The sequence below is a fragment of the Aquibium sp. ELW1220 genome, from assembly GCF_030398385.1.
Lineage (GTDB): Bacteria > Pseudomonadota > Alphaproteobacteria > Rhizobiales > Rhizobiaceae > Aquibium.
Map to the genome: position 1 here is coordinate 222,209 of NZ_JAOAOQ010000004.1, position 49,610 is coordinate 271,818.

Consider the following 49,610-nt stretch of genomic DNA (forward strand, 5'->3'; position numbering starts at 1 on the left):
GCTGGACGAGATCGAGGGACTGGATCAACTCGATGCCGGGGAAGGCATCGATCTCGACGAAGTCCTCGACGAAGCCGAGGCCATCACCGCGGCGGCGCATTCGAACCGGCGTGCCAAGGCTGGCTGATGGCGCCGCGCCGGGCCCGTATGGCGCCGGCGGCCAGGCGCCGGTTCCTTGAGGCGATCGCCTATGTCGCCGAACGGAACCCTCGTGCGGCCGAACGTATCGTCAAGGAGATGCGCGCTCTCCAGGCGCGGCTGATCAGTTTCCCCAATCTTGGCGTACGCGGGGATATCCCGGGAACCCGCCGGGTTGTCATGGCACCATACGTGCTCACCACGCGAATCCTGGGCGATGGGATTGAAATCGTCGCCTTTCGGCACGGTCGCCAGGAGGATGCCCGGGCGCCTTCGGAACTTCTGGAAGAAATCGCCGATGACGCGCCGCCGAAACCCGAGGGTGGACGTTAGACCGAGGCGACGCCAGGAGACCTACGGCTAGAACGCCCAGACCGGCGAGTTCGGCGACATGATCGCCATGGGCATCGTTGACCCGGTCAAGGTCGTCCGCACGGCTCTCCAGGACGCGGCTTCGGTCGCCGGCCTGCTGGTCACCACCGAGGCCATGATCGCCGAAGCTCCCAAGAAGGAAGCTGCCGGCGGCGGCATGCCCGGCGGAATGGGCGGCGGCATGGGCGGCGGCATGGGCGGCATGGACTTCTAAGGTCCGTCCCCTCCCCGGCCCAGGCCGGGGAACCAGCCACGCAGACATGAAAAGGGCGGCTCGCGAGGGCCGCCCTTTTTCGCATCGACGACGAATCACTCCCGATGCATACTTCGGAGGGGAAAGTAATGCCCGCCGGGGTCGGCATGACGCCGTCCAGCCGGATAAAGTAGGAATGTGCGTCTGTTCGGCGCGCATCTTGCTGTCGCCAATTGTGTGTATTATTTTACACGGGGGCGGAGATGGAGCGCGACAGCCGTGCGCTGATCAGGATGCTGGAACGCGATGGCTGGTTCGAGATCGGGGTGACCGGGTCGCACCACCACTTCAAACATCCGACGAAGCCCGGCAAGGTGACCGTTCCGCACCCGCGAAAGGACATCCCGCCTGGAACCGTGCGATCGGTCCTGAAGCAGGCGGGGTTGATGGAGAAGAAGTAAAAAATTGCGATACATCGCCTTCATCCACAAGGAGCCCGACAGTGTCTACGGCGTCAGCTTCCCCGACCTTCCCGGCTGCATCTCCGCCGGTGATACGATCGACGAGGCGGTGCAGAACGCCGTCGAGGCTCTGGCCGGGCACGTGAGGATGCTGGAGTCCGACGGCGATCCGGTGCCGGCGCCACGCGATTTCGACGCCATCATGTCCGATCCGGACCTCGAAGAGGACCGCCAGGGCGCCATGACCACCATCGTGCCCCTCGTGCGCGACCGCGGCTCGACGGCGCGCATCAACGTGTCCTTCGACCTCGGCCTCCTCGAAGCCATCGACGCCGCCGCCAAGGCTCGCCGCCAGACGCGCTCTGCCTTCCTGGCGAGCGCCGCCCGCCGTGAAATCGTCGAGTAGCCGCCGCCAGCCCCTTCACCGATACAGCAGCGTCGGCAGCCACAGCGTCAGCGCCGGCACGAACGTCACCAGCGCCAGCACCACCCCGAGCGGGATCAGGAATGGCGCGGTCGCCACCACGCAGCGCTCGAACGGCACCTTCGACACCCGCGCCAGCACGTAGAGCACGAGGCCGACCGGCGGGGTGAGCAGCCCGATCATCAGGTTGAGCACCACGATCACGCCGAAATGCACCGGGTCGACGCCGACCTTGACGGCGATCGGCAAGAGCACCGGCACCAGGATCGTGATCGCGGCTACCGTTTCCAGGAAGCAGCCGACGACGAGCAGGATCAGGTTGATCAGCAGAAGCACGATGATCGGGTTCTCCGACACCGTCAGCACCAGGGCGGCAAAGTGCTCGGGCACGCGGTTGGAGGCGAGGATCCAGGCAAAGATCGAGGCCGACGCCACGATGAACAGCACCACGGCCGTCGTCTCGATCGTGTCGAACGAGACGCGCAGGAAGCGCCGCAGCGACAGCGTCCGGTAGACCACGAGCCCGAGGAACAGCGCCCAGACGCAGGCGGCGATCGCCGCTTCCGTCGGCGTGAAGGCGCCCGACAGGATGCCGCCGACGATGATCACCGGCGTCATCAGCGACAGGAAGGCACGCAGGAAGGTGGAACCCAGAACCGGGATCGAAAAGGCCTGGTCTCGTTGATAGCCGTGCCGGCGCGCATAGATCGCCACCATGATCATCAGCGCCACCGCCATGATCAGCCCGGGCACGAAGCCGGCCGCGAAGAGCTGGCCGATCGAGGCGCCCGCAACGACGCCGTAGATGACCATCGGCAGCGAGGGCGGGATGATCGGTCCGATCGTCGACGAGGCCGCGGTGATGCCCACCGCGAAGCCCGGGTCGTAGTTAGCGTCGCGCATCGCCTTGATCTCGATGGCGCCAAGCCCGCCGGCATCCGCCACCGCGGCACCCGACATGCCGGCGAAGATGACCGAGGCGCCGATGTTGACGTGCCCGAGCCCTCCGCGCATCCACCCCACCAGCGCCTTGGCGAAGTCGAAGATGCGCTCCGTGATGCCGGCCGAGTTCATCAGATTGCCGGCGAGGATGAAGAACGGCACGGCGAGCAGCGGGAAGGAATCGACCCCGTTGATCATCCGGTGCACGACCACGACGTCCGGGATGCGCCCGTCGAGGAAGATGAACACCGCCGAGGCGCCGGCGAGCGCGATGGCCACCGGGACACCCAGCATGAGCATCACGAGGAGAAGCACGAAAAGCAGGGTCAGGAGCATGGTCGGGCGCCGGTCTAGAGGGTGGGGCCGGTGGCGGAGAACAGCTCCGGATCGACGAGGCGGCTGGTGCCGGTGCGAATGTGGCGCACGAGCACCACGACGCCGTAGACGGTCATGCCGGCGAAGCACGCCGCGACGGCCCAGTAGACGATCGATTTCGGCAGGTCGATCGCGCCCATCATCTGCTGCGTGCGCTGCGCCAGCCCGATGCAAAGCCATCCGGTGATGGCGTAGAAGGCGAGCGCCACGAGGTCGACGGCAATCTGCAGGGCGAGCCGCGCTCGGCGCGGCAGCCAGCGGTAGACGAGCTCGACCGCGATGTGGCTTTCCTTGCGCACCGCCATCACCGCGCCGATGAAGGTGACGCCGATCAGGAGGTAGCGCGCGATCTCCTCGGTCCAGCCCAGCGAATTGTTGAGCACGTAGCGCGTGAAAAACTGTAGGAACACGACCACGGCCAGCGTCCAGAAGACGACGAGCACGATGCCGTCCTGAAGCTGGACGTCGTCCAGCCGCTCGCTCTCGTCCGGCTCGACGCCGGAATCATCCTGCCGCATGCTGATCTCCGCAGAGGAAGGCCGGCGGCGCGGAACTGCGCCGCCGGGAACCACGAGAAGGGACGCCGCCGCCCCTGCCGCGCTTGCCAGCGCGTGCGGGTCGGCGGCCGCGCCTTTGCCCTCGCTACTGGATGGCCTGCAGCCTGTCGTAGGTCGGCTGGTCCCAGGTCGCGTCCGCGCTGTTGTGCAGCGTCATCGTCGCCTCGCGGAACGGGCGTCGATCGACCTCGCGCACGTCGACGCCCTGGTCCCTGAACCACTGGACGAGGTTCTTCTCGGACTCGATGATCTGCCCGGTGGCGCAGACGGAGGTCTCGTCGAGCACGGTCTCGAGCGCCGCCTGGTCGGCCGCGTCCATGGCATTCCAGGCCGGGCCACCGACGATGGTCAAGAGCGCGTCGGTGATGTGGCCGGTCAAGTTGATGTGCTTCTGCACCTCGTAGAACTTCTTCGCCTGAATGGTCGGCAGCGGGTTCTCCTGCGCGTCCACCGTTCCCTGCTGCAGGGCGAGGTAGACTTCCGCGAAGGCGATGGGCGTCGGGTTGGCGCCCGCCGCCTTGGGGAACATCATGTACAGCGGCGCATCCGGAACGCGGATCTTCAGGCCGGCGAGATCCTCGGGCTTGTCGATCGGCTTGTTGGACGTGACGTGCCGCTCGCCGTAATAGGTCATCGAGGTGATGTGGTTGCCGGTGGCGTCGGTATAGCCCTTGGCCAGATCCTTGAAGAGGTCGGAATTGCGGTATTTGTCCCAGTGCGCGTAGTCGCGGAACATGTAGGGCGCACCGCCGATGGCGATCGGCCCGTAGGACCGCCCTGCGAACAGCTGGCCGGTATAGATGATGTCGACGGTGCCGAGCCCGAGCCCCTCGTTGATGTCGGATTCCTTGCCGAGCGAGGAGGCCGGGAAGACCTCGACCGAATAGCGCCCGTCGGTCGCCGCCTTCAGCTTGTCGGACGCAGCCACCGCGCAGGTGTGATAGGGCTCGCTCACTTCGTAGACATGGGCCCACTTGAGCGCCGTTTCGGCTGATGCGGGCGCCGTCGCCGCAAGGCAAACGGCAGCTGAACTGGCCAGTGCGGCCATCGTCTTGATGGTGTTCACGATCGTCTCCTCCCGAGAAATCTGTGTTTCGGCGCGGCTCCTCCCGCCCGATCTTTTCATTTGTCTTGGCGCCGTCCCGGACCTCGCCGGGTGTACATCCTCCTGCTGTTCTCTACCCTCGAAGACGAGTATCGACAGGATGGAACGGGAAATCAAGCGACGGCTAAAATCGGGGTGGCGCGCAGGCGCGCTCTCACCCGTTCCGCGCGGCAAGGACCTTGTCGATGCGCCGCCCGTCGAGGTCGACGACCTCGAAGCGCCACTTGCCGACCTCGATCGCTTCGCCCGTGTCCGGCAGTCGCTTGAAGGCGTCGAGCAGGAAGCCGGCCACCGTCTCGTAGCTGCGCCGCTCCGGCAGTTCGAGCCGCAGCAGGTCGGCCATCTCGTCGGCCGGCATCGAACCGGCGAGCAGCCAGGAGCCGTCGGCGCGCTGGTGCGCCTCGGGGCCTTCGCCTTCCTCCTCGTCGGAGCGGAAGGCGCCGGCGATCGCATCGAGGATATCGGCGGGCGTGATCACGCCCTCGAAATGGCCGAACTCGTCATGGACGAGCACCATCGGAACGTCCGCCTTCTGCAGGGTCTCCAGCACAACCAGCGCCGACATCGTGTCAGGCACCACCGGGGCGGCCCGGACATGGTCGGCGAGCGCCGACGGCGGCTTCGACAGCAGGCCGGTCGCCAGATCGCGGACGCGCACCACGCCGACCACAGAATCGACGCTGCCCTCGTAGACCGGCACCCGCGTATGACTGGTCGCCAGCAGCGCCGCGCGCAGCGCGTCCGGTGACAGCGCGGCATCGATGGCCTCGACTTCGGTGCGCGGCGTCATCAGGGCGCGGGCGGTCCGGTCGCCGAGCCGCATCACGCCCGAGATCATCGCCTGCTCGGCCGCCTCAATGACACCGGCGCTCTCGGCTTCGGCGATGACGGTGCGGATCTCTTCGTCGGACATCGTCGATCCGGCGTCGCCCGACATCCCGGTCAGCCGCAGGATCGCCCGGGTGGAGGCGTCGAGCAGCCAGATCACCGGCGCGGCGATGCGCGAGAACATCTCCATCGCCGGTGCCATCATGCAGGCGAAACCCTCGGCGTTGCGCAAGGCGAGATGCTTGGGCACCAGTTCGCCGATGATCACCGACAGGAAGGTGATCAGGCCGATGACGATGCCGTAGCCGGCGACTTCGGCGACGTTCTCGGTGACGCCGTAGCCCATGAGGATGGCACTCATGCGCGCGCCGAGCGCGGCACCCGAGAAGGCGCCGGCCAGGATGCCGATCAGCGTGATGCCGATCTGCACGGCCGAGAGGAAGCGCCCGGGCTCCTCGGCCAGCCGCAACGCGGCCTTCGCGCCGGCCCGCCCCTGCTCCGCCAGCACCGCCAGCCGCGGCTTGCGCGCCGACACGACGGACAGCTCCGACAGCGCGAAGACGCCGTTGAGCAGGATGAGGCACGCCGCGACGATCAGCTCGAACATGTCGTCAGGGGTAGGACGTCGCGGTGACCGGGTCAACGGTGCGCGCGCCGGTTGGCGATGCGCGACCGAGGCCATCGAAGCAATCTCAGCCACTTGGCCGCGGCGATTGAATCGATTTGGCAGCGGCAGCGGCGCAATCTTCGCTTGAAGCGCTCCGTCCCGCGCGCTACCCGAACGCTCGTACCGATCCGAGGAACCCGCCATGACCGACGCCCCCAGCACCCGCACCGAGACCGACACCTTCGGCCCGATCGAGGTCGCCTCCGACCGCTACTGGGGCGCGCAGGCGCAGCGATCGCTCGGAAACTTCAGGATCGGCTGGGAAAAGCAGCCGCTGTCGGTGGTCCGGGCGCTGGGCATCGTCAAGCAGGCGGCGGCCGAGGCCAACATGGCGCTCGGCCGGCTCGACCCGGTCATCGGCGGGACGATCGTGAAGGCCGCGCAGGAGGTGATCGACGGCAAGCTCGACGCGCATTTCCCGCTGGTCGTCTGGCAGACCGGCTCGGGCACGCAGTCCAACATGAACGCCAACGAGGTGATTTCCAACCGGGCGATCGAGATGCTGGGCGGCGTGATGGGCTCCAAGAAGCCGGTCCACCCCAACGACCACGTCAACATGAGCCAGTCGTCGAACGACACCTATCCCACGGCCATGCACGTCGCCTGCGCCGAGCGCATCGTCCACGATCTCCTGCCGGCCTTGAAGCACCTGCACGCCGCGCTGGACGAGAAGGCCAAGGCCTTCGACCACATCGTCAAGATCGGCCGCACCCACACCCAGGACGCCACGCCGCTGACGCTCGGCCAGGAGTTTTCCGGCTATGCCGCGCAGGTCGCCTCATCGATCAGGCGCATCGAGCTGACGCTGCCCGGCCTGATGGAACTCGCCCAGGGCGGCACGGCGGTCGGCACCGGCCTCAACGCGCCGATCGGCTTCGCCGAAAAGGTGGCCGAGCGCATCGCCGCGATCACCGGCCTGCCCTTCGTCACGGCGCCCAACAAGTTCGAGGCGCTGGCGGCGCATGATTCGATGGTCTTCAGCCACGGCGCCATCAACGCCGCCGCCGCCGCCCTGTTCAAGATCGCCAACGACATCCGCTTCCTCGGCTCGGGGCCGCGCTCCGGCCTCGGCGAACTGTCGCTGCCGGAAAACGAGCCTGGCTCCTCGATCATGCCGGGCAAGGTCAACCCGACGCAGTCGGAAGCGCTGACGCAGGTCTGCGTCCAGGTCTTCGGCAACAACGCAGCGCTCACCTTCGCCGGCAGCCAGGGCCATTTCGAGCTGAACGTCTACAATCCGCTGATGACCTACAATTTCCTGCAATCGGTGCAGCTCCTGTCGGATGCCGCCCGCTCCTTCACCGACAATTGCGTCACCGGCATCGAGGCCCGCGAAGACAACATCAAGGCAGCCCTCGACCGCTCGCTGATGCTCGTGACCGCCCTCGCCCCGACCATCGGCTACGACGCGGCAGCGAAGATCGCCAAGACGGCCCACAAGAACGGCACCACCCTGCGCGAGGAGGCGTTGGCGACCGGTCTCGTCACCGCGGAGGATTACGACCGCATCGTGCGGCCGGAGCTGATGACGCAGCCGGGTTGAGGTCGGCGTCTCCGTCCCTCATCGCACCGCCCACAGCCGCGCCTCCCTCGTCTTCGTCATCCCGGAACGGCGTCCGAGCGCAGCGAAGGACGACGTATCCGGGATCCATGCCCCGCCGCCCATGCCCGCGCTCCGGTCCACGACGAGGCATGCGCCACCGCCGTAGCGTCCCATCGCTGGCGCGCGTCCGGTCGCCGGAGCGTCCCCTCACCGGAGCGTCCCGGACACCGCCGCCATGTCTCCGTCGTCCCGCCTTCGACGGCCGCCGAGGCTTGGATCCCGGGTCTGCGCCTCCGCTTCGCTCCGGCTTCGCCCGGGATGACGAAGGTGACGGGGGCGCCTCCCTCCGGCTTCGTCATCCCGGAACGGCGTCCAAGCGTAGCGAAGGACGACGTATCCGGGATCCATGCCCCGCCGCCCATGCCCGCGCTCCGGTCCACGACGAGGCATGCGCCACCGCCGGCGCGTCCCATCGCCCGGGCGCGTCCCGTCGCCGGTGCGTCCCCGGACCTAGCCACAATGTCTCCGTCGTCCCGCCTTCGACGACCGCCGAGGCATTGATCCAGGGTCTGCGCCTCCGCTCCGCTCCGGCTTCGCCCCGGATGACGAAGGTGATGGGGGCGTCTCCCGGTCCCGCGGGTCGCCGACCGGCGACGGCTCTCCGTCATCGTTCAACATTAGTGAACGTATCGTCGGCGCACCCGGCGCTATCGGTTTCCGCCGATCCGGGTATGGTCACGCCACGACCAATCCCCCCTCGGAGACTCACATGTCCAACAGCGTCATCCTCCTCATCGGCCGAATCCTCCTGTCGGTCATGTTCATCATGTCCGGCTTGTCGAAGTTCGGCGGCATCGAAGGCACGGCCGGCTACATCGGCTCGGTCGGCCTGCCGGCCGCGACCGCGCTCGCCTGGCTCGCCGCCATCTTCGAGACCGTGGCCGGCATCGCCATCCTCGTCGGCTTCCAGACGAAGATCGCAGCCCTCCTGCTCGCCGCCTTCTGCGTCTTCGCCGGCTACGTCTTCCACTTCCAGCCGGAAGACCAGATGCAGATGATCTCCTTCATGAAGAACCTGACCATCGCCGGCGGCTTCCTCGCCCTCTTCGTTTCGGGTCCCGGCTCACTCTCGGTCGACGCCCGCACCGGCAAGCTCGCGACGGCCTGACCTCCAGGGCGCGCCGCCCAGGCCGCGAGTTTCAGCACTGCCGCGCAGCGGCGAAGGCCCGGCTCCCCCAAGCCGGGCCTTTTCTGCGTCGGGCCGCAAGCGCCGCGCGCCTCAGGCCGTCTTCAGTTCCGTGATCCCGAGTTCGCCCACCATCTCGTCGCGCATGATGAATTTCTGCGGCTTGCCGGTCACCGTCATCGGCAGCGAGGGGCGGATGCGCACGTAGCGCGGGATCTTGTAATGCGCGATCTGACCCTGGCAGAAGGCGCGGATTTCCTCCTCGGTCGGCGCCTCGCCGGCCGGCACGATCCAGGCACAGACCTCCTCGCCGTAGCGCTTGTCCGGCACGCCGAACACCTGAACCTCGCGCACCTTGGGATGACGGTAGAGGAACTCCTCCACCTCGCGCGGATAGACGTTCTCGCCGCCGCGGATGATCATGTCCTTCACCCGGCCGACGATGTTGCAATAGCCCTCGGTGTCGATGGTCGCGAGGTCGCCGGTGTGCATCCAGCCTTCCTTGTCGATCGCCTCGCCGGTCTTCTCGGGCTCGTCCCAGTAGCCCTTCATGACCGAATAGCCGCGCGTGCACAGTTCGCCCCGCTCGCCCGGCGGCACGGTGCGCCCGTCCGCGTCCACCACCTTCACCTCGACATGCGGGTGCACGCGCCCCACCGTCGAGACGCGCTTGTCCAGCGGGTCGTCGACATGGCTCTGAAACGACACCGGGCTCGTCTCGGTCATGCCGTAGGCGATCGTCACCTCGCGCATGTTCATCTGGCTCTGCACCTTCTTCATCACCTCGATCGGGCACGGCGCGCCGGCCATGATGCCCGTTCGGAGCGACGTCAAGTCGAAGCCCGAAAAGCCGGGATGGTCGAGCATCGCGACGAACATCGTCGGCACGCCGTAGAGCGCCGTGCAGCGTTCCGCCGAAACCGCCTTCAGCGTGGCCTCCGGATCGAAGCCCTCGCCTGGAAACACCATCGCCGCGCCCTTGGTGACGCAGCCCAGCGTCCCCATCACCATGCCGAAGCAATGGTAGAGCGGCACGGGAATGCACAGCCGGTCCTCTTGCGTCAGGTTCATCGCCGCCGTGACGAACTGTGCATTGTTGAGGATGTTGGAATGGGACAGCGTCGCCCCCTTCGGCGCGCCGGTGGTGCCGGAGGTGAACTGGATGTTGATCGCCTCGTCCCGATCAAGGCCCGCCGTGATGTCGTCGAGCCGCGCGCGCTCCTTCGCCGTGCCGAGCCCCGGCACGGCGTCGAAGTTCAGCATTCCCGGCGACACGGCATCGCCCATGCGGATGACGAACTGCAGCGTGGGCAGCCGCGCCGCCTTGAGTTCGCCCGGCTTCGCGGCCGAAAGCTCCGGCGCCAGTTCGGCCACCATGCCCAGATAGTCGGACGTCTTGAAGCTTGCTGCCGTCACCAGCGCCCGGCAGCCGACCTTGTTCAGCGCGTATTCCAGTTCGTAGAGCCGGTAGGCCGGGTTGATGTTGACCATCACCAGACCGATCCGCGCCGTTGCGAACTGCGTCAGCAGCCATTCCCAGCGGTTCGGCGACCAGATGCCGATCCGGTCGCCCTTGTCGAGACCGAGCGCCAGCAGCCCGGCGGCGAGATCGTCCACCGCGGCGGCGAACTGCGACCAGGTCACCCGCACCCCCTGCGCGGCAAACACGGCCGCCGGCCGGTCGGGATAACGCGCCACCGTTCGCGCCAGCGCCTGCGGGATCGTCTCCTCCAGCAGCGGTACCGAACGGTCGCCCGTCACGTGCGACAGGCCGTCGATGGGCGCGAGCGAATGCGGCGCGCCGGCGTCTGTGGTCATGAATGGTCCTCCCCGATGCACGTCTCCGGCAGACGTCTCCGCGCCCGCCGGTCTCTCGTTGCCGAGTGTATCAGGCGGCCGGTCCAGCGCAATCGCCGGCCTTTCGCCGAACCGCTACGCCACCGCCGCGCGCACGCGGGCACGCACGTCCGCCAGCAGAGCCGCATCCGCCGCCGCCCGCTCTCGCCTTGAGGCGACGAGGCAGGCCTGCGACTTCAGGATCACCCCGTCGTCCAGGATGCGCAGATGGTTGGCCCTGAGCGTCGAGCCGGTGGTGGTGATGTCGACGATGATGTCGGCCGAGCCCGCAGCCGGCGCGCCCTCGGTGGCGCCGAGGCTCTCGACGATGCGGTAGACCTGGATGCCGTGCATCTGCGAGAAGAACTGCTGCGTCAGCCGCCAGTATTTCGTCGCGATCCGCAGCCTGCGCCCGTGCCGCTGGCGAAACTCGGCCGCCACGTCGTCGAGGTCGGCCATGGTCGACACGTCGAGCCAGATGTCGGGCACCGCCACCACCACGTCGGCCTCGCCGAAGCCCAGCCTTGCTGCGATCTCCACCTTCGCGTCCCACTCCGCCAGCGTCTCGCGCACCAGGTCCTCGCCGGTCACGCCGCAATCGACATTGCCCTGGCCGAGCTCGCTGGCGATCTCGGAGGCAGACAGGAACGCCACCTCGATGTCGTCGCGCCCGCCGACCCTGGCGCGATAGCGCCGCTGGTCGGCCGGCTCCTCCACCGGCAGCCCCGCCTTCGCGAACACCTCCAGCGCCTGCTCGCGCAGCCGGCCCTTCGACGGGAGAGCGATGGTGATGCTCATGGGCGGCGCTCCGGAAGCCTGGCGCCGCTGGAGTTGCGCTCGTGCATGAGGATGCGTGATGAGATGTCGCAAGAAAGCACCCCCTCACCGACCCTTCGGGCCACCTCTCCCCCTGCCCGGGGGAGAGGAAGCGCGCCAACGGCTGCCTCGCCACCAGTCCGGTGACGGGGAAAGGTCGAGCAGCGACGACGAGGCTTTTCCTCTCCCCCGGGCAGGGGGAGAGGTGGCTCGCGAAGCGAGACGGTGAGGGGGTGCTCGACGCCGTAGGATGAAACAGCAATCACCGCAATCATCACGCCCCTCCCCGCAGCGCTTCCACCCGGTCGAGCCAGACCGAGAAGCCCACGCCGGGGATCGGCGCGGTCGCGCCGAGCAGCGTCAGGAGCCGGTCGTAGCGGCCGCCGCCCACCAGCGTCCGCGCCGCACCTTCGGCGGAGATTTCGAAGACCAGGCCGGTGTAATAGTCGAGCGGCCGGCCGAAGGCGGCGTCGTAGATGATCGCCCCGACCGGCAGGCCATGCCCGGCCACGGCTTGCGCGCGCGCCGAAAACCGCTCAAGCGCCGCGCCCAGCGATACGCCAGCGCTGGCGGCGAAGCCTTCCAGCACGTCGGCGGCCGTGTCCAGCGACGCGCGGATGGCGAGGAAGGCCTTCAGCGCCGAAAACGCCTCGGCCGACAGCCGCACGCTTCGCAACTCCGCCTTCTCGATCAGCCGCCGCGCGATCTCGTCGGGCGTGCGCCCGAGCGCTGGCGACAGGCCGGTCTCAGCCATCCCCTCGGCGATCTGCGCGGCGAGCGCTGCGCGATCGCCGTCGGCCACCAGTTCCGCCACGCGGCCCGGCAGCGCAGAGGCCTTCGGCGGGTTGGCGAGGTCGGCGAGCGCCGCTTCCAGCTGCTCGGCCGAACCGAAGGCGCGCGCCAGCCGCATGCGCCAGCCGCGCGGCAGGCCGAGCGCGGCCAGCACCGCCTCGAACACCGACTGGTCGCCGAGCGTCACCGTCAGCCCCCGCCCGGGCAGCGCCAGCGAAAGCAGCGCATGCGCGTCGGCAATGGAGCGCGCGTCGGCCATGGCCGCGTCGGTCTCGCCCAGATCCTCGATGCCGGCCTGGAAGAATTCGTTGCCACCCTCCCGCCGCTGCCGGAACACCTCGCCCAGATAGGCATACCGGCGCGGCGTGCCGGCCTGGCTGGCGATGTGGTCGAGGCACACCGGAATGGTGAACTCCGGCCGCAGGCAGAGTGCGGCGCCCGTCTCGCTCTCGGTGAGAAAAATCCGCCGCCGCAGATCCTCGCCCGCCATGTCGAGAAACGGATCCGCCGGCTGGATCACCGGCACGTCGACCATATGCGCGCTGCGCTCGGCGAAGAGCGCTGTGAGGGCGGGAGCAATGGCGGGGATGCGGGTCATGGGCGGCACGCTGCAGCGGACGGTCCGGCCATCGCTCCGTCTCGCTTTGTGCCACGGCCGACGCGGGCCTCCCTTCCTCCGACCCGCGCATCGCCTCTGCCGGAGAAGGTTTCCCCCCCTCCGACAGGTCGAGCACCTCGAACACCCTACCCCCGCTCCGCCGCCTGCGCCGCGATGATGCCCCGCACCGTCGCCACCAGTTCGCTCTCCAAAACCTCCACCTGCGCCGGCCGCCCCTCGCGCCATTCGGCATTGTCGGTGATCGTCGCCGCCATCCGCGCGCCCTCGACGAGGTCCTTGATCTGCACGACGCCCTTGGCGCGCTCGTCGCCGCCCTGGATGACGACGCACGGAGCCCCCCGTCTGTCGGCATATTTCATCTGCGGCTTCATGCCCGAGCCGCCGAGATACATCTCGGCGCGGATGCCAGCGGCGCGCAACTCGCCCACCATCTTCTGGTAGCGGCCGAGGCTGTCCGTATCCCGGTCCATCACCAGCACCACCACCGGACCCGGCACGTCGGCCGTCTGCAGCTTGCCGAGGTTCTTCAGCGCCGTCATCAGCCGCGACACGCCGATCGAAAACCCCGTCGCCGGCACCGGCTCGCCGCGGAAGCGCGACACCAGCCCGTCATACCGCCCGCCGCCGCCGACCGACCCGAACCGCACGATCTGCCCGTCCTCGTTGGGAATCTCGGCCAGCAGCTCGGCCTCGTAGACCGGGCCGGTGTAGTATTCGAGGCCGCGGACGACGGAGGGGTCGATTTTGACTCTATCTATGCCATATCCCGCAGCACGTACGAGCTTCCATACAGTCTCCAACTCGTCCAATCCACCGCGAGCAGTTGCATTCTCGTAGAACGAGGATTGCATCTCGTTGATGATGTACCAGTCAGCAGAATCTGCATCGGAAACGTTTGACGGCAACGACTCCAGACAATCGATTTCAACAGAAACCTTATTTGCCATATCGAGGAAGCTGACGACACGCAAAACCTGCCCCTCATCCAGCCCAGCCCCCTTCGTGAAATCCCCCTCGCCTTCTTTCCCGCCATCCCAGCGCCCTGCCCCGAGCAGCAGCCGCACGCCCTCGACGCCGAACTTGTCCAGCTTGTCGATCGCCCTGAGCACCGTCAGCCGGCGCCCCGCGTTCTCCTCGCCGCCGAGCCCGATCGCCTCCAGCACCCCGTCCAGCACCTTGCGGTTGTTCACCCGGATCACGTAATCCCCGCGCGGAATCCCCAGCGCCTCCATCACATCCGCCATCATCATCGCCATCTCGGCGTCGGCGGCCACGCCCGGCGTGCCGACCGAGTCGGCGTCGAACTGCATGAACTGGCGGAAGCGGCCCGGCCCCGGCTTCTCGTTGCGGAACACCCAGCCCTGGCGGTAGCTGCGGAACGGCTTCGGCAGCTTCTCGAAATTCTCCGCCACGTAGCGCGCCAAGGGCGCGGTCAGGTCGTAGCGCAGCGACAGCCACTGCTCGTCGTCGTCCTGGAAGGAGAACACGCCCTCGTTCGGCCGGTCCTGGTCGGGCAGGAATTTTCCCAGCGCGTCGGTGTACTCGATCATCGGCTGCTCCACCGGCTCGAAGCCGTAGAGCTCGTAGACGGCGCGGATCTTGGCGCACATCTCGTCCACGGCGCGGATGTCGGCCGCCTGCCGGTCGACGAAGCCGCGCGGCATGCGCGCTTTCATCTTCTCGCTCTTTCCGGTCATTTCCGTCGCATTTCCGGCCGGTTCGCGCATGCCCCCGGCCCTCGAGAACAATCCTGCGCGCGTTTAGCCGATGGGGCCGGAAGCGGCAAGGGTGAGGCTTCGCCGCAACACCCCGCGCCGCATGAACCACTGCCCAGAAGCCGCCAACATCGCGCCCAAATTGCGCCTTGCCGGCCCAACATCTTCTACGGCGTGTGAAGTTCTTCGCCGCGCGGCCCGCGGCCGAAGGACAGGCAAGGCACCGAAAGGAACGGGACGAGGTTCCCGGCACGACGCAGATGGACACCAAGAGCCACGACACCACCGCCCCTTCCCTGCCACTGACGGGCGGCCTCCGGCCCGCGCGCGGCAGCGACGCCCACCGCGAGGGCGGTTCCGACGGCGCGATGCGCGGCGCCACGATGACGCTGGTGATCGCGCTCTATCCTCTCGTCGGTTCGGTGACGGTGGTAATCGCAGCCCTTCTGCTCGCCGGCGGAGCACTGGCGGGATGAGCGGCATGGACAATCACCACCAGGGCCACCCGCACGACCTGCCCGCGCAGGGCGGCGCCGGTCTTCGCGCGACGATCCTCGTCGCCATCGTCACGATGCTCGCCGCCGCCCTGCTGCTCGGATTCGGCGGCTGGGAGCCGGACCTTTGCTCGGCCCTGCGCGCCGGCTATCCGCTCTGCGCGCTCTAGCGGGATAGCGCGGATTGAAGGGAATTTTTTAACGGACGTCGTCCAATGATTTGAGGGGAAACCTTCATCCGGTCCCGCGTTCGCCGGGACCGCTTTCGTCATTCGGGGGACGACATGACCTTTCGCGCGATTTCGATTCGCAGCACGCTGTTCGGCCTGGCCATCCTGCCGCTTGCCATCATCGCGCTGATGGGCGGCTATCTGGCCTGGACCTCCTACCAGCAATATGTCGACCTGCGGCAGGCCATGCCGGTCAAGGAACTGGCGGAAGCCGGCTCGCAGCTGGCGCTGGCGCTTCCCGCCGAGGCATTGTCGAACGAGAACAACCGGGCGGCGGCGCGCTCGCGCACCGATGCGGTGTTCAAGCAGGTGCTCGACGCGCATGAGGCGCTGAAGGCCAGCGGCCAGACGGATCCGGTGATCGAGGAGACGATGCGCGTCATCCGCGAAGGCATCGCCAAGGTCGGACCGCACCGCATCCGCGTCGATGAAGGCAAGGCGGTCTTCAACGAAGCGCTCTACATCCTCCAGCCGGTCTCGGCCGCCGGCCTCAGGCTGATGGACCGGGTAAGCGCCATCGTCTCCGATCTCGCCATCGCCCGCTTCGTCGCCGGCTTTCACGCCCTGATGCAGACCAATGATGCCTCGCTGATCGAGAACAACCTCGGCATCACCTTCCTGCGCGGCGAAACGCTGGCCGTGCCCGCCTTCTCCTACATGATCCATTCGCGCAGCCTGATGGACATCCACCGCCCCGCCCTGATGGACTTCCTCCCGGCCGACATCACCCAGGGCATCCGTTCCTACGAGACCGGTCCGAACGGCGAGGTCCTGAAGACCGCCCGCCAGGACATCTTCCGCAACGACCAGGCGGCACGCACGACCGGCATCACGCTGGATCAGTGGACGGCGGCCAAGCAGGCGCAGTACCCGGTCCTGCGCGCGGCGATCGAGCAGACGGCCGGGGCCCTCGATACCCTCGCCCGGACCCGCCTCGCCGATGCGCGTTCGGCCTACCTCTTCTATATCGCGCTCACCGCGGCGGTCGTTCTGGTGGTGTCGGCGCTCTGCGTCCTGGCCGTGCGCAACATCAGCACCTCCATCCGCGGCATCGCCGGCCGCATGCACGCGCTGGCCGAAGGCGATGTCGAGAACCCGATCCCGCTGCGCGACCGCGGCGACGAGATCGGCGAAATGGCGCGCTCGGTGGAGATCTTCCGCGAGGCGGCGGTGCGCAACCTGCACCTCGAAGCCGAGAATGCGCGCCAGCGCGAGGCTGCCGACCGCGAGCGCCAGGCCATGCAGGCGCAGGCAGAGGCCGACGCCGAACACCGCCTCAACCAGGCCACCGGGTCTCTGGCCGCCAGCCTGCGGCGCCTCGCCGCGGGCGACCTGCTCTGTGACATCGAGGAGCGTTTCGCCGAGCGCTTCGAGCCGCTGCGCAACGATTTCAACACCTCCATGCGCCAGCTGCGCACCGCCATGGCCGAGGCCGCGCGGTCGGCCTCCGTGGTCGGCGGCGGCTCCAACGAGATCTCGCAGGCCTCCGGAAACCTCGCCCGGCGCACCGAGCAGCAAGCCGCAGCGCTGGAGGAAACCGCCGCAGCGCTCGACCAGGTCACGGCCAACGTCACCGCCACGTCGCGCCGCACCGCCGAGGCCCGCGACCTCGTCCGCTCCACCCGCGAACGGGCCGAGCAGTCGAGCGCGGTCGTCCGCAACGCCGTCGGAGCCATGGAGCGCATCGACCAGTCGGCGCGCCAGATCACCCAGATCATCGGCGTCATCGACGAGATCGCCTTCCAGACCAGCCTGCTCGCCCTCAACGCGGGCGTCGAGGCCGCGCGTGCCGGCGATGCCGGCCGCGGCTTCGCGGTGGTCGCGCAGGAGGTTCGCGCACTTGCCCAGCGCTCGGCCGAGGCGGCCAAGGAGATCAAGGGCCTGATCTCGAACTCCGAACGCACCGTCGGCGAAGGCGTCCAGCTCGTCACCGATGCCGGCGGCAGCATCTCGGCGATCGAGGAACTGATGCGCTCGATCGACGGCCACATGAATGCGATCGCCGGCGCGGCCTCGGACCAGTCGAACAGCCTCGCCGAGGTCAACATCGCCATGAACGACATGGACAAGAACACCCAGCAGAACGCCGCCATGGTGCAGGAAGTCAGCGCGTCGGGCGACGAACTGCGCCTGGAAAGCGCGCGGCTGGCCGAGATGCTCGGGCGCTTCCGCACCGGCGGCACGGCGGCCGACTTCCGCCAGGCCGCCTGACCATGCGCACGCCCTTCGCGCAGCTGGCGCACAGGGGAATCGCGCGGGGCTCGCGCGCGGCCACGACGGGCAACGTCGCGCTGTCCACTCGCCGCCATTGCCGGGAAGACACCTGACGGGGGTCGCCAATCCTGACCGACCGCAAAGGGCGGGCGCGCAGGCGTCCGCCCTTTGCGCGTCCGGAGCCCGCTAGCGCGGCCGTTTAAAAAGCAGGCGCTCGGCCTCGACACTTTCGCGGCAGGCGCAGCCCTCGATGTGGTCGTCGACCAGCCCCATCGCCTGCATGAAGGCGTAGATCGTCGTCGGTCCGACGAAGCTCCAGCCGCGCTTCTTCAGTTCCTTGGAGATGCGTGTGGACACATCGGTCTTCGGGTTCGCGACCAGCGTGGGATAGTCCACCCGCTCCGGCCGCTGATGCGGCTGCGGCTCGAACCGCCAGAACCAGGCCGCCAGCGATCCGGCTTCATCCGCCATCTCGCGCGCACGCCTGGCATTGTTGATGGTGGAGACGATCTTGCCGCGATGGCGCACGATGCCGGCATTGCCGAGAAGCCGCTCCACGTCGCCGTCCCCGAAGGCCGCGACGCGCTCGAACTCGAAATTCGCGAAGGCCTCGCGGAAGTTCTCGCGCTTTTTCAGGATGGTCAGCCAGGACAGGCCCGACTGGAAACCTTCAAGGCAGATCTTCTCGAAAAGGCGGCGGTCGTCGGCCACCGGGCGGCCCCATTCAGCGTCGTGATAATGCCGGTAGAGCGGATCGTCGCCGGCCCAGAAGCAGCGCACCACGCCGTCGTCGCCCGTCGACAGGCCCGTCTTTTCCTCGCCCATGGTCTCCTGATCCGCTCGTTAGTGCGTTTCGTGCTGCCTTAAGTGCGTTTCGTGCTGCCTTAAGCCGCGCTTTACCAGATTCCTGAACCGCCCGGTAACCACGGCACCATCTTTCCTGACAATCGGACCTTCCGGACAATTCGATTCATCTTTCAGACTCCCCGGTTAACCACAATCGATCCCAACCGGACGCTCGTTCCCTTGGCGTCCGGCATCAGGCGATGTGTGGAGTGTACGTCCGATGAAGAAGTCTCTAGCCCTCGCGGGTGTGGCGCTGGCCGCCGCCCTCGCCGCCCAGCCGTCCCTTGCGCAGGATCGTTACGGCCAGCGCCCTCCGCTGGTCGTCAGCCCCGATCTCAGCGCGCCATGGGTGCTGCAGCTCGGCCGCACGCCCGGCCGGCAGCTCGCCCGCCAGCCGCGCACCGAGCAGCGGCAGGTCTACTATCCCGGCCGCGACAATGCCGTCGTCGATCACAACGCATTGCGCGTGATGGGCCAGCCGCGCGGACGCCAGGTCGCGCAGCCGGCGCCGGACCGGCAGATCCGCACCGCCGCGATCCAGCGCCCTGTCCAGCCGCAGATCAACCCGATCTACCTGCCGCAGATGGTCGCCTATGACGGCCCCGAAAAGCCCGGCACCATCGTCATCGATACGACGAAGAACTTCCTCTATCTCGTCGAAAGCGATGGCCAGGCCCGCCGCTACGGCGTCGGCACCGGCAAGCCGGGCTTCGAATGGTCCGGTACCCACAAGGTGACGCAGAAGCGCGAATGGCCGGACTGGCGTCCGCCGGCCGAGATGATCGCCCGCGAGAAGGCCAAGGGCCGCCACCTGCCGGTCCACATGGCCGGCGGCCCGGAGAACCCGCTCGGCGCGCGCGCGCTCTATCTCGGCTCGACGCTCTACCGCATCCACGGCACCAACCAGCCCTGGACGATCGGCCAGTCGGTCTCGTCTGGCTGCATCCGCATGCGCAACGAGGACGTGATGGACCTCTACGAGCGCGTCGGGGTCGGCACCCGGGTGATCGTCATCTGACGTCGACGACCACCCGACAGGACGACACCGGCGCCCGATCCCGGGCGCCGGACAGGAGAACCACGAGGACGCGATGCACCCGATAATCACGATCCTGATGCCGGCGGCGCTGTCGGTAATGATGTTCTCGCTCGGGCTTGGGCTGACGATCGAGGATTTCCGCAACGTGATGCGCAAGCCGAAGGCCTTTGCCGTCGGCGCCAGCGCCCAGTTCGTGCTGTTGCCGGCCATCGCCTTTTCGATCGCCCAGATCTTCGCGCTGTCGCCCGAGATGGCGATCGGCCTGATGATCTTGTCGCTGTGCCCCGGCGGACCCACGTCGAACCTGATGACGCGCTTCGCGCATGGCGACGTCGCGCTGTCCATCTCGGTCAACGGCGTCTCGAGCTTTGCGGCGCTGTTCACCATGCCGCTGCTCGTCTCCTTCGTCGTCGGCCATTTTCTCGGCGCGGACGCTCCGCCGATCGACCTCGGCTCGCTCGGCCTCTCGATGTTCATGCTGACGACGCTGCCGGTGGCCATCGGCATGGCGGTCCGGCACTACGCGTCGCGCCTGGCGGACAGTCTCGACGGTCCGATGCGCAGGCTCGCTTCGTTCCTGCTCATCGTCTTCGTCGTCGGCACGCTGACCACGAACTGGTCGCTGTTCGTCGAGTCGCTTCCGACGCTCGGTCCCAGCGTGATCCTGCTCGGCTGCTCGCTGATCCTGCTGGGGCTCGGGCTCTCACGCCTCGCCTCTCTCAGCCCGGCGCAGGCGACCGCCATCTCCATCGATACCGGCATCCAGAATGCCGCACTGGGCATCGCGGTCGGCGCGCTGATCGCGGGACCCGGCGTCGTCGAGCCCGCCTTCAGCGTCCCCTCCGGCGTCTACGGCGTGATCATGTACCTTCTGGTGATCCCCTTCACGCTCTGGCGCCGACGCCTGGCGGGTCGAACCTATTCCGCCGCGGCCAGCGTGCCGGCCTGATCGGGAACGCCCTCCGGCCTCGGCCCGCCATAGGCCCAGTCGAGCAGTTCCACCGTATGCACCACCGGCATCTTCGCCGCCGAGGCGATCTGCGTGATGCAGCCGATATTGCCGGTCGCCACCAGCGCGGCGCCCGTCGCCTCGAGGTTCTTCACCTTGCGGTCGCGCAGCGTGGCGGCGATCTCGGGCTGCAGGATGTTGTAGGTGCCTGCCGATCCGCAGCACAGGTGCCCTTCGCGCGGGTCCTTCACCACGAAGCCCGCCTTCGCCAGCAGGAGCTTCGGCTGGCGGGTGATCTTCTGTCCATGCTGCATCGAGCAGGCCGAGTGGTAGGCGAGCGTCAGCCCCGGCGAGCGCTCCGGCGCCGGCAGGTCGAGCGTCGCGAGATACTCCGTCACATCCTTCGCCAGCGCCGAGACCCGCGCCGCCTTGTCCGCATAGGCCGGGTCGAGCCTCAGCATGAAGCCGTAATCCTTGATCGTCGTGCCGCAGCCCGACGCGGTGATGACGATGGCGTCGAGGCCGCCCCGCTCCATCTCCCCCATCCAGGCATCGACGTTGCGGCGCGCCGAGGCCAGTGCGTCCTCCTCGCGGCCCATGTGGTGGACGAGCGCGCCGCAGCAGCCCTCCCCCTTTGGCAGCACGACCTCCACGCCGAGGCGCGTGAGCAGCCGGATCGTCGCTTCGTTGATGCCGGGCTTCAGCACCGGCTGCGCGCAGCCGGACAGCAGCGCCACGCGCCCGCGCCGCGTCCCGGCCGCGGCATGCGTGCCCGGCTCGGCCGATGCCGATCGGGCAGGAACATGGTCGGGCGCCAGCGCCAGCATCGCCGCGAAAGGCTTCAGCCCGACCGCGCGCAGCAGCCCCGCGAAGGGCTTGCCCAGCCGCGCCATCGACAGCGCCGCCCGGAACCGGCCCGGATGCGGCAGCACGGCCGCGAGCACTCCCCTCGTCACCCGGTCGAGAAGCGGCCGGCGATAGGTCTTCTGGATGTGCGCCCGCGCATGGTCCACCAGATGCATGTAGTTCACGCCCGACGGGCAGGTCGTCATGCAGGCGAGGCACGACAGGCAGCGGTCGATGTGGGTGACGATCTCCGTGTCCGCCGGCCGGCCGTTCTCCAGCATGTCCTTGATCAGGTAGATGCGCCCGCGCGGGCTGTCGAGCTCGTTGCCCAGCGTCACGTAGGTCGGGCAGGTCGCGGTGCAGAAGCCGCAATGCACGCATTTGCGCAGGATGGATTCGGCCTCCGCGACGTGCGGATCGGCGAGCTGGGAGGGGGAGAAGCTAGTTTGCATGGGTTAGGAGCGATCTGCCTCGAAGTGAAATTTTACGGAGTACCTGATCAACCCCAGCGTCGGGACGACTCGAGCCGCAGATTTTGTACGCCTGTCAAACTCGTGCGCTACAAGTAGTCCTCGGATTTTTCGGTTCGGCTCCTCTTCGGCAATATCGCCCATGTAGCCGAGAATTTGTGCAATCGCTCGGCTGTCCGCCCTGCCGGCCTTCAATTCGACGACTACCATCGAGTTGTCTGTTTGGTCACAGCAGGTGATATCGATGAACCCTGAGGCCACCGACCGCTCAGCACCGTCGTCGATTATTATGAGGCTTGCGCTTAGCTGACGGATTTCCCGACGGAGTGCAGCTTGCATGTCGCGTTCGAGCGACAACTTCTGTGCTGGAATTTCTGCGTAATCTTCATGAGGAACGCCAAGAGAAATAGTCGTATTTTCGGACTCCAATGGAACATCCGCATCGCTACGCTCCCAGCCGGTAAGGAACTTGCGATACCTCACCACCGCATTTTTATACGAAGCGAGATTGTTCCTGGTGTTCCCGTTGAACGGGATTTTCGATGGGTTTGGCTTTCCCACTCTTTCATCTTCAGCTGAATAGGTTAGTTCGTCTATAACCCCCTGAAGCGTTCCGCTTGCAAAGTGATCATCCAGGTTCCCATAACAATCCTCAACTCGTCCGGCACGATGCAACTGTGCCGTAATCGTTCCTGATTCATACTTTTGGTCTTCGAGCCAGGTCCTATATTCTGCGCGCATCCGCTCCCTCGCCCACTATTTTTATCTCTCATCCTCGACGAATTGTGCCTCAAGCTCCTGCATTGCAATGAACAACACTCTTTTGATCTGATCTCGTTCTACTGTAGGAAAATTGCAAACGACGTCGTCCATCGACATGCCTGCGGCAAAGTTTTCAAAGACCGCCAAAACCGGCACCCGCGTCCCCTTGAACACCACGGCCCCGGACATGATCTCGGGATCTCGACTGAGGATCTCGTCTACCTGCATGGCCTCTTCCCTCGCTCACACGTTCAGATTAGCCACCCGTGCGGGTTCCGGATCGGCTCGTCGCGCGAGGCCGCCATCAGACCGATCACGCATCGCACCACGAACCACACCGCGGTCGCGATCATCAGCAGGAAGCCGACCAGCAGGATCGCCAGCACCGCCGAGATCAGCGAATAGAGCAGGCCGATCCAGAAGGTGCGGATGGCATATGTATAGTGCGTCGCCACCCAGCCCGTCGCCTTGCCGCGGTTGATGTGGGCCATGACGATGCCGATCAGCGGCGTGAAGGCGAAGGCGAAGCCGGCCAGGTAGAGCACGTAGATCACCTGGATGTTGGTCTTGCCCGTTTCCAGCCATCTGTCGGTCTGGCGTCCGCCGCCCGGGTTCGTGTCGCTCATGTCAGCCTCCTGTCGCGTGGCGGTCCGCGCCGGCAACCGCGTGCGCGGCGGCCATCCGGCCGGGATTGAGTATAGCCTTGGGATCGAATTCGGTCTTCAGCCGCGCCGCCAGGGCGGCGAGCGCGGCGGGCTGCGGCTCGAACACCGGCACGGCCACCCGTTCGGAAAAGCTCGCCCGAACCAGTGTCGCGTGTCCGCCGCCGTGGCGCTTGACCAGCGCGCGCAGCGTTGCCGCCTCGCACTCGCCTTCCATGCGCAGCCACACGAGGCCGCCCTGCCAGTCGTAGAACGCGTCGACGGCCACCTGCATGCGCAGCGCCATGACCATACGGTGCCCGTCCGACGGCGCCATCGACACCCGCCACACCGGCCTGGCCGTCCCGTCGGCGAAGGGCGTGACGTCGCGCACCTGCCGCCAGAGCGTCCGGGACGGGGTCTCGTCGATCGCGTCGATCTCCAGCATCGAGAAGAGGTGTTTCAGCATCTCCGTTCGATAGGTCACGGACGGCCCGAAACCCTCGACCCTGAGCAGCGTCGAAGCGCGGCTCGACAGGGCGCCGTCGAGCACCTTTCCCGTCACCGTCTCCGGCAGGTGCGCGGCGGCCGAAACCTCGGCACTCGATCCCATCGCCGCCGCCATGGCCGCGACCGCCTGTTCCTCCGTCAGCCCCCGAAGCGCCAGCGTCGTCTCGGTCTCCGATCGCGGCAGCACCTTGAAGGTGACGTCCGTGAGCACCGCCAGCGTGCCCCAGGCGCCGGCCATCACCTTCGACAGGTCGTAGCCGGTGACGTTCTTCACCACCCGCCCGCCCGACTTGAAGGCCTCGCCGCGGCCCGATACGGCGTGGATGCCGAGGATATGGTCGCGCGCCGCGCCCGCCTTCAGGCGACGCGGCCCGGCGAGATTGGCCGACAGCAGGCCGCCGATCGTGCCGCGTCCCGCCTCGCCGCCGAGCAATGGACCGTAGTCCATCGGCTCGAAGGCGAATTCCTGGTGCCTCTCCGAAAGCAGCTTTTCGATCTCGGCCACCGGCGTGCCCGCCCTCGCCGACAGGACGAGTTCCTCCGGCTCGTAGAGCGTGACGCCCGACAGCCCCGAGCAGTCGACCGCGTGTTCGGTCTGGAGGGGCCGTCCGATGCCGCGCTTGGAGCCGTGCCCGACGATCTCGACCGGCTCGCCCTCGCCTGCCGCCCATCGGACGGCCTCGAGCACCTCGGCGGATGTGGTGGGGGTGAAGGTGGTCATGCGTGTTCCGAAACCGTCATACCGATTGCTGGCGCAACCATCACGTCACCGGAGTTCCACGATACAGGTCCGCCACCCGGCACGAAAACCCGGACTCCGCCAGTTCGATCACATCGTCCGCCGAGCGATAAACGCGGCCTTGCCAGTCGTTCGAGCGCGACCAGACTTCGACGGCGAAATCGTCCTGAGAAATGATCAGAACATGAACGCAATCCGGCGATGCCGCGTAGATTGATCGTTTGCGGCTTATGAATTCACGCGTGTTTGACCCCGACAGGACTTCGGCGGCCATGTGGAACCGAGTTCCGTAAACCTCATCCTCGACCTTTGAATTGATCACTGCGACGTCCGCGATTGCACGAAAGTCCGGGAATGCCTCAACTTGAACCGCCACTTCATGCATGGCGACGACATCCGGGAGATGCTTCTGAAGTGCAGCGTTCATAAGCAGGATCAGGTTGAGGCCGATCCGCTGGTGCGGCAGCCTTGCAGGCGACATCATCATGAACGCTTCCCCGTCGATCAGTTGCCAGCGTTCCTCGCGCGGACGGTCCTCAATGAAATCGAGGAACTCTTCGGCGGTCAGCTTTCCCGGCGGCGGCGCGACATGCGTGTTCATTCAGACGCCCTCCTTCCTGTCGCCATCATAGCGGAAAACCGGCGATCGGCCAAAGTCAGAACCTCGGAATGTCGGGAAACGGCATCTGCCCCTTGTGCACGTGCATCCGTCCCATCTCCGCGCAGCGTCGCAGTTGCGGGAACACCTTGCCGGGGTTGAGCAGATGGTTGGGGTCGAAGGCGCACTTCACCCGCATCTGGTGGTCGAGATCGTCCTCTGTGAACATCGTGCCCATCAGGTCGCGCTTCTCCACGCCCACGCCATGCTCGCCGGTGAGCACGCCGCCCACCTCGACGCAGAGGCGCAGGATGTCGGAACCGAAGGCCTCCGCCTTCTCCAGTTCGCCTGGCCGGTTGGCGTCGTAGAGGATCAGCGGGTGCAGATTGCCGTCGCCGGCGTGGAAGACATTGGCGACGCCGAGGCCGTAGCGCTGCGACATCTCCCGCATTCCGGCCAGCACCCTGGGCAGTTCCTTGCGCGGGATCGTGCCGTCCATGCAGTAATAGTCCGGCGAGATCCGCCCGACCGCCGGAAACGCCGCCTTGCGCCCGGCCCAGAAGATCAGCCGTTCCTCTTCCGACGTCGAGATCCGGCACGCCGTGGAACCGTTCCGCGCGGCGATCGCCTCCACCTGCCCGATCAGGTGGTCGATCTCCGGTCCCGGCCCGTCGAGCTCGACGATCAGCAGCGCCTCGACGTCGAGCGGATAGCCGGCATGGACGAAGTCCTCCGCCGCCCGGATCGCCGGCCCGTCCATCATCTCCATGCCGCCGGGAATGATGCAGGCGCCGATGATGTCGGCCACGCACTGTCCGGCTTCCTCGCTGGACGGGAAGCCGATCAGGAGCGCGCGCGCCGCCTCCGGCCTCTTCAGGATGCGAACGGTAACCTCGGTGACGACGCCGAGCAGCCCTTCCGAGCCGGTCATCACGCCGAGCAGGTCGTAGCCCTCGGAATCGAGGTGCTTGCCGCCGAGCCGCAGCACCTGGCCGTCCATCAGCACCATTTCGATGCCGAGCACGTTGTTGGCGGTGAGCCCGTACTTGAGACAGTGCACGCCGCCGGAATTCTCCGCCACGTTGCCGCCGATCGAGCAGGCGATCTGCGACGACGGGTCGGGCGCATAGTAGAAGCCCTCCTGCTCCACCGCGTGCGTGATGCCGAGATTTGTCACCCCCGGCTGCGCGGTCACGCTCCGGTTCGCGTAGTCGATGTCGAGAATGCGGTTGAAGCGGCTCATGACGAGGAGCACCGCGTCTTCCAGCGGCAGCGCGCCACCCGACAGCGAAGTGCCCGAGCCGCGCGGCACGACCCGGATGTTGCGGTCGTTGCAGTACTTGAGGATCCGGGCCACCTGTGCCGTCGTCTCCGGCAGCACCACCACCAGCGGCAGCTGCCGATAGGCCGTCAGCCCGTCGCTCTCGAAGGCGCGCATGCCGTTGACGGCGTCGACCACGCCTTCCCCCGGCACGATGATCTTCATGTCGGCCACGATCTCGGCCCGCCGCGCCAGCGTCGCGGCATCGGGCTTGGGCATCGCCAGTCCAGTCATGATGAGCCTCCCGCGACGAAGTGGTCAAAACTCTTTACCAGTTCCCGGCGCCGCCGCAAAGGGCGATCCGAACGGACGGAAGAGAGCAGCCACACCGGGAGTGCTGCCGGCGTTTGGCCCCCGGTTTTCGTCATCCCGGAACGACGTCCGAGCGAAGCGAAGGACGCCGTATCCGGGATCCATGCCTCGCCGTCCATCTCCGTGGTCCGGTGCAGGACGACCCACGGCCGCCGCGATCCCGCCAGCTGCTCCCGCCCGCACCCCCGCGCCAGACGACATCCGCCGAGGCGCGGATCCCGCGTCGGCGCCTCCGCCGCCCCTCCGAAACACTGCGACATAGTGCCTTCAGCGCGCTGACGGCTGCGGCAGCTCTTGCCGCAGCCACTCGATCGGCGCAATTCAGCACCGAAACGCCACGAATGGTTTCCGCCAGGGAGAGAAACATGACGAAGCTTTCAGTCCTCGCAACCACCGCCTTGCTGGCCCTCTCGGGCGCCGCGTTTGCCGATGGCGATCCGGCTGCCGGCGAGAAGGTGTTCAAGAAGTGCAGCGCCTGCCACGCCGTCGGCGCCGGTGCCAAGAACAAGGTCGGCCCTGAGCTCAACGGCATCGTCGGCCGCAAGGTGGCAAGCGTCGAGGGCTTCAAGTATTCGCCCGCCATGACCGAATTCGGCGCTGGCGACAAGGCCTGGGACGCCGCGACGCTCGACGCCTATCTCGCCGACCCCAAGAGCTACATCCCGAAGAACAAGATGGCCTTCGCCGGCCTCAAGAAGGCGGACGAGCGCGCCGATGTCATCGCCTATCTGAACAAGTTCAACGAGGACGGCTCGGCCAGGTAGGCCCTTCCGGAAACCAACGCGATCCGCGGGCGCAAGACGCCCGCGGCATCAGTCCGCGCCCTCGCCGTGCTTGCTGCGGATCCGGCGCACCATCCACCAGACGCCTGCGACGACCGGAACGACAAGCGCCGCCGTCAGCACCTCCGGCTTCACCGCGCCGCCGAACAGCGACGCGCCCTTGGCGAGATAGCCGACCAGCCCCACGACATAGTAGGACACCGCCGCCACCGAGAGCCCCTCGACGGTCTGCTGCAGCCGCAGCTGCAGCTTGGCGCGGCGGTTCATCGAGGCGAGCAGGTCGCGATTGCCCTGCTCCACCTCCACGTCCACCCAGGTCCGCAGCAGCGTCGCCGCGCGGGCGAGCTTGCGCGACAGGTTCGCCTGCCGCTCCTCGATCGACCGACAGGTGCGCATCGCCGGCGCGACGCGCCTCTGCAGGAACGCCGACCAGCTCTCGCCGCCCGGCGCCGGCTCCTCGCCCAGCGCCGCAAGGCGCTCCTCGACGATGCCGTGATAGGCCCGGCTCGCGCCGAAGCGGTAGAGGCTCGCCGCCGCGTCCGCCTCGAGTTCGGCCGCCAGTTCGGTCAGCTCGGCCAGCATGTCCTGGTTGCGCCGGCCGGCGGCGTTGCGCATCTGCCCGGTGATCGACGCCAGACGGTCCTCGATGCGGCGCATCCGCGGCGACAGCGACTGCGCCAGCGGCAGGCCGAGCATGGCCAACGTGCGATAGGTCTCGATCTCGATCAGCCGCTGCGCCAGCGCGCCGATGCGGGCCGGTGCCAGCCCCTTGTCGAGCACCAGGATGCGCGTCATCCCGTCGCCATCCTGGCGGAAGTCGGTGATGGCGGCAGCCATGCCGCCGTCGACCAGCGAATGGCAGAGGCTCGCCGGATCGAAGGCCGAGAGGCGTGCTTCATTGGCCTCGGTCCAGGGACGGATCTCCAGCCGCACGCCCGAGACGACGAGGCCGGGCGCCGAGAAGCCGGCGCCGAACGGCGTCTCGTCCTCCTCGCCAGCCGCAGCCGGCGGCCCCTCCCAGAGATAGGTCGAGAATTCCGTGTGCCGCTCCCAGCGCAGCGTGCCGCGGCCCCACTTCATCGCGTGGTGACGCGCCTGCCTGTCGGGCGGCGCCACCCCCAGCCGGCGCGACAGTTCGCCCAGCACCGCATGGTCGACCGTCGAGCCGCCCTCCGTCATGAAGGCGAGCTGGATCAGGTTGCGCGGCGTCTCGATCAGCGGATGCGGCCGGGCATGCACCTCGCCAACCGCATTCGCCCGTGCCTCGTGCGCGCGAAACCCCATCACCGAGCCGGTGAGCGGGATCTCCTGCGGTATAGCCCCTCGATCATCTGCCATCGCGCCCTCCCACCGTCCTCCCGGCGGACGATGCAGAATAGCGAAACCCGCCGCGGCGTCCATGTGGCATCGCGCCGTGTCGTCTTCCATCGAACTGGACAAGATTCTTGACCAGTTATAGTGTCCGCCACGGCCAGCGCTCGCGTGGCCGGAGGAACCCGTGGACGAGATCTTCACCCGCATCGAACATGCCCGCACCTCCGACGAGGTGGTCCACCAGATCGAGGGGCTGATCCTCGAGGGCGTCTTCCGCGCCGGCGATCGCTTGCCCGGCGAGCGCGAGCTGTCGCGCCGGTTCGACGTCTCGCGGCCGATCCTGCGCGACGCGCTGAAGGCGCTGGAGACGAAGGGGCTGCTCGTCTCGCGCCATGGCGGCGGCACGCACGTCGCCGACATCATCGGCGAGGTCTTCACCAGGCCGGTCCGCGACCTCGTCGCCACCCACAAGAAGGCCGCCCGCGATTTCCTCGAATACCGCCGCGAACTCGAGAGCATCGCCGCCGACTTCGCCGCCCGCCGCGCGACGGAGGACGACCGCAGCCTGATCGCCGGCATCGTCATGCGCATGGAGGATGCCCATGCCCGCAGCGATTTCGAGGAAGAGGTCGCGCTCGACGTCGAGCTGCATTCGGCGATCGGCGAATGCGCCCACAACGTCATCCTGCTGCACACGCTGCGCTCCTGCTACCGGCTGCTCGCCGACGACGTCTTCGTCAACCGCACCCTGATCTACGGTCTGCCCGGCGCGCGCGACGACCTGCTGGCCCAGCACCGGACGATCGCCGAGGCGGTGCTGGCCGGCGACCCGCCGAGCGCCCGCGCGGCGGTGCGCGCCCATATCGACTATGTCGAGCGCGCCAAGGACGAAGCCGAGCGCAGCGAGGACTGGCAGAAGGTCTCGCGGCTGCGCCGCATGCAGCGTACGGGTACCGAAACCAGGAAGAGCGTAGGGAGCACGCATTGACCGTGGCGAGTGACAAACCGAAGGTGGGCCTGTTCGTGACCTGCCTCGTCGACCTGTTCCGGCCCGTCGTCGGCTTCGCCGCGGTGAAGCTGATCGAGGAGGCCGGCTGCGCGGTCGACGTGCCGATGGCGCAGACCTGCTGCGGCCAGCCGGCCTACAATTCCGGCGACCGCCACGACGCGCGCATGATCGCCGAAAACACCATCCGCGCCTTCGAGAATTTCGACTACGTGGTCGCGCCCTCCGGCTCCTGCGCCGGCATGCTGAAAAAGCACTATCCCGCCCTGTTCAAGGGCGATGCCCGCTGGGAGGAACGCGCGAAGGCATTCTCGGCCAAGGTGCACGAGCTGGTCTCGTTCCTGGCCGACGTGCGCGGCATGGACCGCGTGACGGCGGCGGGGGGCGGGTCCGTCACCTACCATGATTCCTGCTCGGGCCTGCGCGAACTCGGCATCAAGACGCAGCCCCGCGCCCTCCTCGCTTCCATCCCCGGCATCGAGCTGCGCGAAATGCGCGATCCCGACGTCTGCTGCGGCTTCGGCGGCACCTTCTGTGTCAAGTATCCGGACGTCTCCAATTCGATCGTCGAGACCAAGACGCAGGCCATCGCCGACAGCGGCGCCGACCTGCTGCTCGCAGGCGACCTCGGCTGCCTGATGAACATGGCCGGCAAGCTCAAGCGCCAGGGCTCGCCCGTCGAGGCCCGCCACGTGGCGGAGGTGCTGGCCGGCCTGACGGATGGCGCGCCGATCGGCGGGAGAGACTGACCATGCAGATCACCTCCCCCTCCTTCAAGCAGAACGCCCGCCACGCGCTGGACGACGTCCAGCTGCAGAAGGCGCTGGGCAATGTCCGCGCCGGCTTCATCGACAAGCGCCAGAAGGCCGTCGACGCCCTGCCCGAATTCGACGCCTTGCGTGACAGCGCCCGCGACATCAAGAACCACACGCTGGAAAACCTCGACCTCTATCTCGAGGCCTACGAGCAGAAAGTCACGGCCTCCGGCGGCCAGGTGCACTGGGCCGAGACGGCGGCGGATGCCCGCAGCATCGTGCTCGACCTCTGCCGCACCAGGGGCGCCCGCACGGTCACCAAGGGCAAGTCGATGATCACTGAGGAGATCGCGCTCAACGATTTCCTCGACGCGTCCGGCATCGTCCCGGTCGAGACCGATCTCGGCGAATACATCATCCAGCTGCGCGGCGAGCACCCGAGCCACATCATCGCGCCGGCCGTCCACGTCAACCAGGACCAGGTCGAGGCCGATTTCCGCCGCGTCCATACCCATCTGCCCGTCGACCGCGACCTGACCGAACCGGAAACCCTGCTCGACGAGGCGCGTAAGGTGCTGCGCGCCAAGTATTTCGAGGCCGACATCGGCATCACCGGCGCCAATTTCCTCGTCGCCGAAACCGGCTCCTCGATCATCGTCACCAACGAGGGCAACGGCGACCTGACACAGATCCTGCCGCGCATCCACGTCGTCATCGCCTCGATCGAGAAGATCGTGCCGACGCTGAACGATGCCGCCCAGATCCTGCGCGTGCTGGCCCGCTCCGCCACCGGCCAGGACATGAGCGTCTACACCACCCTGTCCACCGGCCCGCGCCGGCCGGGCGATCCCGACGGTCCCGACGAATATCACGTCATCCTGCTCGACAATGGCCGCTCGGCCATGCTCGGCACCGAGTTCCAGGAGATGCTGCGCTGCATCCGCTGTGGCGCCTGCATGAACCATTGCCCGGTCTATCATTCGATCGGCGGCCACGCCTATGGCTGGGTCTATCCCGGCCCGATGGGCGCGGTGCTGACGCCGGCCCTGATCGGCGTCGAGAAGGGCGGCCATCTGCCCAACGCGTCGACCTTCTGCGGCCGCTGCGAGAGCGTCTGCCCGATGAAGATCCCGCTGCCCAAGATGATGCGCCACTGGCGCGAAAAGGAGTTCGAGCGCGGCCTGAACCCGGCCACGCAGCGCTGGGGGCTGGGCATCTGGGCCTTCTTCGCGCGTCGCCCCCAGCTCTATGCCCTCGCCACCTCGATCGTCATTCCCGTGCTGGGAGCCTTGGGCAAGGAAAAAGGCCGCTTCTCCAGCCTGCCCTTCGCGGGCGGCTGGACGAAGCACCGCGAACTCCCCGCACCGGAGACCCGCACCTTCCGCCAGCAATGGGCCCAGCGCGAGGCGCTGAAGCAGGGAGGCACGGCATGACCACCCCCCGCGCAGCCATTCTCGGCAAGATCCGCGGCGCCCTGTCGGGCGCCGACGACTCCGCCCGCCGCGCCGCCGTCGAGGCCCGCCTGTCGAAGGCGCCGAAGGGCGTCATCCCGGCACGCGGGCAGCTCGACGACGTCTCGCGCATCGACCTGTTCTGCGCCATGGCCGAGAAGGTCACCTGCTCGGTCGCCCGTGTCCGCTCGCACGATCACGTGCCCAAGGCCGTCAGCGACTATCTGCGCGCCCGCAACCTGCCCCATGCCATCCGCGTCGGCGACGACAAGCGCCTGAAGACCCTCCCCTGGGACCAGATCAAGACGCTCGAAATCCGCCGCGGCGCGTCCGACGGGCTGGACGAGGCGGGTCTCTCCCACGCGCTCGCCGGCGTCGCCGAGACGGGAACCCTCGTGCTGGCATCCGGCAAGGACAACCCCACCACCATCAACTTCCTGCCCGAGCACCACATCGTCGTCGTCGACGCCAAGGACATCGCCGGCGATCTCGAGACGGTGATGGCAAAGGTCCGCCGCAAGTTCGGCAAGGGCGAGATGCCGCGAACGCTGAACCTGATCACCGGCCCTTCGCGCTCCGGTGACATCGAGCAGAAGATCATCCTCGGCGCGCATGGCCCGCGCGCGGTTCATCTCATCGTCGTGGGATGAGCGTCCACTACCTCGAAGCGGCGGGCCCGGATGGCGTCCGGATCTACGCCATCGGCGACGTGCACGGGCGGCTCGACCTGCTCGCCCGCATGCACGACCAGATCGCCGCCGAGATCGAGCGTGACCGCCCGGCCGACTGGCGTGTGATCCATCTCGGCGACTTCGTCGACCGCGGCCCCGAATCGGCCGGTGTGCTGGACCTGCTGGCGCGCCGCGCGAAAGAGGAGCCACGCTTCCTGTCCGTCGTCGGCAACCACGATCTCGGCTTTCTGGACTTCCTTGCCGTCCCGCAGGTCGACGGCCTGTTTGTCAACTACGGCGGCGTGGAGACGGCGCGCTCCTACGGCGTATCGCTGGACCCCCGTGATCCGGTGGCGCTGGCGACCGGCTGGACGGAGCTCGAGACAGCGGTGCCGGCAAGCCACCGCGCGTATCTCGCCGGCCTCCCCTATTCGCTGAGCTTCGGCGACTTCTTCTTCTGCCACGCCGGCATCAGGCCAGGCGTACCGCTTTCCAGGCAGTCGCCGGAGGACCTCGTCTGGATCCGCCAGGCCTTCCACCACTGGGAGCAGTTGCACCCCAAGGTGATCGTGCACGGCCACACGCCGAATGCCGAACCCGAAGTATTCGCCAACCGCATCAACGTCGACACCGCGGCCTGGCAGACCGGCCGGCTCACCGCTCTGGTGATCGAGGGTACGGAAAAGCGCTTCGTCCAGGCCATCATGCCGGGTTGAGGCCTCGCTTCGATCGCGCCGCAACTGACGCGAAACGGCCTTCCTCCCGACTGGGAGAAAGGCCATGCAAGTCCCTGATAGGATTCGATGATCCGGGCAATCGAGCCCGGCAGCCGGTTCAGCGCTTGATGGCGCCCACGCCGTAGCCGTCGACCACCTGATGGCCCGACGCAGCATCGGCGGCATAGATTCCGGCGGCCCACATGCCGATGCCGGACAACATGAAGAACGACAGAAGGGCAGCTTTCACGGGAGTCATCTCTGTTATCTCGTTGCGTCGCATTTGAATCGACCGCGGTTACTTTTCGGTTTCGTCTTTCACGCTTTTATGACGTGCGTGAAAAAGACGATCGCAGTCTCGGTTTCTTTTTCGGCTTTCCCGGAGCCCCGGTCCGGGCGGCGTCGTCATAGGGCTGTAGCCTCCGGCACGCCAGCGGTCCGTGAAGTCTTCCACACGGTTTCGCCGCCGCGTGCTCAAAATGTCACGCAGCGCAGTTCGGTTCCGGCAAAAAACGACTTCTTCGGCGCCCTTCGCGAAACCGGCACGGGAAGGTTCAGACCATCGCCACCCAGGCGCGCGACAGCGCCAGGCCTGCGGCATCGGCGGCCGGGCCATGCTGCGCCGAATCCGGGCCGAGTCGGTCCCGCCAGCCCGGCTGCCGCTCCGCCAGATAGTCCGCGAACTGCCCGCTCCAGTGACGCACCAGCTGCGTGTCCGCCTCGAAGTGGAACTGGATGCCGTAGGCCGCGCGGCCGACGCGGAAGGCCTGGTTCCGCGCCACTGCGTTGCCCGCAAGCCGGATTGCCCCGTTCGGCAGCGTGAAGGTGTCGTCATGCCACTGGAAAGCCGGGAAACGCGTCCCCGCCGCCCGCAGCACCGGGTCCGCCGCGCCCCCTTCCGTCAGTGCCACCTCGCGCCATCCGAACTCGGGCGCCGCACCGATCAGGTTCTCCGCCCCGAAGGCGCGCGCCAAAAGCTGCGAGCCGAGGCAGACACCCAGCACGGCGCGGTCGGCCAGCGCGAAATCGCGCATCAGCGCCACCAGGCCCGGCAGATAGGGATGCTCGTCGTCCGCCAGCGCGTTCTGCGCCCCGCCCAGCACGATCAGACCGTCGTGCCCATCGCCGAGTGACGGCAGCGCCTCGCCCTCGTGCGCCTGGACCAGTTCGACCTCGGCCTCCGCCTCGGTGAGCGCCTGCGCGATCTGCCCGAGGCCGGTGCCTGCGTGGTTCTGGATGGCGAGGATGCGCATGCGTCTGTTTCCGTGTGGCGGGCGGGATGGGTGAAGCGATAGCATGGCGGGAACGGCGCGCAAGGCGCTGCGGAGATCATGATGCCGCTCCAGAACCGCGTCGACCCGTTCGGCGACATCCGCGCCGATCCTGCCCGAGGGCTCTTCACCGGCAATCGCGGCATCCTCCACGATCCCGCGACGAAGACGCTGCTGAAGCGCCGCTGGACGTCGAAGGCCTGGATCGTCTGCGCCTGCGACTACAGGGGATGGCGCCGCGAACCGATGGGCCGCAACACGCCGGGCGGCGGCACCGGCTGGACCGAACTCTTCTTCCTCGACGAGGTCACCGCGCTTTCGGCCGGCCATCGCCCCTGCTTCCTCTGCCGGCGCGCCGACGCGAAGCGCTTCGCGTCGGCTTTCGCCGCCGGCCAGGGCCGATCGCACGTCTCGGCGCCCGACATGGACGCCATCCTGCACGCACAGCGCCTCGCCTCCGCTCCCGGCGCGCCGCGCCCGCCCGTCGCCGATCCGGCCTCCCTGCCCGACGGCGCGATGCTGGCGGGAGGCGACGGCGCCTTCGCCGTCCGCGCCGGCCGTCTCCTGCCCTGGCGATTCGAAGGCTATGGTCCTCCCCTGCCACCGGCCGCCGCGACCGGCGCCTCCGCCCTGAAGATCCTGACGCCGCCCGCCACGCTCGCCGCCCTCGCCGCAGGCTACGGGCCGGTCTGGCACGCGACGGCGGGGCCATCACACGTCGCGCCCCGGCCTTGACCGCGCCGCGGGACTGACGCAGGAACACGTCATGCGCGCAAACTACCGTATGCAGAGGCTCTTCGTCGCCGCCGACCTCGTCCAGGGCGATCCCTTCGAGGTCGACCCCGCCCAGGCGCACTATCTGCTGAACGTGCTCAGGATGGCCGAGGGATCCGAACTCCTCGTCTTCAACGGCCGCGACGGCGAGTGGCTGGCGAGCGTGGCAGCGACGGGCAAGAAGAAGGCCTCGCTCGTGCCGCTCGGCCAGACCCGCGCCCAGCCGCGCCGGCCCGACCTCCTCTACTGCTTCGCCCCCCTCAAGCAGGGCCGGCTCGACTACATGGTGCAGAAGGCGGTCGAGATGGGCGCCGGCACGCTGCAGCCCGTCATCACCCAGCACACGCAGATGTCGAATGTCGGCGTCGAGCGCCTCCAGTCGAATGCGCTGGAGGCGGCCGAGCAATGCGGCATCCTCGCCGTGCCCGTCGTCAACGAGGTGATCAAGCTCGAGCGGCTGCTCTGGGAATGGGAGGAAGGCCGCCGGCTGATCTTCTGCGACGAAGGCGTGGCCACCAACAACCCGCTCGACATCCTCGCAACGGTGCGCGAGCGCCGGCTCGGCGTGCTCGTCGGCCCCGAGGGCGGCTTCTCGGAAGAGGAGCGCCGCCAGCTCCGCGGCCTGCCCTTCGTCACGCCCATCCCGCTCGGCCCCCGCATCCTGCGCGCCGACACCGCAGCGGTGGCAGCGCTGGCCGTGGTGCAGGCCACGATCGGCGACTGGCGGTAGGCGGACGCCCGGCTGTCAGCGCAACTGCGTCTCCCAGTCGCGCCCGCCATAAAACAGGCGCAGGATCACTACGTCTTGGTCGCGGACGAGAAATGCGATCGTCACCCGCCGCTCGAAGCCCACGATTCTCAGGCCCGGCAGGATGTCGTCCCGCGCACTTCCGCGCATCGCCGCACGTTCGAAGCCGAGGCAACACCGTTTGAGACGATCAATGTAACCGATGGCTATGGATGGACCGGACGCATCGGCGATGAGATCATAGATTTCGGCAAGATCGATCCGCGCATCGCGCGAAAGGGATACCTGCCGACGCTTCATTTCCCCCGCTCGATCCGGCTCAGGTGCCGCTCGCGGATTTCCTCGAAGGCCTCGTGCGCCTCCGCGAGCGGCTCTCCGGCCTCCACCTTGTCATAGGTCGCCACCACGTCCTCCCTCAGCCAGCGCTCGACAGCCAGATCACGATCCTGCAATGCCGACAATCCGGCTCGCACGACCTCGATCGCCGACGCGTATTCACCCGCCGCGACCTTCTTGTCCACGAAGGCCGCTTCGTTACCGATCAGCTCCACTGTGCGCTTTATGACGGAAGACATGAGTTTTCTCCTCAGTTCCGATCCTAGCACGAAGCATCGCCATGTTCACGCCCCTCGGACAGATTGCCCGGCACTTGACCGATCGATTCGCCCTTCAACGCCGCCCCCGTCCCCCTTGCCATCCACCCCTCTCCCGTGCGACCAGCGCGCCCTCATGCAAAGGGCGGTCGCGCCCTCCAAGCTTCGGGACGCCGCGCGTTCCAGCCAGCAACACGGACAAGACGAAAGAAGGACGCTGCCATGGCGCGCGCGCTCGGGCTCGATTTCGGCACGACAAACTCGGTCCTCGCCCTCGCCGACAGTGCAGGTGCGACGCATTCCCTGCCCTTCACCTCGCCGGCCGGCACCACCGACACCATGCGCACCGCGCTCGCCTACATGAAGCAGGGCCGCTCCACGCAGAACCTCGTCGTGGAAGCCGGACAGGCGGCGATCCGCCTGTTCATCGACCATCCGGGCGACTGCCGCTTCCTGCAGTCGATCAAGACCTTCGCCGCCAGCGCCGCCTTCCAGGCAACGACGGTCTTCGCCAGGCGCCAACAGTTCGAAGACCTGATGGAGACCTTCCTGCGTCGGCTGGAGGCCTATGCGGGCGACGGATGGCCGTCCGAAATCTCGCGGCTGGTCGTCGGCCGGCCCGTCCGCTTCGCCGGATCCAACCCGAACGAGGAACTGGCACTCGAACGCTATCAGGCGGCGCTGTCGCGTTTCGGCTTTCCCGAGATCCACTACGTCTACGAGCCGGTGGCCGCCGCTTACTGGTTCGCCCAGTCGCTGACCCGCGATGCCACCGTGCTGGTGGCCGATTTCGGCGGCGGCACCACCGACTATTCGCTGATCCGCTTCGAACGCCATGCCGGCGAACTGCGCGCCATCCCGATCGGCCATTCCGGCGTCGGCATCGCCGGCGATCACTTCGACTACCGGCTGATCGACAACCTCGTCGCGCCCGAGATCGGCAAGGGCAGCCAGTTCAGGAGCTTCGGCAAGCTGCTCGACCTGCCGGCGAGCTACTTCGCCAGTTTCGGACGCTGGAACCAGCTGTCGATCTTCAAGACTACGCGCGAGTTCCAGGACCTGAAGTCGCTGGTCCGTCACGCCGCCGAGCCCGAGAGGCTGCAGCTCTTCGTCGATCTGATCGAGTACGACGAGGGCTACCCGCTCTACCAGGCGATATCGGCCACCAAGATGGCGCTGTCGCAGGCCGAGGAGGCCGAATTCCACTTCGCCCCACTCGGCGCTGCCGGCCGCAAGACCGTCCGCCGCGCCGATTTCGAGACCTGGATCGCCGACGACCTCGCCCGCATCGAAGGCGCGCTGGACGAGGTGCTGGAGACGACCAACACGTCCGCCGACGGCGTCGACAAGGTCTTCCTCACCGGCGGCACCTCCTTCGTGCCGGCCGTGCGCGACATCTTCGCCCGCCGCTTCGATGCCGACCGCATCGAAAGCGGTGGCGAACTTCTCTCCATCGCGCACGGCCTCGCCCTCATCGGCGAAAGCGGCGATGCGGCCCGCTGGGCCGCTTGAAACCGCGGCGGCAGGCAGCGATCACGCCGCCGATCAACCGGCCTTGATCCACGGCTCAGCATTTTTGGCTTGATCGGCCAGCCTTGTTTCGGCCATCACTCGCGCGCCGACGCCGGATCGGCCGCAAGAAGCCCAAGAGGACACGCCGATGGCGCGCGACACGACCGATTCCAGCCCGATCGAGGGGCTCGACGAACTGGTCGCCTACATGGCCGCCGGCAACAAGCCGAAGGACCAGTGGCGGATCGGCACCGAGCACGAGAAGTTCCCCTTCTACGTCGACGGCAACGCGCCCGTGCCCTACGAGGGCGAGCGCGGCATCAAGGCCCTGCTCGACGGCATGCAGAAGACGCTCGGCTGGGAGCCGATCATGGACGCGGGCCGGATCATCGGTCTCGTCGAGCCGACCGGCCAGGGCGCGATCTCGCTCGAGCCCGGCGGCCAGTTCGAGCTGTCGGGCGCACCGGTGGAGACCATCCACCAGACCTGCCGCGAGGGCAACGCTCATCTCGCCCAGCTGCGCGAGATCGCCGAGCCGCTCGGCATCCGCTTCCTCGGCCTCGGCGGCAGCCCGAAATGGACGCTGGCCCAGACCCCGCGCATGCCGAAGTCGCGCTACGACATCATGACGGCCTACATGCCCAAGGTCGGTAGCCAGGGCCTCGACATGATGTACCGCACCTGCACCATCCAGGTGAATCTCGATTTCTCCTCGGAAGCCGACATGCGCCGCAAGATGCAGGTGTCGCTCCGCCTCCAGCCGCTGTCGACCGCGCTCTTCGCCAATTCGCCCTTCACCGAGGGCCGGCCGAACGGCCTGAAGTCCTGGCGCGGCGAAATCTGGCGCGACACCGACAACCAGCGCTCCGGCCTGCTGCCCTTCTGCTTCTCGCCGGATTTCGGCTTCGCCGACTATGTCGAGTGGGCGCTCGACGTGCCGATGTATTTCCTCATCCGCGGCGGCCGCTACTACGACTGCACCCACGTCACCTTCCGCCAGTTCATGGACGGTGCGCTGCGCAACTCGGTGCCCGACGGCCTGCCCACCATGGGCGACTGGGCCAACCATCTGTCGACGCTGTTCCCCGACGTGCGGCTGAAGCGCTTCCTGGAGATGCGCGGAGCCGATGGCGGCCCATGGCGGCGCATCTGCGCGCTGCCGGCCTTCTGGGTCGGCCTGCTCTACGACGAGGAGGCGCTCGACGCCGCCGACGCGCTCACCCGCTCCTGGACCTACGAGGACGTACTGGCCATGCGCAACGGCGTTCCCGCCCAGGGCATCGGCATGCCCTTCGGCAACGGCACGCTGCGCGACGTTGCCCGCGACGTCCTCGCCATCTCGCGTCTCGGATTGAAGAACCGGAAGCGCCTCAACCGCGACGGCTGCGACGAAAGCACCTTCCTCTCCACCCTCGACGAGGTCGTCGCCCGCGGCACCACCTCGGCCGACGAGATGCTCACCGCCTACCACACCCGCTGGGGCGACTCGATCGAGCCGGCGTTCCTGGAGTATGCGTACTGAGGGCAGCGAGAGGCAACCGCCTCCGATACGACGTGTCGCGCGCTCCGGCACGTTGGCGCAGCCCACCAACGTTCCTCATCCTGAGGTGCGAGCGAAGCGAGCCTCGAAGGACGCACGACCATGCCGGCGGGCAGGGTTGATGGCGCAGGGGCGTTGCGTCCATGCTTCGCCTTTTTGTGGCTGGCCCCGCTTCCCCCATTGCGGCGCCCCCTTCTCCTTCGTCATCCCGGGCGAAGCCGGAGCGAAGCGGAGGCGCAGACCCGAGATCCATGCCTCGGCGGATGTCGAATGGCGGGACACGGAGAAAGACGGGAGCCGCCGGGAATCTCCAGCGCCGTCACGCTTGCCGGCGATGGCGAGGCATGGATCCAGGACACGTCGTCCTTCGCTGCGCTCGGACGTCGTTCCGGGATGACGAAGGTGAGCAGTCGCGGACGTGGCGGCGGAAGCTGTCACCTTTTGGAAGTGTGCAGCCAACTCACCGCTCCTCATCCTGAGGCGCGAGCGGAGCGAGCCTCGAAGGACGCACGACCANCCTGAGGCGCGAGCGGAGCGAGCCTCGAAGGACGCACGACCACGCCGACGGGCAGCGTTGATGGCGCTGGGGCGTTGCGTCCAGGCTTCGCCCTTTGCCCTGGCCCCGCTTCCCCCCATTGCGGCGCCCCCTTCTCCTTCGTCATCCCGGGCGAAGCCGGAGCGAAGCGGAGGCGCAGACCCGGGATCCATGCCTCGGCGGATGTCGAATGGCGGGACACGGAGAAAGACGGGAGCCACGGGAATCTCCGTCGCCGTCACGCTTGCCTGCGATGGCGAGGCATGGATCCCGGACACGTCGTCCTTCGCTGCGCTCGGACGTCGTTCCGGGATGACGAAGGTGAGCAGTCGCGGACGTGGCGGCGGAAGCTGTCACCTTTTGGAAGTGTGCAGCCAACTCACCGCTCCTCATCCTGAGGCGCGAGCGGAGCGAGCCTCGAAGGACGCACGACCATGCCGGCGGGCAGCGTTGATGACGCAGGGGCGTGGACGTGGTTGAGCGGCGGCCGCTCGCCGGGCGTCTCGTCACCACCGCCAGCGCCTCGTCAGGAATGGCTGGCTCTTCGACCGGAAGACGGGGCTTGAGCGCCGACACCGTCGCCGGATACCGGACCGCTCTGGGCAATTCCCCGCGACAATGGCATGATCCCGAACGACATATTTGCCCCGCTTCGCCGGCCCGTCACGGAGACCCGCCATGCTGCCCCTTTCAGACATGCTGTCCGCCCAGAACGGCATCGCCATGGAGGCGCTGCAGCGCCAGTTCAGCCTGACGCAGCAGCAGACGAGCCAGGTGGTCCAGGCGCTGCTGCCGGCGTTTTCGACCGGGCTGAAGCACAACGTCTCGGATCCCTACGGCGTCGGCGCCTTCCTGCAGACGCTGGCGGGGGGCAGCCATGCGAAGTTCTTCGACAATCCGATGAGCGCCTTCACGCCCGGCGGCCAGGCGGCCGGCAACGACGTGCTCAGCCAGATCTTCGGCTCCAAGGAGCTGTCGCGCGCGGTCGCCGCGCATGCCGCCACCGCCACGGGCATCGGCCAGGAGGTCATCAAGCAGATGTTGCCGGCCATCGCCGCCATGATCATGGGCGGGCTGTTCAAGCAGGCGTCGGGCCAGCTGGGAGCCGGCGTCCAGCCCAATTTCGGCAATGCCGGGCTCGGTGGCGCGACCAATCCGATGGGCGCGATCCTGGCCGAGATGATGCGCCAGGCCGGCGCGCTTTCCGGCGGTCAGCCGCAGCAGCCCGACCCGATGGCAAACCCCTTCGGCAAGATGATGCAGGACATGTTCGGCGGCGCGCAGCCGTCTGCCGCGAAGAAGGCCCCGGAGCCGTCCGCAAGGAACCCGTTCGATCCCTTCGGCCAGAATCCCTTCGGCAAGATGATGGAGGACATGATGACGGCCTGGCAGCCGAAGCCGGAGCCCGAGCCCGAGCCGACCAACCCTTCCGGCCGCCCCCGCACGCCCTGGGACGATCTCTTCGGCGAGATGTTCGAGACCGGCGCCAAGCAGCGCGACGAGGTCCAGAAGAACATGGAGACCATCGTCGGCGAATTCCTGAAGGGGATGGCCCGGCAACCCTGAGGCTGGGACACCGCACGACGTCCGGCGGCAGGCATCGGCTTGCGCCATCATCGCGGAGGTTGAATGATGGAAGGGGCAAGCGACACCGAGGGCGCAGTTGTCGACACGGTCCGCACCTATGTCGAGGCGATGTGCGCGGGCGACGAGACCCGACTGGCCTTGGCCTGGCACGAACGCACCTGCTCGATCGGCCATTTCGAAGGCAAGCTCGAATGGGACGACCGGGCGGCCTTCGCCGCGGCCGTCCAGGCGGCGGTGACCGAGCCCGTCACCGACCCGCACTGGCGCATCCAAGAGATGAGAATCATAGGCGACATGGCTTTCGTTCATGTCGAAGACGACTGGCTCGGCCTGCGCTTCGACGACTTCCTGACGCTGCTGCACCACGAAGGACGTTGGCAGATCGTCTCCAAGACGTTTCACCTGCGCGGTCCGGCTTGAGGGGCTCAAACCGTCCTCCCCGATCCGCTCGAACACAGGCTCGGGCAAGCCTGGAGACCTAGTCTCGCGCCGACGCCGACCGGCCGTGCGGGAGAGCCAGCCCGTGCGCCCGCCCGGTGCGGCCCCGCGCGGGGCCGGAACGAAAGGCTGCGGGGGCTTCCTTCATGACCATCTCATCGCTTTCGGTGATCCAGATCCGGGCGCTGCCGGCCTCCACCATCGCGGCCTGGACCGAAGAAGACGTCGCCCAGCTTTCCACCGCCCAGATTCAGGCCCTGTCGTCGGGCCAGGTCGGCGCGCTCCAGCCGGACAGCGTCGCGGCGCTGTCAACCACCCAGGTCGGCGCCATCGCCCCGCGCGCCATCGTCGGCTTCAGCCTGGACCAGCTCGCCGTTCTCGCCACCGATCGCATCGCGGGGCTCGGCGGCTCGCAGGTCGCAGCCCTCACCGCCTCGCAGATCGCCGGCCTCGCCGCCGCGCAGGCCGAGGCGCTGACGTCGTCCCAGGTCGCGAGCATGAGTGCGCGCCAGCTCGCCGCGCTCGATTCCGCCGCGTTGCAGACCTTCTCCACCGCCGACATTGCCGCCATCCGCACCACCGCGATCCCGGGCCTGACGGCCGACGGCATCGCCGCGCTGAGTGCCGACCAGATCGCAGCCCTGACACCGTCGCAGGTCGGAGCCATGAAGCCCGCCCAGGTCGCCGCCTTCACCACCGGCCAGATCGCCCTTCTGTCGACAGCGCAGGTCGGCGCGCTCAACTCCTCGCACGTCAAGGCGCTGAGCGCCGAGGTCGTCGCCGCCTTTTCGACCGACCAGATCGCCGCGCTGTCGACGCGGGCGGTGGCCGGACTGACGGCAGCCCAGATCGGCGCGTTTTCCAGCGGCCAGGTCGACGCCCTCTCGACCGGGCAGATCGGCGCGCTCAACGCCACGCAGGTCGCCGCCTTCTCCGCCGAAGCGCTCGCCGCCTTCTCCGCCGACGACATCGGCGCCATCCGCACCACCGCCATCGGCGGCCTCTCCGACGAAAAGGTCGCCGCGCTCTCGGCCGGACAGGTCGCGGGGCTCCTGCCGGCCCAGGTCGCGGCGCTGAAGCCGTCGCAGGTCGGAGCCCTGTCAACCGCGCAGGTCGGCGCGCTGACCGCAACCCAGGTCGCCGCGCTGACCTCGCGGCAGGTCGCCGTGCTTTCCACCGAAGCCATCGCCGCCTTCTCGACGGAACAGGTGGCCGCACTTTCCGCGCGCGCCATTCCGGGCCTCACCACGGCACAGATGGGTGCGTTCGGCATCGAGCAGGCCGACGCTTTCACCGCCACCCAGATCGCGGCGCTCAACGCGCGCCAGATCGGCACGCTCGACGTCGCCGCGATCCAGACCTTCTCGACCGCCGAGATCGCGGCGATCAACGTCACCGCGCTCGCCGGGCTGACCAGCGACGCCATCGCCGCCCTCGACGTCGGCCAGGTCGCCGCCTTCACGACGCGCCAGGTCGCAGCGCTTCGCCCGGGCCAGGTCGGGGCGCTCGACGCCCAGCAGGTCGCGGCGCTGACCACCGCCCAGGTCAAGGTGATGACGGCCGCCCAGGTCGCCGCGCTGCCGGCCGATGCCGTCGCCGGTCTGTCCACCGAGCAGTTCGCAGCCCTCGGCCCCAAGGCCATCCCCGGCCTGACCACCGCCCAGGTCGCCGCCCTCGGCACCGCACAGGTCGAAGCGCTGTCGACCGCGCAGGTCGGTGCCCTCACCGCCGCGCAGGTCGGCGCGCTCGGGGATGCGGTCGCCGAGACTTTCACCACGCTGAAACTCGCAGCGATCAAGCCCACCGCCGTCTCCGGCCTGTCGGCCGACACCATGGCCGCGTTCTCCGAAACCCAGGTCGCCGCGCTCACGGCCGCGCAGGTCGCCGCGCTGAAGCCCGCCCAGGTGGCGGCGCTGGTGCCCGCTCAGGTCGAGGCTCTCACCGTCACCCAGGTCCGCGCCCTGACCTCCAGCCAGGTCGCGGCCATGGATACCGAGGCGATGGCGGCGTTCTCGACCACCCAGATCGCCGCGCTGTCGGCCAAGGCCGTCGCCGGCCTCACCACCACCCAGATCGCCGCCCTGTCGACCGCGCAGGCCGAGGCGCTCACCGCCGCGCAGGTCGCCGGTCTCGGCGGGACCCAGGTCGCGGCCTTCGGCGCGGCCGAGCTTGCCACCTTCACCGCGGCCGAGATCGCCGCGATCCGCACCACGGCCATCACCGGCCTGTCGTTGGACGCCATCGCCGCGCTCGGCGCCGACCAGGTCGCGGCCCTGACGAAGACGCAGATCGCCGCGCTCGCTCCCGCCCAGGTCGCGGCGATGACGCCGGCGCAGCTGGCCCTGCTGTCGACCACCCAGGTCGCCGCGCTCACGGCCACCCAGGTCGCAGCCCTCGACGTCGAGGCGCTGTCCGGCCTGTCGGCCGAACAGATCGGCGCGCTCGCGCCAAAAACCGTCGCCGGCCTCACCACCGACCAGGTCGCGGCCCTCACCGCGGGCCAGGTCGATACCTTCACGACCGCCCAGATCGCCGCGCTGTCTGCCGCCCAGGTCGGCGCGCTCGGAACCGCGGCGCTGCAGACCTTCTCGTCCGCCGACATCGCCGCGATCTCCACCACGGCCATTTCCGGCCTCTCCGCCGAGACCGTCGCGGCGTTGGCCACCGAGCAGGTCGCGGCGCTGACCACCGCCCAGATCGCCGCCCTGAAGCCGGTGCAGGTCGCTGCCTTCACGCCCGCGCAGTTCGACGCCCTGTCCACCGGACAGATCGGCGCGCTCGGCGCCGTCCAGGTCGCAGCGCTCGCCACCGAGACCGTCGCCGCACTCGCCCCAGACCGTCTGGCCGCGCTGTCGACGAAGGGGCTCTCCGGCCTCTCCACCGATGCCATGGCCGCCCTGACGGCGACCCAGGTCACCGCGCTGACGTCGACGCAGCTTGCCGCGCTCACGGCATCGCAGGTCGGAGCCCTTTCGGGGGCGGTGCTGGAAAGCCTGAACCCCGAGACCATCGCCGCGCTCAGCCCGTCCGGCCTGTCCGGCCTGCCCGCCGCCAGCTTCGCCGGCCTCGCCCCCACCACGATCTCCGCCCTGACCACGGCGCAGATCGCGGCGCTGAAGCCGGCGCAGGTCGCGGCCATGACCGAAGAGCAGATCGGCGCGCTCACCACCGCGCAGGCCGGCGCGCTCTCCGGCACGCAGTTCCTGGCGCTCGGCGCCGGCCAGATCGCGGCCTTCACGCCGCAGCAGGTGGCGGCGCTGACGACGGGCGTGATCTCCAGCCTGAGCGCGACCCAGATCGGCGCGCTGTCTGCCGCCCAGATCGACGCGCTGACCACCACGCAGGTCGCGTCCCTGAAATCCGCCCAGCTCGCCGCGCTCGGCGCCGACAAGATCGCCGCCTTCTCCGCCGAGGACATCGCCGCCATCGATGCCACCGCGCTGCAGGGCCTGTCGTCCGACACCATCGGCGCGCTGTCGCTCGAGCAGACGGCGGCGCTGCGGCCGGCCCAGATCGAGAAGCTCACCTACTACCAGCTGCGCGCCATGAGCGGCGACCAGCTCGGCGCACTCACCGCCATCCAGGTCGGGGCGCTGAGCGCGCTGCAGGTCGCCTCGCTCGGCACCGACCGGATCGGCGCCATCACGCCGCCGCAGATCGCAGCCATCGACGTCGACGCGATATCGGGCTTCTCGACCGCGCAGCTGTCGGCGCTCTCGGCCGAGCAGGTCGAGGCCTTCACGCCGGCCCAGGTCGCCGCCATGACCGCCGAGCAGATCGGCGCGCTCGAGACCGGCGACCTCGCGCAGTTCTCCACCGAAGACATCGCCGCCATCGGCACCGCCGCCATTCCCGGCCTGTCGGGCGCGCAGATCCTCGGCCTGAGCCAGGTGCAGTTGCAGGCGCTGACATCGAGCCAGACCGCCGTGATGAGCTCGCAGCAGCTCGCCTCGATCATCGAGGCCTACGAATCCTTCGCCTGAGAGGATGTGAAAGAATGCCCGTTTCCGCGCAGCTTGAGCCAAAAATCTCAAGGATTACAGGGGCATTCTTTCGCATCCTCGATTGATTCAGAAACTCTGAGCAGACCCGCCAACGAAAAATGCCCGGCGGCTCCTGGGTGGGAGCGGCCGGGCAAGGTGGCAGGCATGGCCGGGGGGACCGGCGGGAGTCAGGGGCCTGCGGTCGGGGAAGCCGGCGCCCGCGGGCGCACGGCGAATTCGGGCGGGTCGGTTCAGCCGATGCGCCGCGCCAGCGCCTCGTAGGCGCGGATGCGCGCTTCCGAGATCTGGCCGAGCTGCTCGGTCGGGTCGACGCCGAAGGGCGACTGCCACACCACGTGCAGGTCGCTGCGCGTCAGGCCGATGTCGGACAGCTGCGCGTCGCTCATCTCGCCGAGGCGGTAGATCTCGCGGCGGTTTCGCCAGGCGCGGAAGATTTTCGCCAGGAGATTGACCGCGGCCACGGCAGCGTTCGCCACGCGCAGCCCGAGCGCCGGACGCACGGTGGCGGGCGAGAGGGTGGTGCGGGTGTCGAGGGCGGTCATGGTCGTTCTCCTTCGTTGCTTGCCGCGGCACGCACGAATCCTTTGCGCGGGAGCGGATTCCCCGGCGCTTCTCGGCGTTTCGTGCCCGTTGGCGGAACGATGCCGTTCTGGCAGCGACGGATTGATTAGTCGAACGAATGTTTTTAATCTTTGACATCAACCAAGCTGATGGATTGTCCCATGGCCGCCCCGCTCGATCTCGACCAGCTCCAGACTTTCATCGCCATCGCCGACACCGGCTCCTTCACCCGCGCCGCCGACGAGGTCTTCCGCACCCAGTCGGCCGTGTCCATGCAGATGCGCCGTCTGGAAGAGCGCGTCGGCAAGCCGCTGTTCGAGAAGGAGGGCCGCACCAACCGGCTGACCGAGGACGGCGAGCGGCTGCTTGCCTATGCGCGGCGCATGATGCGGCTGAACCGCGAGGCGCTGGCAGCCCTCGACGACAACCGCCTCGAGGGCTCGATCCGCATCGGCACGCCGGACGATTATGCCGACCGCTTCCTGCCCGAGATCATGGCCCGCTTCGCCCGCTCCAATCCGCGTGTCGAGCTCTCCGTCATCTGCGAGCCGACCGTCAACCTCGTCGAGCTGATCCGCCGCGGCCAGCTCGACATCGCCCTCGTCACCCATGACGACGAGCGGTCGCCGTCCGAGGTTGTGCGCCGCGAGCCGCTGCTGTGGGTCACCTCGGCCAACCACATGGTGCACGAAGAGCCCGTCGTGCCGCTGGCCGTCGGCCGCCCCACCTGTCTCTGGCGCCAGGCGACGCTCGACGCACTCGACCGCGTCGAGCGCGAGCACCGCATCCTGTTCACCTCCTGGTCGGCCACCGTCATCATCGCCTCGGTGCTGGCGGGGCTCGCCGTCGCCGTCCTGCCTGAATGCGCCCTGCGCCCCGGCATGCGGGTGCTCACCGAAAGCGAGGGTTTTCCGGCCCTGCCCGACGGCCGCATCGGCATCCTGCGCGGCCATTCCAGCCAGCCCGAGATCGTCGAGGCGCTCGCCCGCCACATCGCCGAAAGCCTCGACAACATCTCGCTCCCCGCGCCCGAGGATCCCGGCAGCTTCGACTTCGCCGCCATCGGGCTTGCCATGCGCGGCCGCCGCCACAAGCCGGGGCAGATGGCGGGCTGGTGAGGCCGCGCCCGGCGCGCTGCTCAAGACCCTTCGCTTCGTGAGTGGCCCTTCTGGCCCTGTGCGACTGCAAGCCGTTGTGACTTTCCGGCAACGGTCGGCAACAAGCGCCAGGCACAACTTGTCGGCGATTGTTGTGGCAATGGCCGGCGTCATAGTTAGCTATCAAATGAATCAAGAAGTCTGTGCGGAGGATTACACAAGATGCGCAACTCGTCTCTCATGCTCGGAATGGCGGCCGTTTCCGCCATCGTCATGACGTCTGCGCACGCGGCCGACGTCATGGTGGAAGCGCCGCTGACCCCGGCCGAACGCGCGGTCATCCTGGAGATGGACGTCTGGGGCGGCTATCTGTCGAGGAACGGCGACGACGTCATCGGAGACGAGGAGGACGACGGCCTGCCGCTGCTGGGTCTCGGGGGCATGATCGCGCTTCCGGTGGGCGAGACCGGCCTGCTGCAATTCGAAGCCGACGGCGAAGGCGCCTTCCACGACGACGGGCTTGACGACGACACCTATGAAGGCGGCCTCACCGGCGGCGGTCACCTCGCCTGGACGAACGGGCATATGCTACTCGGCGTCTTCGGCGGCGGCGGCAAGGTCTGGACCACGGACGAAGAGGGCCCGATCTACTTCGGCGGCGCCGAGGGCAAGGTCAACTTCGCCTCTGCCGCATTGGGCTTTCAGGCTGGCTACATCGGCGCCGACAGCGAGGACGGCGAGCTTTTCACCGACGCCTACTTCGTGCGCGGCATCGGTCAGGTCTTCTTCAACGGCGGACGGACGATGCTGCAGGGCGACTTCGCCTATGCCAACGGCACCCAGGATTTCGACGAGGGCATCGACGAGGATGAACTCGACGTCTACGCTTGGGGCGTCGAACTCGAGCACGCTGCAACCGAGAGCGGCGCGCTTTCGGTGTACGGGGCCTACGAAGGTCTCCACCTCGTGGAGGACAGCGACGGCGGCACGCCGGACAAGCTCACCGACCACACCTTCCGTGCCGGCCTGAAGTTCCGCTTCGGCGCCTCCGGCCCGCAGGAGCGCCACCGCGCCACCGCCTTCGACCTCCCCAACATCGCCCGCTGGCAGGGCGCCACCCCCGCGGTCGACTGATACGTCCGACCGAAATCCGACTGCAAAGAAGCGGCTCCGGCCGCTTCTTTCGTCTGTATCCACTCGCTCCCCGGCATTGTCGTCCCGCAACGGCGCTCGAGCGCGGCGAAGGACGACGTATCCGGGATGACAAGCCGGTGGGGCAGCCAGCCGCGACGCCCATCCTCCAACCCCACGAAGTGGGGGGAGGTGCCGAGCGAAGCGAGGCGGAGGGGGGACGCCGCCGGACCGAACCGCGAGCGTCGCCGGTCTGGCACCGTCGGGCGGAGGGAAATCCGGGGACAGTTTACTTAATTCGGTAGGTTCCGACGCCTTCCGCAGTCGTTCCCGATCCGAATTAAGTAAACTGTCCCCGCATTTCCGGCACCCGATCCGCGTCTGCCATCGCCAAGGAAATCAACCCTTTGCACGAATTTCACCCCGCTCTGTCCACACCCCTCCCACGCTGCCGCACAATGACCGCAGCTGAAGGAGGACGGACGACGTGGGTGGTGCGGTACGGAACGGGCGGAAGCTGAGGAGCATGATTGCGGTGCTCGGCTCGATGGCGGCCAAGGCCGACATCGCCGCCGGCCGCGCCT

Annotated in this window: 48 protein-coding genes and 1 pseudogene (1 of these 49 cut by a window edge); 27 read left to right on the top strand and 22 right to left on the bottom strand. The window is 67.9% G+C overall.

Annotated elements, in window-relative coordinates:
* The 5 genes and pseudogenes from N1F91_RS05780 to N1F91_RS05800 form a co-directional block, all read left to right on the top strand.
* On the top strand, positions 1-127 hold the 3' portion of the coding sequence (locus N1F91_RS05780; protein WP_289990790.1) for a ribbon-helix-helix domain-containing protein. The gene continues 152 nt to the left of window position 1, outside the view; the window shows 127 of its 279 coding nt (coding positions 153-279); the start codon falls outside the window, past its left edge; the stop codon is at positions 125-127.
* Positions 127-471, top strand: a complete 345-nt coding sequence (locus N1F91_RS05785; RefSeq protein ID WP_289990791.1) for a type II toxin-antitoxin system RelE/ParE family toxin — start codon at positions 127-129, stop codon at positions 469-471. The genes N1F91_RS05780 and N1F91_RS05785 overlap by 1 nt, the downstream gene beginning before the upstream one ends.
* Before the next feature lie 19 nt (positions 472-490).
* A pseudogene (locus N1F91_RS05790) lies at positions 491-724 on the top strand (TCP-1/cpn60 chaperonin family protein); the annotation flags it as partial.
* 242 nt (positions 725-966) lie between these two features.
* On the top strand, positions 967-1,164 hold the full coding sequence (locus tag N1F91_RS05795; RefSeq protein WP_289990792.1) for a type II toxin-antitoxin system HicA family toxin: 198 nt from the start codon (positions 967-969) through the stop codon (positions 1,162-1,164).
* Positions 1,165-1,168: 4 nt separating this feature from the next.
* On the top strand, positions 1,169-1,570 hold the full coding sequence (locus N1F91_RS05800) for a type II toxin-antitoxin system HicB family antitoxin (protein WP_289990793.1): 402 nt from the start codon (positions 1,169-1,171) through the stop codon (positions 1,568-1,570).
* Positions 1,571-1,585: 15 nt separating this feature from the next.
* Here the strand turns inward: N1F91_RS05800 and N1F91_RS05805 are convergent, their stop codons facing one another.
* The 4 genes from N1F91_RS05805 to N1F91_RS05820 all read right to left on the bottom strand — a co-directional run bounded on the left by N1F91_RS05805 (position 1,586) and on the right by N1F91_RS05820 (position 6,002).
* Positions 1,586-2,866 (bottom strand): TRAP transporter large permease, encoded by a 1,281-nt coding sequence (locus N1F91_RS05805; RefSeq protein WP_289990794.1) that lies wholly within the window; start codon positions 2,864-2,866, stop codon positions 1,586-1,588.
* Positions 2,867-2,880: 14 nt separating this feature from the next.
* Positions 2,881-3,423, bottom strand: coding sequence for a TRAP transporter small permease (locus N1F91_RS05810; RefSeq protein WP_289990795.1), 543 nt, complete (start codon positions 3,421-3,423; stop codon positions 2,881-2,883).
* A gap of 124 nt (positions 3,424-3,547) precedes the next feature.
* Positions 3,548-4,528 carry a sialic acid TRAP transporter substrate-binding protein SiaP gene (locus N1F91_RS05815; RefSeq protein WP_289990796.1) on the bottom strand — a complete coding sequence of 327 codons (981 nt, stop codon included), beginning with the start codon at positions 4,526-4,528 and terminating at the stop codon, positions 3,548-3,550.
* A 193-nt stretch (positions 4,529-4,721) separates the two neighbouring features.
* Positions 4,722-6,002, bottom strand: a complete 1,281-nt coding sequence (locus N1F91_RS05820; protein ID WP_289990797.1) for a hemolysin family protein — start codon at positions 6,000-6,002, stop codon at positions 4,722-4,724.
* A gap of 202 nt (positions 6,003-6,204) precedes the next feature.
* On the opposite strand from N1F91_RS05820, the gene fumC reads away from it, so the two are divergent.
* Positions 6,205-7,605 (top strand): class II fumarate hydratase, encoded by a 1,401-nt coding sequence (gene fumC, locus N1F91_RS05825; RefSeq protein ID WP_289990798.1) that lies wholly within the window; start codon positions 6,205-6,207, stop codon positions 7,603-7,605.
* Between the two features lie 769 nt (positions 7,606-8,374).
* Positions 8,375-8,773 (top strand): DoxX family protein, encoded by a 399-nt coding sequence (locus tag N1F91_RS05830; RefSeq protein ID WP_289990799.1) that lies wholly within the window; start codon positions 8,375-8,377, stop codon positions 8,771-8,773.
* Positions 8,774-8,884: 111 nt separating this feature from the next.
* On the opposite strand, the gene N1F91_RS05835 is transcribed toward N1F91_RS05830, so the two are convergent.
* From N1F91_RS05835 to hisS, 4 genes are all read right to left on the bottom strand, one after another.
* Positions 8,885-10,609: an AMP-binding protein gene (locus tag N1F91_RS05835; protein ID WP_289990800.1), complete on the bottom strand. Its 1,725-nt coding sequence runs from the start codon at positions 10,607-10,609 to the stop codon at positions 8,885-8,887.
* Between the two features lie 114 nt (positions 10,610-10,723).
* Positions 10,724-11,425, bottom strand: coding sequence for an ATP phosphoribosyltransferase (gene hisG, locus N1F91_RS05840; RefSeq protein ID WP_289990801.1), 702 nt, complete (start codon positions 11,423-11,425; stop codon positions 10,724-10,726).
* Positions 11,426-11,717: 292 nt separating this feature from the next.
* Positions 11,718-12,833 (bottom strand): ATP phosphoribosyltransferase regulatory subunit, encoded by a 1,116-nt coding sequence (locus tag N1F91_RS05845; protein WP_289990802.1) that lies wholly within the window; start codon positions 12,831-12,833, stop codon positions 11,718-11,720.
* Positions 12,834-12,979: 146 nt separating this feature from the next.
* On the bottom strand, positions 12,980-14,551 hold the full coding sequence (gene hisS, locus N1F91_RS05850; protein WP_289990803.1) for a histidine--tRNA ligase: 1,572 nt from the start codon (positions 14,549-14,551) through the stop codon (positions 12,980-12,982).
* A gap of 278 nt (positions 14,552-14,829) precedes the next feature.
* Between hisS and N1F91_RS05855 the strand changes: the two genes are divergently transcribed.
* From N1F91_RS05855 to N1F91_RS05865, 3 genes are all read left to right on the top strand, one after another.
* Positions 14,830-15,045: a hypothetical protein gene (locus N1F91_RS05855; RefSeq protein WP_289990804.1), complete on the top strand. Its 216-nt coding sequence runs from the start codon at positions 14,830-14,832 to the stop codon at positions 15,043-15,045.
* 5 nt (positions 15,046-15,050) lie between these two features.
* Positions 15,051-15,233: a hypothetical protein gene (locus N1F91_RS05860; protein ID WP_289990805.1), complete on the top strand. Its 183-nt coding sequence runs from the start codon at positions 15,051-15,053 to the stop codon at positions 15,231-15,233.
* Between the two features lie 114 nt (positions 15,234-15,347).
* A complete protein-coding gene (locus N1F91_RS05865) occupies positions 15,348-17,504 on the top strand; it encodes a methyl-accepting chemotaxis protein (protein WP_289990806.1) in 2,157 nt (718 codons plus the stop codon).
* 189 nt (positions 17,505-17,693) lie between these two features.
* On the opposite strand, the gene N1F91_RS05870 is transcribed toward N1F91_RS05865, so the two are convergent.
* The gene (locus N1F91_RS05870) at positions 17,694-18,332 is read right to left on the bottom strand and encodes a DNA-3-methyladenine glycosylase I (RefSeq protein ID WP_289990807.1); all 639 of its coding nucleotides are present in this window, start codon (positions 18,330-18,332) and stop codon (positions 17,694-17,696) included.
* A 241-nt stretch (positions 18,333-18,573) separates the two neighbouring features.
* Here N1F91_RS05870 and N1F91_RS05875 point away from each other — a divergent pair, with 241 nt between their 5' ends.
* Together N1F91_RS05875 and N1F91_RS05880 are read left to right on the top strand one after the other, a co-directional pair.
* On the top strand, positions 18,574-19,371 hold the full coding sequence (locus N1F91_RS05875; RefSeq protein WP_289990808.1) for a L,D-transpeptidase: 798 nt from the start codon (positions 18,574-18,576) through the stop codon (positions 19,369-19,371).
* Positions 19,372-19,444: 73 nt separating this feature from the next.
* Positions 19,445-20,341: a bile acid:sodium symporter family protein gene (locus N1F91_RS05880; protein ID WP_289990809.1), complete on the top strand. Its 897-nt coding sequence runs from the start codon at positions 19,445-19,447 to the stop codon at positions 20,339-20,341.
* On the opposite strand, the gene glcF is transcribed toward N1F91_RS05880, so the two are convergent.
* From glcF to N1F91_RS05915, 7 genes are read right to left on the bottom strand one after another with little or no spacing between them, the layout of a single operon-like run.
* Positions 20,311-21,639 (bottom strand): glycolate oxidase subunit GlcF, encoded by a 1,329-nt coding sequence (gene glcF, locus N1F91_RS05885; protein WP_289990810.1) that lies wholly within the window; start codon positions 21,637-21,639, stop codon positions 20,311-20,313. The two genes, N1F91_RS05880 and glcF, sit on opposite strands and share 31 nt — an antisense overlap.
* A gap of 3 nt (positions 21,640-21,642) precedes the next feature.
* On the bottom strand, positions 21,643-22,398 hold the full coding sequence (locus tag N1F91_RS05890; RefSeq protein ID WP_289990811.1) for an endonuclease NucS domain-containing protein: 756 nt from the start codon (positions 22,396-22,398) through the stop codon (positions 21,643-21,645).
* Between the two features lie 21 nt (positions 22,399-22,419).
* Entirely contained in the window at positions 22,420-22,647 is a 228-nt protein-coding gene (locus tag N1F91_RS05895) for a DUF433 domain-containing protein (RefSeq protein WP_289990812.1), read from the bottom strand.
* Positions 22,648-22,670: 23 nt separating this feature from the next.
* Positions 22,671-23,045, bottom strand: coding sequence for a DUF4870 domain-containing protein (locus tag N1F91_RS05900; protein ID WP_289990813.1), 375 nt, complete (start codon positions 23,043-23,045; stop codon positions 22,671-22,673).
* A 1-nt stretch (position 23,046) separates the two neighbouring features.
* Positions 23,047-24,291, bottom strand: coding sequence for a glycolate oxidase subunit GlcE (glcE, locus tag N1F91_RS05905; protein WP_289990814.1), 1,245 nt, complete (start codon positions 24,289-24,291; stop codon positions 23,047-23,049).
* A 40-nt stretch (positions 24,292-24,331) separates the two neighbouring features.
* Positions 24,332-24,910 (bottom strand): Uma2 family endonuclease, encoded by a 579-nt coding sequence (locus N1F91_RS05910; RefSeq protein WP_289990815.1) that lies wholly within the window; start codon positions 24,908-24,910, stop codon positions 24,332-24,334.
* Positions 24,911-24,965: 55 nt separating this feature from the next.
* Complete coding sequence (locus N1F91_RS05915) at positions 24,966-26,462, bottom strand: FAD-linked oxidase C-terminal domain-containing protein (RefSeq protein WP_289990816.1); 1,497 nt, start codon at positions 26,460-26,462, stop codon at positions 24,966-24,968.
* A gap of 443 nt (positions 26,463-26,905) precedes the next feature.
* On the opposite strand from N1F91_RS05915, the gene N1F91_RS05920 reads away from it, so the two are divergent.
* Positions 26,906-27,304 carry a cytochrome c family protein gene (locus N1F91_RS05920; protein WP_289990817.1) on the top strand — a complete coding sequence of 133 codons (399 nt, stop codon included), beginning with the start codon at positions 26,906-26,908 and terminating at the stop codon, positions 27,302-27,304.
* A gap of 48 nt (positions 27,305-27,352) precedes the next feature.
* Here the strand turns inward: N1F91_RS05920 and N1F91_RS05925 are convergent, their stop codons facing one another.
* Positions 27,353-28,660, bottom strand: a complete 1,308-nt coding sequence (locus N1F91_RS05925) for a DUF3422 family protein (RefSeq protein ID WP_289990818.1) — start codon at positions 28,658-28,660, stop codon at positions 27,353-27,355.
* 160 nt (positions 28,661-28,820) lie between these two features.
* Between N1F91_RS05925 and N1F91_RS05930 the strand changes: the two genes are divergently transcribed.
* From N1F91_RS05930 to N1F91_RS05950, 5 genes are read left to right on the top strand one after another with little or no spacing between them, the layout of a single operon-like run.
* The gene (locus N1F91_RS05930; protein WP_289990819.1) at positions 28,821-29,624 is read left to right on the top strand and encodes an FCD domain-containing protein; all 804 of its coding nucleotides are present in this window, start codon (positions 28,821-28,823) and stop codon (positions 29,622-29,624) included.
* A 2-nt stretch (positions 29,625-29,626) separates the two neighbouring features.
* Entirely contained in the window at positions 29,627-30,391 is a 765-nt protein-coding gene (locus tag N1F91_RS05935) for a (Fe-S)-binding protein (RefSeq protein ID WP_289990820.1), read from the top strand.
* Positions 30,392-30,393: 2 nt separating this feature from the next.
* Complete coding sequence (locus N1F91_RS05940; RefSeq protein WP_289990821.1) at positions 30,394-31,830, top strand: LutB/LldF family L-lactate oxidation iron-sulfur protein; 1,437 nt, start codon at positions 30,394-30,396, stop codon at positions 31,828-31,830.
* A complete protein-coding gene (locus tag N1F91_RS05945) occupies positions 31,827-32,498 on the top strand; it encodes a lactate utilization protein (protein ID WP_289990822.1) in 672 nt (223 codons plus the stop codon). Before N1F91_RS05940 ends, N1F91_RS05945 begins: the two co-directional genes overlap by 4 nt.
* A complete protein-coding gene (locus N1F91_RS05950; protein WP_289990823.1) occupies positions 32,495-33,235 on the top strand; it encodes a metallophosphoesterase in 741 nt (246 codons plus the stop codon). The genes N1F91_RS05945 and N1F91_RS05950 overlap by 4 nt, the downstream gene beginning before the upstream one ends.
* A 118-nt stretch (positions 33,236-33,353) precedes the next feature.
* On the opposite strand, the gene N1F91_RS05955 is transcribed toward N1F91_RS05950, so the two are convergent.
* Both N1F91_RS05955 and N1F91_RS05960 read right to left on the bottom strand, forming a co-directional pair.
* A complete protein-coding gene (locus N1F91_RS05955; protein ID WP_289990824.1) occupies positions 33,354-33,494 on the bottom strand; it encodes a hypothetical protein in 141 nt (46 codons plus the stop codon).
* Positions 33,495-33,789: 295 nt separating this feature from the next.
* Positions 33,790-34,488, bottom strand: a complete 699-nt coding sequence (locus tag N1F91_RS05960; protein ID WP_289990825.1) for a type 1 glutamine amidotransferase — start codon at positions 34,486-34,488, stop codon at positions 33,790-33,792.
* A gap of 81 nt (positions 34,489-34,569) precedes the next feature.
* Here N1F91_RS05960 and N1F91_RS05965 point away from each other — a divergent pair, with 81 nt between their 5' ends.
* Both N1F91_RS05965 and N1F91_RS05970 read left to right on the top strand, forming a co-directional pair.
* Complete coding sequence (locus tag N1F91_RS05965) at positions 34,570-35,241, top strand: hypothetical protein (RefSeq protein WP_289990849.1); 672 nt, start codon at positions 34,570-34,572, stop codon at positions 35,239-35,241.
* 31 nt (positions 35,242-35,272) lie between these two features.
* Positions 35,273-36,010, top strand: coding sequence for a 16S rRNA (uracil(1498)-N(3))-methyltransferase (locus N1F91_RS05970; RefSeq protein ID WP_289990826.1), 738 nt, complete (start codon positions 35,273-35,275; stop codon positions 36,008-36,010).
* A 15-nt stretch (positions 36,011-36,025) separates the two neighbouring features.
* Here the strand turns inward: N1F91_RS05970 and N1F91_RS05975 are convergent, their stop codons facing one another.
* Both N1F91_RS05975 and N1F91_RS05980 read right to left on the bottom strand, forming a co-directional pair.
* Complete coding sequence (locus tag N1F91_RS05975) at positions 36,026-36,328, bottom strand: type II toxin-antitoxin system RelE/ParE family toxin (protein ID WP_289990827.1); 303 nt, start codon at positions 36,326-36,328, stop codon at positions 36,026-36,028.
* On the bottom strand, positions 36,325-36,603 hold the full coding sequence (locus tag N1F91_RS05980; RefSeq protein ID WP_289990828.1) for a type II toxin-antitoxin system ParD family antitoxin: 279 nt from the start codon (positions 36,601-36,603) through the stop codon (positions 36,325-36,327). The genes N1F91_RS05975 and N1F91_RS05980 overlap by 4 nt, the downstream gene beginning before the upstream one ends.
* Before the next feature lie 240 nt (positions 36,604-36,843).
* Between N1F91_RS05980 and N1F91_RS05985 the strand changes: the two genes are divergently transcribed.
* From N1F91_RS05985 to N1F91_RS06005, 5 genes are all read left to right on the top strand, one after another.
* Complete coding sequence (locus N1F91_RS05985; RefSeq protein WP_289990829.1) at positions 36,844-38,133, top strand: Hsp70 family protein; 1,290 nt, start codon at positions 36,844-36,846, stop codon at positions 38,131-38,133.
* A gap of 148 nt (positions 38,134-38,281) precedes the next feature.
* On the top strand, positions 38,282-39,655 hold the full coding sequence (locus tag N1F91_RS05990) for a glutamate--cysteine ligase (RefSeq protein ID WP_289990830.1): 1,374 nt from the start codon (positions 38,282-38,284) through the stop codon (positions 39,653-39,655).
* 1,231 nt (positions 39,656-40,886) lie between these two features.
* The gene (locus N1F91_RS05995) at positions 40,887-41,774 is read left to right on the top strand and encodes a DUF937 domain-containing protein (protein ID WP_289990831.1); all 888 of its coding nucleotides are present in this window, start codon (positions 40,887-40,889) and stop codon (positions 41,772-41,774) included.
* A gap of 63 nt (positions 41,775-41,837) precedes the next feature.
* Positions 41,838-42,215: a nuclear transport factor 2 family protein gene (locus N1F91_RS06000; protein ID WP_289990832.1), complete on the top strand. Its 378-nt coding sequence runs from the start codon at positions 41,838-41,840 to the stop codon at positions 42,213-42,215.
* Between the two features lie 164 nt (positions 42,216-42,379).
* Positions 42,380-46,216 carry a hypothetical protein gene (locus N1F91_RS06005; protein WP_289990833.1) on the top strand — a complete coding sequence of 1,279 codons (3,837 nt, stop codon included), beginning with the start codon at positions 42,380-42,382 and terminating at the stop codon, positions 46,214-46,216.
* 251 nt (positions 46,217-46,467) lie between these two features.
* On the opposite strand, the gene N1F91_RS06010 is transcribed toward N1F91_RS06005, so the two are convergent.
* The gene (locus N1F91_RS06010; protein WP_289990834.1) at positions 46,468-46,779 is read right to left on the bottom strand and encodes a DUF1127 domain-containing protein; all 312 of its coding nucleotides are present in this window, start codon (positions 46,777-46,779) and stop codon (positions 46,468-46,470) included.
* A gap of 180 nt (positions 46,780-46,959) precedes the next feature.
* Between N1F91_RS06010 and N1F91_RS06015 the strand changes: the two genes are divergently transcribed.
* Both N1F91_RS06015 and N1F91_RS06020 read left to right on the top strand, forming a co-directional pair.
* Positions 46,960-47,916 (top strand): LysR substrate-binding domain-containing protein, encoded by a 957-nt coding sequence (locus tag N1F91_RS06015; RefSeq protein ID WP_289990835.1) that lies wholly within the window; start codon positions 46,960-46,962, stop codon positions 47,914-47,916.
* A 201-nt stretch (positions 47,917-48,117) separates the two neighbouring features.
* Positions 48,118-49,029: a hypothetical protein gene (locus N1F91_RS06020; protein ID WP_289990836.1), complete on the top strand. Its 912-nt coding sequence runs from the start codon at positions 48,118-48,120 to the stop codon at positions 49,027-49,029.
* The last annotated feature ends 581 nt before the right edge of the window (positions 49,030-49,610 follow it).

What these genes read in the sequence shown, in the direction of transcription:
- N1F91_RS05785 (WP_289990791.1), top strand. Translation starts at nt 127, where the DNA reads ATGGCGCCGCGCCGGGCCCGTATGGCGCCGGCGGCCAGGCGCCGGTTC.
- N1F91_RS05795 (WP_289990792.1), top strand. Translation starts at nt 967, where the DNA reads ATGGAGCGCGACAGCCGTGCGCTGATCAGGATGCTGGAACGCGATGGC.
- N1F91_RS05805 (WP_289990794.1), bottom strand. Translation starts at nt 2,866, where the DNA reads ATGCTCCTGACCCTGCTTTTCGTGCTTCTCCTCGTGATGCTCATGCTG.
- N1F91_RS05810 (WP_289990795.1), bottom strand. Translation starts at nt 3,423, where the DNA reads ATGCGGCAGGATGATTCCGGCGTCGAGCCGGACGAGAGCGAGCGGCTG.
- N1F91_RS05820 (WP_289990797.1), bottom strand. Translation starts at nt 6,002, where the DNA reads ATGTTCGAGCTGATCGTCGCGGCGTGCCTCATCCTGCTCAACGGCGTC.
- fumC (WP_289990798.1), top strand. Translation starts at nt 6,205, where the DNA reads ATGACCGACGCCCCCAGCACCCGCACCGAGACCGACACCTTCGGCCCG.
- N1F91_RS05830 (WP_289990799.1), top strand. Translation starts at nt 8,375, where the DNA reads ATGTCCAACAGCGTCATCCTCCTCATCGGCCGAATCCTCCTGTCGGTC.
- N1F91_RS05835 (WP_289990800.1), bottom strand. Translation starts at nt 10,609, where the DNA reads ATGACCACAGACGCCGGCGCGCCGCATTCGCTCGCGCCCATCGACGGC.
- hisG (WP_289990801.1), bottom strand. Translation starts at nt 11,425, where the DNA reads ATGAGCATCACCATCGCTCTCCCGTCGAAGGGCCGGCTGCGCGAGCAG.
- N1F91_RS05845 (WP_289990802.1), bottom strand. Translation starts at nt 12,833, where the DNA reads ATGACCCGCATCCCCGCCATTGCTCCCGCCCTCACAGCGCTCTTCGCC.
- hisS (WP_289990803.1), bottom strand. Translation starts at nt 14,551, where the DNA reads ATGACCGGAAAGAGCGAGAAGATGAAAGCGCGCATGCCGCGCGGCTTC.
- N1F91_RS05855 (WP_289990804.1), top strand. Translation starts at nt 14,830, where the DNA reads ATGGACACCAAGAGCCACGACACCACCGCCCCTTCCCTGCCACTGACG.
- N1F91_RS05860 (WP_289990805.1), top strand. Translation starts at nt 15,051, where the DNA reads ATGGACAATCACCACCAGGGCCACCCGCACGACCTGCCCGCGCAGGGC.
- N1F91_RS05865 (WP_289990806.1), top strand. Translation starts at nt 15,348, where the DNA reads ATGACCTTTCGCGCGATTTCGATTCGCAGCACGCTGTTCGGCCTGGCC.
- N1F91_RS05870 (WP_289990807.1), bottom strand. Translation starts at nt 18,332, where the DNA reads ATGGGCGAGGAAAAGACGGGCCTGTCGACGGGCGACGACGGCGTGGTG.
- N1F91_RS05875 (WP_289990808.1), top strand. Translation starts at nt 18,574, where the DNA reads ATGAAGAAGTCTCTAGCCCTCGCGGGTGTGGCGCTGGCCGCCGCCCTC.
- N1F91_RS05880 (WP_289990809.1), top strand. Translation starts at nt 19,445, where the DNA reads ATGCACCCGATAATCACGATCCTGATGCCGGCGGCGCTGTCGGTAATG.
- glcF (WP_289990810.1), bottom strand. Translation starts at nt 21,639, where the DNA reads ATGCAAACTAGCTTCTCCCCCTCCCAGCTCGCCGATCCGCACGTCGCG.
- N1F91_RS05890 (WP_289990811.1), bottom strand. Translation starts at nt 22,398, where the DNA reads ATGCGCGCAGAATATAGGACCTGGCTCGAAGACCAAAAGTATGAATCA.
- N1F91_RS05895 (WP_289990812.1), bottom strand. Translation starts at nt 22,647, where the DNA reads ATGCAGGTAGACGAGATCCTCAGTCGAGATCCCGAGATCATGTCCGGG.
- N1F91_RS05900 (WP_289990813.1), bottom strand. Translation starts at nt 23,045, where the DNA reads ATGAGCGACACGAACCCGGGCGGCGGACGCCAGACCGACAGATGGCTG.
- glcE (WP_289990814.1), bottom strand. Translation starts at nt 24,291, where the DNA reads ATGACCACCTTCACCCCCACCACATCCGCCGAGGTGCTCGAGGCCGTC.
- N1F91_RS05910 (WP_289990815.1), bottom strand. Translation starts at nt 24,910, where the DNA reads ATGAACACGCATGTCGCGCCGCCGCCGGGAAAGCTGACCGCCGAAGAG.
- N1F91_RS05915 (WP_289990816.1), bottom strand. Translation starts at nt 26,462, where the DNA reads ATGACTGGACTGGCGATGCCCAAGCCCGATGCCGCGACGCTGGCGCGG.
- N1F91_RS05920 (WP_289990817.1), top strand. Translation starts at nt 26,906, where the DNA reads ATGACGAAGCTTTCAGTCCTCGCAACCACCGCCTTGCTGGCCCTCTCG.
- N1F91_RS05925 (WP_289990818.1), bottom strand. Translation starts at nt 28,660, where the DNA reads ATGGCAGATGATCGAGGGGCTATACCGCAGGAGATCCCGCTCACCGGC.
- N1F91_RS05940 (WP_289990821.1), top strand. Translation starts at nt 30,394, where the DNA reads ATGCAGATCACCTCCCCCTCCTTCAAGCAGAACGCCCGCCACGCGCTG.
- N1F91_RS05945 (WP_289990822.1), top strand. Translation starts at nt 31,827, where the DNA reads ATGACCACCCCCCGCGCAGCCATTCTCGGCAAGATCCGCGGCGCCCTG.
- N1F91_RS05950 (WP_289990823.1), top strand. Translation starts at nt 32,495, where the DNA reads ATGAGCGTCCACTACCTCGAAGCGGCGGGCCCGGATGGCGTCCGGATC.
- N1F91_RS05955 (WP_289990824.1), bottom strand. Translation starts at nt 33,494, where the DNA reads ATGACTCCCGTGAAAGCTGCCCTTCTGTCGTTCTTCATGTTGTCCGGC.
- N1F91_RS05960 (WP_289990825.1), bottom strand. Translation starts at nt 34,488, where the DNA reads ATGCGCATCCTCGCCATCCAGAACCACGCAGGCACCGGCCTCGGGCAG.
- N1F91_RS05965 (WP_289990849.1), top strand. Translation starts at nt 34,570, where the DNA reads ATGCCGCTCCAGAACCGCGTCGACCCGTTCGGCGACATCCGCGCCGAT.
- N1F91_RS05970 (WP_289990826.1), top strand. Translation starts at nt 35,273, where the DNA reads ATGCGCGCAAACTACCGTATGCAGAGGCTCTTCGTCGCCGCCGACCTC.
- N1F91_RS05975 (WP_289990827.1), bottom strand. Translation starts at nt 36,328, where the DNA reads ATGAAGCGTCGGCAGGTATCCCTTTCGCGCGATGCGCGGATCGATCTT.
- N1F91_RS05980 (WP_289990828.1), bottom strand. Translation starts at nt 36,603, where the DNA reads ATGTCTTCCGTCATAAAGCGCACAGTGGAGCTGATCGGTAACGAAGCG.
- N1F91_RS05985 (WP_289990829.1), top strand. Translation starts at nt 36,844, where the DNA reads ATGGCGCGCGCGCTCGGGCTCGATTTCGGCACGACAAACTCGGTCCTC.
- N1F91_RS05990 (WP_289990830.1), top strand. Translation starts at nt 38,282, where the DNA reads ATGGCGCGCGACACGACCGATTCCAGCCCGATCGAGGGGCTCGACGAA.
- N1F91_RS05995 (WP_289990831.1), top strand. Translation starts at nt 40,887, where the DNA reads ATGCTGCCCCTTTCAGACATGCTGTCCGCCCAGAACGGCATCGCCATG.
- N1F91_RS06000 (WP_289990832.1), top strand. Translation starts at nt 41,838, where the DNA reads ATGATGGAAGGGGCAAGCGACACCGAGGGCGCAGTTGTCGACACGGTC.
- N1F91_RS06005 (WP_289990833.1), top strand. Translation starts at nt 42,380, where the DNA reads ATGACCATCTCATCGCTTTCGGTGATCCAGATCCGGGCGCTGCCGGCC.
- N1F91_RS06010 (WP_289990834.1), bottom strand. Translation starts at nt 46,779, where the DNA reads ATGACCGCCCTCGACACCCGCACCACCCTCTCGCCCGCCACCGTGCGT.
- N1F91_RS06015 (WP_289990835.1), top strand. Translation starts at nt 46,960, where the DNA reads ATGGCCGCCCCGCTCGATCTCGACCAGCTCCAGACTTTCATCGCCATC.
- N1F91_RS06020 (WP_289990836.1), top strand. Translation starts at nt 48,118, where the DNA reads ATGCGCAACTCGTCTCTCATGCTCGGAATGGCGGCCGTTTCCGCCATC.